This window comes from Pseudomonas sp. GW821-FHT01E05 (assembly GCF_059422425.1).
In genome coordinates this window covers 455,670-513,340 of record NZ_JBWKWW010000004.1, presented here as the reverse complement: position 1 = coordinate 513,340, position 57,671 = coordinate 455,670, and the positions used below count along the sequence as shown (strand labels likewise).

The window sequence follows — 57,671 nt, the reverse complement described above, 5'->3', positions numbered from 1 at the left end:
CTGGTCATCGACGGCACTGACACGCCGGGTTTTCCCGCCGATGTGGCGATACTGGATGGCCGCATTCAACGCATCGGTGACATGAACGGTGCTTGCGCTGAAGAAGAAATCGATGCCGCTGGTCGAGTGCTGGCGCCGGGATTTATCGACGTGCACACCCACGACGACACGGTGGTGATCCGTCAGCCGCAGATGCTGCCCAAGCTCAGCCAGGGCGTGACCACAGTGATCGTCGGCAACTGCGGGATCAGCGCCTCGCCGGTGAGTTTGCGCGGCGAACCGCCGGACCCGATGAACCTGCTGGGTGCGGCCAGCGCTTTCGTCTATCCGACGTTCAGCGACTACCGGGCCGCGGTCGAAGCGGCGCACCCGACCCTGAATGTGGCGGCGCTGGTCGGCCACACGGCGCTGCGCAGCAATCACCTGGATGACCTGTATCGCACCGCCACGCGCGGTGAAATCAACGCCATGCGTGAGCAATTGCGCGAGAGCCTGGAGGCCGGCGCTTTGGGCTTATCCACAGGGCTGGCCTACGCCAGTGCTTTTTGCGCACAGACCGATGAAGTGCTGCAACTGGCTGAAGAGCTGACAGCCTTCGGCGCGATTTACACCACCCATTTACGCAGCGAGTTCGAGCCGGTGCTGGAGGCGATGGACGAGGCTTTTCAGATCGCTCGTCACGCCAGCTCGCCGGTGATCATTTCCCACCTCAAATGCGCCGGTGCCGGCAATTGGGGGCGCAGCCCGCAGCTGCTCGCATCCCTTGAGCGTGCCGCGCTCAGCCACCCGGTGGGTTGCGATTGTTATCCCTATGCGGCGAGCTCTTCGACCCTGGACCTCAAGCAGGTTACCGACGCTTTTCGCATCACCATCACCTGGTCGACACCCCATCCTGAGGTGGGCGGCCGCGACCTGATGGATATCGCCGCTGAATGGGACCTCCCGCTGCTGGACACAGCCCGCCGCCTGCAACCGGCTGGCGCGGTGTATTACGGGATGAACGAGGCCGATGTGCGGCGCATCCTGTCGCACCCGTTATCGATGATCGGCTCCGACGGTTTACCGGAAGATCCGTTCCCGCATCCGCGTTTATGGGGCACTTTCCCGCGGGTGCTCGGGCACTTCAGTCGCGATGTGGGGCTGTTCCCGCTGCACACCGCCGTGCACAAAATGACCGGGCTTTCGGCTGCACGTTTCGGCCTGGTCGAGCGCGGTGAAATTCGCGAAGGGCATTGGGCCGATCTGGTGTTGTTTGACCCGGCGCGGGTGCGTGACGTGGCCGACTTCAAGGACCCGCAACGGGCAGCAGAGGGAATTGATGGGGTATGGGTCAACGGCGTGTGCAGTTATGCGGATGGTCAGGTGAATGGACGGCGTGAAGGACGTTTTTTGGCGCGGGCGGGGGATCTGCGGCGCAGGTTTGTTCCACATAAAGGTTGATCAATGCACAAGCTGCGGCGAGGGCGCCTGCTCCCGTTCGGCCGGTTCGCGCTCGGGCGAAGCAGTCCATTGCGGGCAAGCCTCGCTCCCACCGTTGACCGCGTAATCCTGTGGAAGCGGCTTGTCCTCGCCAGGTCAAACCCGGAAGCGGCTGACCATCGTCTGCAACTGGTTGCCCAGTCGCGCCAGTTCAACGCTCGATGCCGCGGTTTCATCGCTGGCGGCGGCGGTCTGTTCGGACACATCGCGTACGTTGATGATGCTGCGGCTGATCTCTTCGGCCACGGCGCTCTGTTGCTCGGCGGCAGCGGCGATCTGCTGGTTCATCGACTGGATGCTGGACACCGTGCGGGTGATGTTTCCCAGCGAGGTACCGGCCTTGCGGGTCAGCTCGACGCTGCTGTCGGTCAGGTTGCGGCTGTTGTTCATCACCGCGGCGACTTGCTTGGTACCGTTCTGCAAACCAGCGACCAGCCCTTCGATTTCTTCGGTGGACTTTTGCGTGCGCTGAGCCAGGCCACGGACTTCGTCGGCGACTACCGCGAAACCGCGACCGGCTTCACCGGCGCGGGCGGCTTCGATGGCCGCGTTGAGCGCCAGCAGGTTGGTCTGTTCGGCCACGGCTTTGATCACGTCCATGACGCTGCCAATCTTGTCGCTTTCCTGTTGCAGCACGGTCATGGCGTCGGTCGAGCGCGCGACTTCGGTGGCCAGGCGTTCGATCTGCGCGATCGCTTCACAGACCACTTTGTCACCTTCGCGGGCCTGGCCGTCAGCGTCGGAGGCGGCTTGTGAGGCCTGTTCGGCATTGCGCGCGACTTCCTGCACGGTGGCGGTCATTTCGTGCATGGCGGTGGCGACCTGATCGGTCTCGATCTTCTGGCTGTTAACCCCGGCGCTGGTTTGTTCGGTGACGGCCGACAGTTCTTCGGCAGCGCTGGCAATCTGCGTGACGCCGTCGCGAATGCCTCTGATCAAGTCACGCAAGGTCACACCCATGCGTGCGATGCCTTGCTGCAATACGCCAAGCTCGTCGCGACGGGTGACATGCACATCGTGGGTCAGGTCGCCCGAGGCGATGCGTTCAACTACGGCCAGGGTTTCGCGCAGCGGGCGGGTAATCTGTCGGGTGATGATCACGGCGGCCAGAATGCCGACCAGCAACGCCAGCAGGGTGCTGATCAATTGCAGGCTACGGGCTCGGGTGCTTTCGGCATCGCGGCGGTCCAGCTGGATCTGGTACAGCTCATCGCTGCGGGCAACGATGTCATTGCCTTGATCGGTCATTTCCTTGCGGGCCTGATCCGCGTCACCGTCCGCTGCTTTAAAGGCCTGCAGCGCGCTGCGATAGCCGATCAGGGCGCTTTCCAGCTGACGCAGTTCGTCCTGTTGAGTGCCGCTAAAATGCAGGTTGAGGTCATTCAATCCGGCGATGGCCGCGTCCAGTTGAGCGACGGCTTTGTGTTCGGTTTCAGGGTTGGTGTCGGCGGTGTAGCCACGCACTTCGTAGCGGGCGAGCTGGAACGCCTCTTTGGCTTTGCTGATCGCCAGGAATTGCTCGAAACGCTGATCGCTCAAAGGCATTTGCTGTACGTGGGTGTTGATCGCGGCGATCAGTGTGTTGGCGCTCTCGGCGTTATTGCCCATGGTCTGGCGAGCGGCGTTGCCTGCGCGATAGGCGCTGCGCATTTTGTTCAGCGATTGCTGGTAAGCGTCGATGGTCGCGCTTTGCTGCTTGAGCAGCTTGAGGTTCTCCGGGCTCTTGAAGCTATTGAGCAGGGATTTTTGCTGGGCAACAAACCCGTCGAGGGTGGTTTGCACATTCTGTGCGGCGGTCTCGTCGCCGTTGGTCAGCATGTATTGCAAACGGCTGACGCGCAGTTTGGTCAAGCCGGCGTTCAGTTGGGTGATATCGCTCATCCAGTTGCTACGATCGATCAGACCGCCAAGGCTGGTCCAGCCTGTCAGGGCCAGGACCGTAGTGAGCGCCAGTACCACGCCGAACCCCAGGCCCAGTTTCAGGTTGACGCTGATATTGCCGAACCAGCTATTCATTGCAATTACTCCAGGAACGTTGCGAGTGTTGGTCGTCAGTTGGCTGGAAGTTTGTTGTTTTTGGTAGCCAGCAAGGTTTTGGTGTAGTGGTGTATCGGCAGCGTACGCGAGAGCTGAAACGGTTTTTGTCCTGCCTTCATGGACGATGGGGGCGAGCCGTCTCTATTGCGTGCGGCGTTTGATCTACAGGGGAGGAGTGGTCGAAAATACCGGTGCCCGGACGTGCTTGTTCTTTGAGCTTTTTTTCACATTCATTTCACTGGGGCCCGACGTCGCGCCCCATAGAGTCTTTTGTTCACTTGGGCGCCCGAATCACGGGTTGTTCGTTTTCAATAGCGCAGTTGCCATGGGTGTTTTGTACCTTTGGTACGGCTCGCTTATAGATTTTTCGCCACAGGGGCAACTTGATCGTGGGATTAAGATTTGGTTTAAGTGGCGCTACGAAATATAGAACTATTGCCGTAGTACTGTTGTGTGCGTTGTTTGTTATTGCGCTGACTGTTGTTCTTTTAAGGCCGGCGGCGGTGCCTGATCTGGTCCATGGCAAAACCTCCGGGTTAGTGCAACTGAGGGCGGATTGGGCCAAGGGCGAGATGATTGTGCTGGTTCGTCACGCCGAGCGCTGCGATCACTCCCGCGCCACTTGCCTTGGCAGTGCCGATGGCATTACCGAGCGCGGCCGCGACGTCGCCGTCGCGGTAGGTTCGCAATTTGAACATTTGGGTCTGGACAAGGCTGACATCTACCACAGCCCTTTGACCCGCGCAGCGCAGACATCTTCCTTCATGTTCAAGACGGTCGATGCGGGCCAGGATTGGCTGATCAACTGTAAAGGCCATATGTTGAAGGACGTCCTCAGCCACAAGGTCGCCGGCCGAAACCTGATTCTGGTGACGCACAGTGAGTGCATGTCGGAACTTGAAAAAAACATGAAGTTCGCTTCATCGACGCTGGGCTATGGCGCATCGCTGTTTATTTCAACTGCGCTGGCGACTGGAAAGCCTCAGATGCTCGGCTTCATTGACGCGTCCGACTGGAGTTCAGTCATTCCCCAATAACGAGTCTGACCGGCTGAACGTCGTCGCCTTCCCAGCTGTTTGCGCTGGCTATCAGCGGTTGCACGGGCACCGCTGGATAGCAGCCAATACACCGTTGTTGGCCATGGCGAAGGACAGCCACCGGTTTGTCCGCGCTCAGGATGCTGCGATCAACGCCAAGGGCGGCGATGCCATGATCAATACTCAGGTCCAGGAAAAGCTCGTGTGATTCTGGCGAAATACAAAAAAAACGGCACCTGATGAAGGTGCCGTTTTTTTTTCCTGCAGTTAGCGTGGGTCTATGGGTCTATTGCCCAACGAAATAATAATCCTGCTTGCCCACAATCATTTTTTTCAACACTTTCAAGGACGCTGGTGGTTCAGTGTTACTGGCCATGAGCGCCACATGATTGGGTGATGCCGTGAGAAATTCACCCAGCTCAGCTTCAGTCTCCAACCCCTTGAGCAGGCTCTGGGTATAAAACACGCTGGCTCCGGCTGTACGTTCATTCGCCTGATACAGCGCGACCTCTTGCCCGTTGGCCTGCATTGTCTGAATTTGCTGTGTCAGCGGCAGGAAGGACAATTTGCGGTCAGCGCGAGGCGCAGCCCATTGCGCGGCCGCCAGGTAGATGCAGATCACCAGGCTCAGCACACCGACCACCAGGCCTCGACGGTGCCGGGCAAGCTTGCCGATAAACGTCGTAGCGTTGGTACGTTCGCGCAGTCGCTCGAACAGCACCGAGGCGTATTCAGCCGCCAGCACGGCAGCGGCGGGCGTCAGTGACATCAGGTACACCGTGCGTTTGCTGGAGGCGAAGCACAGCAAGGTGAACTGCGCCAGAATCCAGAGGGTGAAAAACAACAGGTAACGATTGCTCATCAGGCTTTTGCGGAAATGCCAAAGGCCCAGGTACACCAGAATGTTCCATGGCAGAAAGGCCTCTGGCAGCTTGGCCAGATAGTAATAGAACGGTTCATAGTGTCCGGCCAACTCGAACGAGCCACCAAAGCGCCCGATGCTGTTGGTCCACAATACTTCCTCTACCGCCTGCAAACCGCCTCGCTGATAGAGCATGAACAGCCAGATCACCAAGGGGATCAGACCGAGCAATGTCAGCAGGCCCGGACGTACCCAGTCCGACAGCTTGAGCCGTTTCTCGATCACGCTGTCGGCCACCAGATAGGCGAAGATCACCACCCCCGGCATTGCCAGCCCCAGCACACCTTTACTCAAGCTCGCGATGGCGATGCCCAGCGCGAACAGCAACCAGGTCGCCATGACTGACTGTTGTTCAGCCTGTCGCCGGTTAGCCTGAAAAAACGCCAGCAAGGCCATCGTCACGCCAAGGCTGAGTAGCGCATCCTCACCAACCCCGCGAACATTGCTCCAGTAACTGGCCATGGTCGCCAGCATGATGGCCGCGGACCAGGCGATAGTCGTCGGCCGATCGAACCTGCGCAGCATGGTGTACAGCAGCATCACACTAAACAGCCCGGCGAAGGCCGAGGCCAGCCGCACCGCCCAAGGCGTGCCGCCAAACGCGCGGATAGCTGCGGCGTCGATCCAGAGGCTCAGCGGTGGCTTTTCCAAAAAAGGCTGGCCAAATAGTCGGGGCGTCACCCAGTCGTTATCCAGGTGCATCTCCATTGCAATCCCGGCGACCCGGGCTTCGGTAGAACCTTGCAGCTGGTGATTGCCAAGGGCAAAAAAGAACAACAGGCAAGTGAGCAGGAATAAGAGTGGGGCGGGTCGGGACATAGGCTTCTGGCTACCAAGGAAAGGAATAGGGCCGAAGAACATTCAGGCAGTCGGGAAAGTATACGGGACTAGTTCTCAACAAAGTGTGAACAACGGTGTGATGTAGTAACTCGGCATGTCGACGCCTGCGTTCTCAAACTCTTGGCAAAGATACCCCAGAGCGAAGCTTTTCTGATGATCGCACGCTCAGTGGGCGCGGGATTACCAATGGATGGCAAAAGGTTGCCTGGTGGCGGAGAACGGCAATAAAGCACCTGCAGAATAATTCACCACCGACTCATGTTCGGTGAGCGTGCCGTTCATCGCCAGCCAAGAACCTAACTTCAAGACCTCTGTCTCATTGGAATGAATCCAAAGCGCCGGGAGGCATCATGTTTATAAAGAAGAAAAATTTGATGGTTATGGCTGTATGCACCTTGATGCTCGCCGGGGCATCCATGCTTCCTGGTGAGCTATCTCCCATCTCCTCTGCTTATGCAAAAGGCAGCGGTGGTGGTGGCGGTCACGGCGGTGGTAATGGTGGTGGTAATGGCGGTGGTCATAGTGGGGGGGCTGGTGGTGCTGGCCATTCTGATGGCGCGGGCGGGATAGGCATGGGCAAGGGGTTAAGTGGCGATCGAGCTGCAGATCGTGCTGAAAAGGCTGCAGATCGAGCTGAAGACCGTGCTGGAAAGGTTGCAGGTCGCGCTGAAGACCGTGCTGAAAAGGCTGCAGATCGCGCTGAAGATCGTGCTGAAAGGGCTAAAAAGGCTGGGGTCGCTGAAAAAGCCGTGAGGGATAGGGGCATCAGCGGCAAGCATTCTGGAAGCCTGCGCAATAATAACAAAGGTCATGGTTCGGTCACTTCCGGAGTGGCGCACTCTAAAGCTACCAGAGGGGTGGCCAAGGCCACTTCGATTGCTAAAACCACGCCAGGCGAACACAACACAAAAGGTTTGAGCAACGCCGCCACCTCAACGATGAAGAACGACCGCTAGTTGCTGGTTTGACCGGTATTCACTGCAGTGTTCTCGGTGAATACCGGTCATTTCACATCTGAGACACCCTGCATACAGGTATGACTGGGCATTTTGGTATTTCTGATCAATGTGCTCGTCTACCTGTTATCTGCGATTTGGCTTATTGAGATACCGCCAGAATTGGCGCGGTTGTCTGGCTCCCCAATTTTGGGGAGTGAACCACCTGCTGGCTCAAATTTACGCCATCGAGTTCTTGAGGCGTTACCGGGGCTGCTTGCTCAGCCAGAGTCAAGGTCAGAATCAGAACAGCAAAGCCTACTATCACTGGGAATGATCCGCGCCAGAATACGATGCGTCGGCGGCGCTGGTTTGCGTTCATTTGTGCTATCCCCTTTCAGCTCTATGGCTGCCATATGGCGAAAACATTCCGTTTGTTTATCACTATGCCGCCTCAATGTAGTTTCTGCCGTCGATAATTGCCAGCCCGCGAAAACCTGCTGGTTGCCGGTTGTTGTTGCTGGGCGCCAATCAGATGATCGGCTTACATCGCGTGTCGCGCTACGCTTCACGACCGAACTACTTCAAGCCAATCTCCACAACCACCCGCTCCACCTGCTCGGGCGGCGTGCCTCGACGGCTGAGGTGGCTGATGCTCATGATCACCAGTGGGGTGAAGAGGGCGATGTAGGCGTTGTCGATGCCGAACGGGTTGCCTGCCAGGAACCAGCCAACGGTGGCAACCAGGGAGGCGATGATGCTCAGAAATGCGCCTGCGGCGGTGCCGAATTTCGGTGCGTAGAACACCATCAGCACCAGCACGGCCAGGGAGGCACGGAGGGCTTTGCCGAGGAAGGCGATCATCAGTACTTTGTCTGAGGTCAGCGCCAGAGCGATGGGCAGCAGGCCGACGGCGATGGTTGCCAGGCGTACGAAACGCAGGGATTTGACGTCGCTTTTTTCCGGGTTGAACCAAGGCTCGTAGAAGTCGCGCAGCAGCAAGGTGGCCGAACCCATGCTAACGGCCGAGATGGTGCCGAACAGCGAGCCTGCCAGGCCAGCGACCACCAACCCAGCCGTCAGTTGGTCCATGCTTGCGATCAGGCGCGGGAAGGCTTGCAGCGAATCGACCGCGGGGAACAACACCGCGCTGCACATGCCGATCAGTGCCGCGCCGATGCCGAACGGGATCATCAGGATTGCGCAGTAGAAGCAGGCGCGCTGGGCCTTGCCGGCATGGCTGACCGTGTTCACCGCCTGAATCACGTATTGGGTGGAGAAGATCGAGCCGATTCCGGCAATCATCCAGGCGACGATCTGACCCCAGCCGATGGCGGTCCAGTCGAACATTCGCTCCGGCAATTGAGTCTGCAACGCACTGATCCCGCCGACCTGTTTCAGGCCGAACCACAGCGCCAACGCGACGCCGAGGTATTTGAGACTGGCGTGCACGAAGTTGGTGTAGATCACCGAACGCATGCCGCCGATGCTGACATACAGCACTGAGACCACGCCGACGATGATGATCGCCAGGGTGCGATCCACTTGCAACACGCTGGCCAGGACCGCGCCGCCGCTGGCGTAGATCGAGACCGCGACAATTTCCAGGGCGAAGATGGTGATGATTGACGTAGCGAAACGGGTTTTCTGACCGTAGTTGTGCGCCAATACGCCGGAGATGGTGTTGTCGCCCAGCTCCTTGTACTTGCGCGCCAGCAACCAGGCGAATAACACAAAGCCCAGTGCTAGTGCGAAGAGGTTCCAGGCGGCGGAGATCCCGACTTTGAAGCCGGTCTGGGCGGTGCCAATACTGACCGCCGTGCCGATGAATTCCGACAGCATCAAAAAGCCGATCAAAAATGCCGGAAACTGCCCGCCGCCGGTGGTGTAGTTATTGGCACTGCGAGAGTGCCGGCGAACACCGAAACTGATCAGCGCGAGGCTGAGCATGTAGATGCCGGTGATGGAAAGGACGATCCAGGAAGAAGAAGACTGCATGTTTGTCACCCGATCAACGTGTTGAAGGTCGAAGGGGATACTGCCGAAACGCTTTCGCATGTGCGGATCATATGTATATCCTCTAGGTATTGTTGTAATTGAAGGTAGTTTCCTCTCCTGTGTTTTCGGTCGTCTAATATTGAGTAAGTATGGTTTGGTACTTAGAAGGTATTGTGGGGAACAGTCTGCTTCTCTCAAATCAAGGCCGCCGATTTCGCCGAGTACGCAATGCCGTTCACTCAAGGATTGTCGACTGACTTTTTCAGGGAGCCGTGGAGCAGAGGGGAGGGTGGCTGAGTAGTTCTGGCCAGCGGCGAGCCCAGTCGCTTTCATGGCCCATGCCCGGCACGATATGGCTGTGCGCGCATCCACTGGCAGTGGCGCTGACAAACCGTTGCGCGATCACCGGTGGCACGACGCTGTCATCGGCACCACTGAAATGAAGCTGCGGAATCGACGCGACCTGGCGTGCAACATCGATGGCATTGAGCGACTCAGGCATCGCCGACACCTGATGCAGGCGGTTGACTTCGACAGGGTCGAGGTTGCCGGACACGGTGCGCAGCGAGGCGATATCGTGACGTCTGGCGGCGATCAACACCACCAGTGCACCACCGCCCGAATAGCCGACCAAATGGATGCGCTGACCGGGTACTCGTGCGGCGTAGTGCGTGACTGCCTGGTCCATTGCGGCGACCACCTCCTCTGAAAAACGCCTGTGGGTCCAGTAGGCTTTTTCACAGCGTGGGTTGACCGCCAGCGGCGTGAATTGACAGGGGCGTGCCAGGTACACGACGTTGGGTGCCGGGTCTGCCACCGCCAACGCCAGGCCCTCGGCCTGATGCGGTGTCGGATTTTCAGACGGCACGGTACGCGAGCGCCAGGCCATGCCGTCGCCCTCGATGTAGAGGGTCAGCGGCAGGTCTGGACGGGTTATCCGGTAAAAGCTGGTCAGCACAAAGCTGTCGGTATCGACCTGGTCACGCTGCAAGTTACCGGTGTGCGCCAGGGTTTCGGCGTGCCGGTTCGGATCGGCGCAACCTGTGAGGATTCCGAGCAGCGCACACACGCAGGCGAACACCGTTAGCAGGCGCTGTGCCAGCGCTGCGCTTGAGTCGTTCATGCTTCGGCAAGTCCCAGCGCCGCCAACAGCGGTCCGAGCTGTTTGGCATGCGCGCGCCAGCGACCTTTCGAGGTTTTGTAGAGGGGCTGCCGCACTTGATTGACGCTCGCGGTGCGCACCACGCGTTGGGTCTTGTGGAAGTCCATGCAGGCCTCATTCCAAGGCAGGTCAATGAAGTCGATCAAGCGCTTCGCCTGTCCTTCCAGATCGTCGACCACCGCTTCGTAGTCCACTTAAATAAAGGATTCGACGGGTAGCATCTGGCGCAAGTGAACCCTCAAGCTCTGGTAGTCGCGATAGAACTGCCCCAATTCGGCGTGGTCGTAGCTGAACAGTTACTCACCGCCGAATTGCTTGTTGTAACAGGATAGGCAGGTATCGACCGGATTGCGGCGGTAGTGAATGATGCATGCACCGGGCAAGATCAACGGAATCAGGCCGGCATAGACAAAATTGCCCGGCATCTTGTCGACCAGGCGATCCCGACCGTCGGCCAGGAAGTGAGTCACACAAATCCAGCGGAGATAAGACGATGCGATTCATGATTATTGTGAAAGCCAGCCAGGATTCCGAAGCCGGCGTGATGCCCACCAAAGAATTGTTGACCGCGATGGGCAACTACAACGAAGAGCTGGTCAAGGCCGGCATCCTTATCGGCGGCGAAGGCCTGCACCCCAGCAGCAAAGGCACCCGCGTGCGCTTCTCGGGCGAGACGCGCACGGTCATCGACGGCCCGTTTGCCGAAACCAGGGAACTGGTCGCCGGCTACTGGCTGTGGCAGGTGAAGTCGAAGCAGGAAGCCATCGACTGGGTCAAACGCTGCCCCAACCCGATGCCGGGTACGGACGCCGAGATCGAGATTCGCCAGGTGTTTGAGGCGGAGGATTTCGGCGCCGAGCTCACACCGCAACTGCGCGAGCAGGAAGAGCGTGTGTGGGCACAGGCGAAAGAGCAAGCGAAGAAGTGCTAATACAGATTCCGCATCTGCGTGATCGCTCAGGCCAGGGGTCGTGGTCTGCTCCTGATTACCTAAAATTTCCTTCAACCCCAAAAAAGGGCGACGCTGAGGTCGCCCGTTTTTTATGACGCAATCTGCGCCTGCAAGCGTCGCCCGATGACGTCCATTAAATCGCAGCCGTCGCGCAGCGGGATAGCCAGCACCCGCGCGAAGTCGTGCAGCAGCGCGGCGTCGCTGTGAGTCTCCTCGCGCAGGGCGAGGTTTTCCAGCAGTTGGGTCACGGTGCGGATACGGTAGGCCGCGGTTTCGTGCAGTACGTCGAGGGGCGCTTCGGTGTCGATCATCAGGGAAGGGATGGTGCAGTCCAGGCCGGTGATGGCCATGTATCGAGCCATGGGCAAAACTCCATTCGATAAAACAGCGCTACCACTCAGTGGCGGGAGGTTGGCTTGACCCCGGACACCTGCGCATCGGGCGGGTCGCTCGGCGGCTTCGTGGAGTTTGCTGGAATCGGGGGCGTCGGAGGTGGAAAGGATTGGGATTTCGGGAGGGTCGGGGGTGATTTTTTTCATAGTGAAGCTCCTTTAGCAATTCAATGAACTGCCAATCTCACTTCCACATGAGGGTGGCAGCTGTACGCAGGTGTGGAAGACCGGGGCTAAAGGAACCCGGCGCACTCGAAAGTGCCCCGCGCACAGCTGCCATAACACAATGATGCAGGCATAAAAAAACGCCAGCATGTGTTTATGGGCGCTTGAACGCCTTTAGCTACAGAACGGACTTCCACATCCGGTCGCTGATTTTGCAGCGACCTGCGAAGATTATCTTCGTGGGTCATCCTGCGCAAGTTCACCCAAGGCGTTATAGGTTGCAGGAAACGTCTGAAGCTCACAGATTGCGACTAATCGGGACTGTCAGATTTTTTGTGTCCGATCCAGCGACGAACCACCGTCAAATCCGTAATCAACGTCGGCTGCAACCCTGCATCAAACAGCGCAAACCCAGCCGCCACTCAATGCCGTGTAGAACGAAAGTGCTCGTTCGAAGTTATTGACGCCGATGAAAGTGTGCGAGAACACAGTAGGCTCCGAAAGTTGTGGGGCTTACGCAGTCACCCCGCCAGCGCTGCGAAGCCAGGAAAGGGCTTGAGGGCGTAGTACTGCACGTCGAGCAGCTTTTGCGCCACATATGGCAGGGCTTCTACAAAATGCATCGCTTCTTCTGGAGTGGCAGTTTCCAGTTCCAGTAATGCGCCTGCGCCTTCCAGCAACCCATGTGCGGCGCGCACGCAGCCGGTCGCAAAGCCTTGCCAGACGGCCTGCATCTCCGGCGCGGCAAGGCTCGCCAGCGTTTCACTAGACGCGTTCGCTTTGCGCGTGAGGATCACGATCGTCTTCATCTCAGCGCTCCAGAATGGTGGCAGGGACAGGGGCGCTGTATTCCTCGGCCGCAGCGGGTTGAGGGGCATCGGCGATATGAGCCGTCAATCCTGTCTGAGTCGGTGCAATGTGGTCGGCCAACACGTGGCGGTCTGGATAGTCACCGCCGTTCTGTGGGCGGAAAGCAATCGGCGCGTCGTCGAACAGACGCTCCACTCGGCCGCGCCAGGCTGCAGCCGCTTCGGCCATAGCTTGGGCGTCGATTCTACCCGTTCCATACACCGCGAAGGTGGGCAGCACCTGCATGCCAGGAAAGAACAGCGCACCGTGCGTGATGGGAAAGAGCAATTGCTCCAACGACCCGTTGATTCCACGGGGAGAGTAGTCGTCTGCCGGCCCGCCGACAGAGACCGCCAGCAGCGCGCGCTTTCCTTCAAAGCCGCCTTCGCCGTAGCGATAGGCGTTACCGGCCCCTTGGTAGCCGTAGGCCAAACCATAGGCCCACACTCGGTCCACCCACCCCTTCATGATCGCCGGCATGCTGAACCACCACAGTGGGAACAGCAGGATCACCGCATCCGCCGCCAGGATCTTTCGTTGCTCTTCTTCGACGTCGGGAGTCTGGCAACCGTTGGAAAAGGCGTGCCCCGATTCCTCGATGAAAGACAGACGTTCCTGATTGGCACGTTTGGGAAAATCCTCGCCGTCGAACACTGCCTTCCATCCCATGGTGTACAGGTCAGAATGCATTACCTCGTGGCCCTGGGCCTTCAGTACTTCGATGGAGATATCGACAAGATGACAGGTCACGGAAGTCTGCTCGGGGTGAGAATGGACGATAAGAACTTTTTTTCTGCTGGTTGAGTGCATGGCTTGGTTTTCACAGGGTAATGAGACAGGTGGCAGTCTGTATTGGCCTAAGGTATCCGTGAAATCAAAATAATTTTCCGCTACCATCCATTCAATGGATACCAAAAGACGTTTGGACCTTAACCTGCTGGTCACTCTGGAAACCCTTCTGGTGGAACAGAACGTGACTCGCGCGGCTGAGCGCCTGCACCTCAGCCAGCCGGCAGTGAGCGCACAGTTGAACCGCTTGCGCGAACTGTTCGATGACCCTTTGCTGATACCGGTGCAGCGCGGCATGACGCCCACTGCCAAGGCCATTGAGCTGCTTGATCCGCTTCGCCTCGCGCTGGATCAGGTGCGCGCCACGGTGGCCGGGCACCGCCACTTCGACCCGATAAAGGCTCGACTCACTGTCGCTATCGCCTGCACCGATTACCTGCAGAAGACAGTGGTCCAGCCGTTGGCGGTTGCGCTACGAAAGCAGGCACCCGGTGTGCGGATTGCCTTGCGCCATCTTGATCCGCCAGAGTTGGAAGCGCAGATGGCCAGTGGCGAAGTGGACCTGGCGTTGATGACGCCCGAGCATGGCCCAGTCAGTCTGCGCAGCCGGCATCTGTACGACGAGCGCTACGTGCTTATCGGCAGGCATCGGCATCCGGGACTGCGACTAGGGCTTTCTGTGGAACAGTTCGCGCGGCTGGACCATATTGTCGTCTCGCTGCGCGGTGGCGACTTCACAACCCCAGTGGACGACGGGCTCGCAGCGCTAGGCTACAAACGTAACGTTGCGCTTTCCGCGGCATCGTTCCTGCTCGTACCTGAAATCGTCGCCAACTCTGACTTTATTGCCCTGGTGCCGGAACGGCTGGTGCAAGATCGTAGCGAGGCGCTCACGGTGGTTGAATGCCCTTTCCCCGTGCCGGGCTTCACCGTGAGCATGCTGTGGCACGAGCGCAACCATGGCCATAGCGGCCAACGCTGGGTACGCGAAGTCATCATGGAGTTGGCAGGCAAGTTGTAATCCACGCGGGGTCGGGCCCGTTAGTGGGTTGGTCGCTGTCAGAAAAGCCGGACGCCGAGGTGGCTATCAAAGGAAATCGGAGACCACGATTTATTTCGCATCTGCGTGATCCCTCAGGCCAAGGATCGTGGCCTGCCCCCTAATTACCTAAAATATCTTTCAACCCAAAAAACGGGCATTTTGTTTTTCCTTGTGTGGGTTGGTACTGCGCAAGGAGGCTAGCAGTGTTGTTGAGTGGCGCGAGGTGGAACCGCGCATAATCGATGATCGGCATCACTGACGACGGCACTGGAGATTGATTGCGCTGGCGGCGTGCCAGGCGTATGTGAGGGAGTTGAATCGATAGGGGGGGAGCGGCATATTAAAGCGGTAGGTATGCCTTCACGCAGGCAATCACACCCTGCATATCCTCGGCGCTTAGGCGGGGGACAAAGTATTCACGACCACTGCTTCGAGTTTTTCTGTGTAACTTGTCGAGGCGCTCAAAGCTGACCGTGTAGATCATGTCACACTTCACCCACAGCTCCTTGTAGCCATCGGTAGGAAGGGGATTGGTACGCAATAGATGGTGCCAGTCCTGCTGAATCTCCGGCGTGGTGGAGGAGATAGGGACGACAGTGCAGAGCTTGCGATTATGTGTGGCAGTAGGGGATATCACCACGACCTTGCGTATCTTCAGCATTTCAGGAGCAACAAAGCCCCGTGTGAAGTCGCACAGAAGAACATCGCCTTGCTTGGGGTGGTAGTAGAGAGGCAATCCTTGATCCCCATATAAAGCAAAGCCGCCCGAAGGCGGCTTCAATCGACACGCAGCTGAGCTTGCATCGCCCCTTCTGCGCCGCTGGATCAACCCCGAAAAGGATCCAGACTCCTGCCAGCTTTCGCTGGTGACAAGCCGATTATGGCTATTGGCGATACCAAATTCAAGCCAGCTTGTACCGTATAGGGCGGCATAGGGCGGTCTAGAGAGATTCAAGGTCTAACAAAATCAATGGGTTGCGTCGTGTCGCGACACGTTTTATTTATTCTGAAAACGTGTCGCGGCATTCATCCTATACGGATAACCGTACACTTACAGGTCCGCTCCACAAAGCAGCACTTTGAGTGCTTCGATTGAAGACCTGCCGATAGCCAACCCTTCTTGAGACTCAATGCTAGTCGAGAGCTTTTTATCAATCATGGCAAAAAGCTCTTCGGTGCTGATGCTTACCACGAACTCACAATCTGTCCCTGCTTCGATCTTTGCGGAAAACCTCGCCGACACTCCGCCTTTGTACGCATCGAGCCTATTGGTCAGATCGCCCTGCAAGAAGTCTCTTCTGACCGTCCTGAGCGTGAGCGCGCGTCGAGTTATCTGCATCCTCTACTCCATAAATGCTGTCATTAAGCCGGCATCACCGAGCCAAAACCACCCATTCAGGCACAAAAAAGGCACTTGCGATAAACGCTAAGTGCCTGATTTGTATAGCTTGTTTGGTGGGCCGGGGTAATTTGAATCTGCTCGGTAGCCTATTGATTTATAACATTAATATCGGGTTTGATTTTTTAGTTGGAATACCGTGCGAAATTGCACACGTGCTACGGCACTCATCACTCAGCAGCGAGCGCGGCGTCCCCCCGTACCTGTTGGGTGTCAGCGGCCGTCTGGCGACCCACCTTGAACCATGCGGCGTACAACGCCGGGACGAAGAAGATCGTCAGTAGCGTCGCCACGGTAAGGCCGCCCATGATCGCAATTGCCATCGGTCCCCAGAACACACTGCGCGTTAGCGGGATCATTGCAAGCACGGTGGCCAGCGCCGTCAGCATCACCGGACGGGCCCGGTGAATGGCGGCATCCAGCACGGCATTCCACGGGTCGCGCCCTTCGGCGATCTCGGTTTGCACCTGGTCGATCAGGATCACCGAGTTGCGCATGATCATGCCACCCAGTGCGATGATGCCGAGGATCGCGACGAAGCCCAGCGGCGACTGGAACACCAGCAGCGCCGGCACCACACCGATCAGGCCGAGCGGTGCAGTCAGCATCACCATCCACATGCGGGAAAAGTTCTGCAGTTGCAGCATCAGCAGCAACAGGATGGTGATCAGCATCAGCGGGGCCACGGCGAGCAGCGCCTTGTTGGCCTTGTCACTTTCCTCCACCGCTCCACCCACGTCTATGCGATAGCCCGTCGGCAGCTTGGCTTCGATGTCCTTAAGCAACGGCTGGATCTCCTGCGTCACCGATACACCTTGCTCGCCATCCTTCACGTCGGCACGCACCGTGATCGCCATGTCGCGGTTGCGGCGCCACAGCACCGGCTCTTCCAGCTCGGAGCGCAGCTGTGCGACTTGCGACAGTGGCACCACCGTGCCCTGGCGCGTGTAGAGGTTGATGTCTTTCAGTGTGTCGAGGCTCAAGCGCTCTTCAGGCACGGCACGGGCCACGATGTCGATCAGGTCCTCGTGCTCACGCAGCTGCGACAGGGTTGCGCCGTTCATCACGGTCTGGGTCGCCAGTGACACGTCAGCCGGCGTGAGGCCAAGCGCGCTCGCCTTGTCCTGATCAAGTTCCACTTTCAGCATTCGCACCGGGTCGTTCCAGTCGAGTTGGAGGTCGCGCACCTTCGGACTGGCCCCGACCACCTTCTCCACATCGCGGGCGATCTGGCGCACCACCTGGGTATCGGGGCCGACGACGCGGAACTGCACCGGGTAACCGACGGGCGGCCCCAGCTCAAGCCGGGTTACACGCACCCACGCCTGCGGGAACTGCTGGTCGGCCGCGGCCATCAACCGCGCACGCACCCGCTCGCGGGCATCCAGATCCTTGGTCATCACAACGAACTGGGCAAATCCAGGATTCGGCAACTCGGGGTTGAGCGAGAGATAGAAGCGCGGTGCGCCGGCGCCGGTGTAGGCGGTGAAGTACTTGACTTCCTCGTCCTTCGACAGCTGCGCCTCCATCCGCTTCACCTGCTCGGTGGTCGCCGCGAAGGACGAACCTTCTTTCATGCGCAGGTCGACGACCAGCTCAGGGCGCGAACTGTTGGGGAAGAACTGCTGCGGCACCAACTTCATGCCGGCCAGAGCAAGCGCCAGGGCGCCAAACGTTGCGCCGATGACCACCCAGCGACGCTCAATGGCGGTGTCGATCAGACCGCGCAGCTTGCGGTAGAACTTCGAGTCATACGGATCGCCGGCATGCTGGTGCTTGCCGAAGTCATTGGGCAGCATCTTGACCGCCAGGTACGGCGTGAAGATACCCGAGCAGATCCACGAGAACAGCACCGCGGCGCCGACGATCCAGAAAATGCCACCCGCGTACTCGCCGGTGGTGGACTTCGAGAGGCCGATGGGCAAGAAGCCCACGACGGTGATTAGTGCACCGGTCAGGCGCGGCATGGCGGTGGACTGGTAGGAGAACGCGGCCGCCTTCACGCGGTCCATGCCGGCCTCCATCTTCACCACCATCATTTCGATAGCGATGATCGCGTCATCGACCAGCAGGCCAAGAGCAATGATCAGTGAGCCGAGCGAGATGCGCTCAAGGTTCCAGCCCATTGCCAGCATCACCAACGCCACGCCACCCAACACCAGCGGCACCGAGGTCGCGACCACAAGGCCTGTGCGCCATCCCAGACTGGCCAGGCTCACCGCGATCACGATGATCAGCGCCTCCATCAGCGACCGCTCGAAGTCCCAGATCGCGTCCTTCACAGTGGAGGGCTGGTCGGCCACGCGCTCCAGTTCCACGCCGTGCGGCAGCTCGGACTGGATCTTGTCGACCGCTGTCTCCATCGCTTTGCCGAGGTCTACGATATTGCCGTCGTTGGTCATCGTGATGCCAAGCATCAGCACCGGCTGGCCATTGTGGCGGACCGTGTAGGTTGGCGGGTCCTCAAAGCCACGCGAGACGGTCGCGATGTCGCCGAGCTTGATCAGCCGGCCGCCCGCGGCGATGGGCACGTTGCGGATAGCCTCTTCGCTGGCGAACTGGCCGCTCACGCGCACCATGACGCGGTCGCCGTTGGTGTCGATCTGGCCTGCGGGCAACAGGGCGTTCTGGCTCTTGAGGCTTTCGGCGATGGCCAACGGTGTAATGCCCAGCGCTGCCAGGCGTTCGTGCGAGAACTCGACGTAGACACGCTTGGCCTGCTTGCCGATGACATCGATCTTCTTGACCATCGGTACCTTCAGCATGCGGCGCTTGATGTCCTCGGCCGCGTCCGACAGGTCGGCGTGGCCGACGCCGTCACCCTTGACCGCGTACATCAGGCCATACACGTCGCCATACTCGTCGTTTACGATTGGGCCGATCACGCCGTCAGGCAGCTCACGGTTCAGGTCGTTGAGTTTCTTGCGCGCCTGGTACCAGGCCTCGCGCTGGTCGGCCTTGGAGGTGCCGCCGCGCACGGTAAGCGTCATGCCAGCGTAGCCTTGTCGCGCGTAGGTGACCACCTTCTCGAAGTTGTCGATCTGCTCGAATTTCTTCTCCATGCGATTGAGGACCTGGTCTTGCATCTGCTGGGCAGTTGCGCCCGGCCAGATGACGATCGCGGTCATGGAGGGCACGGAAAAGTTCGGATCCTCGAGCTGACCGAGCCTGGTGAAGCTGAAGGCGCCGGCCACTGCGACAATGAGGAGCATGAACAGGACGATGGCGCGATGACGCAGCGCCCAGTCGGTGAGGTTGAAGTTGTTCATCGGGCGGCCTGCTGCGTGGTGTTCGCGTCAACAATCGCCGCGCCGGGCAACGCGACCTTCAGTCCGGACGTCATCTTCTGGACCCCGGCAGTGACGACCAATACGCCGGCCTGCGGCCCGGAGACGAGCACCTCGTCGTTGCGGTAGCCCCAAACGGCCACGCGCTCCAGTTCGACGGTGCCTACCGGATCCTTGCCCGCGGGAGTGACCACCCACAGCGCCGGCTGGCCGCCACTTTGCGTCAGTGCCGTGGCCGGCACCGCCGCCACGGAGATACTTGTCATCATGCGCTCGGCCGTTACCGTGGCAGTGGCGCCCAGCGGCAGCGCCTGCACCGGCTTAAGCCGCGCGCGATAGGTGCGCGTCTGCGCCGCAGCCTGTGGCGACAACTCGCGCAGCGTGACATCGAAGGTCTCGTTTGGCGCGCTGGCCAGCGAGGCCTTGAAACGCGCCTCCTTGAAAACCGACAGCTGATCCTCGGGCACATCGACGACGATCTCGGATTCATCCGGATTCGCAATCGAGACAACCGGTTGGCCCTCCGCCACGATTTGCCCCGCCTCAAAGCGCACAGCCGTGACGACGCCGCTTCGAGAGGCGCGCAGCACGGTGTATTTGAGCCGGTTGCGCGCGAGCTCAAGCTTTCGCGCCTCGGCCTCGGCGGTCGCATGCGCGGTCTGGGCATTGGTATGGGCACGCTCGTCGTCGGCCGCACTGACCGAGCCGTCAACCTTCAGCGCGGTCAGGCGCCGGCGGTCCGAGTCGGCCTGATGCGTCTGCTCGACGGCAACCGCCCACTGTTGCTGCGACGCTTGCTCAGCGAGGCGGTAATCGCTGTCATCCAGCACAGCCAGTATGTCGCCTTCGTGCACAAACTGGCCTACATCGACCTTGCGCTGGGCGACCTTGCCGCCCACGCGGAAGGCCTGGTCGACTTCATGCCGCGACTGTACGGTGCCCACGTAGCGACTGATGTCGCGGGCATTGTCATAGTTGATTTCAACGGTGCGTACTGGCCGTGGTGCCTGCACGGTGGGCTGGTCCGGGCTACACGCGGACAGCATGACGGCGACGGCCAGGGCGCCGGCCGCAGTAAGGGAGGTTTTCAAGGCGGTTCCTCTTTGAAAAACGACAGATTCTTAGGAAAGTGGGGGCCGGTCGGCTGCGGTGGCTGCGGTGGGGGTGGCGGGTTGTTCGAACACCTGCCAGCCCCCGCCCAGTGCCTTGTAGAGCTGCACGCTATCGAGCAGCAGGCGGGTGTTGCTGTCGTTGGCGTTCAGGCGTGCCGCCAGGCGCGCCCGCTGCGAATCCAGCAGCGGCAACAGGTCGATCTGCCCGCGGTTATAGAGCGACTGGGCGCGGTTCTGCGCAGACTCCGCGGATGCGGCGGCCAATTGCAGCGACCCGGCGCGGCGGCGTTCCTGCGACAGCGTGACGAGGGCGTTCTCCACATCCTCCAGCGCCCGTACGATGCCGTCTTCGGCGCGCAGCAATGCCTCGTGTTGAGCACTTTCGGCAGCCTCGTTGATCGCTTGTGTGCGCCCGGCGTTGAAGATCGGCATCGCCAGCAGGCCCGCCACGTTGGTGAAGCGTGCAACGCCAAGATCGGCGCCGTTCACGTTCAGGCCCTGGCGGCCGAAGGACGCGCCGAGGAACAGTTGCGGGAACCACTCGGCGGCGGCCTGCTGGCGGCGCGCATTGGCTGCGTCGAGCTGCGCCATCAGTGCCAGCACGTCAGGTCGGCGTTGCAGCAGCGCGGCGGGCTGCCCCGGCTTGGCCTCGGGCACCACTGCCACATCGCTACTCGAGGGCTGGATGTTCGCGGTATTGAAGGACTGGTCGGCGATCAGCACCGCAATACGATGGCGCGACACGGCTGCCAGCGTTTCCAGCGGCGGAATCTGCGCCCGCGCCGACAAGGCGTCGGTCTGTGCGCGCTCGACGTCGAAGGCGGATGCCAGCCCCGCCTGCTGACGCGCGGTGATCAGACGCAGCGTTTCGTCCTGCATCGCCGAGATGGCGCGCAGCGTTGCGACCTGGCGCTGCGCGCCGACCAGTGAGAAGTAGTTGCTGACGACGTCGCTCATTACCAGCAGGCGTACACCGCGCATGCTGTCCTCTGCGGCCAGCGCATCGGCGTCGGCCGCCGCTGCGCCGGCGCGCAGGCGGCCGCTCAGGTCGAGCTCCCACGAGACGTCCAGGCCCACACTGGTGGTCTTGGTATCTGGATAACCCTGTTTCGTGGCCGAGTTGTAGCCGCTGCTGCGATCGCTGCCGGAGGCGGATGCGCCGACGCTCGGGAGCAACCAGGAACGGCTGACCGTTTCGCCGGCACGCGCAGCGCGCAGACGCTCGGCGGCAATCTTCACGTCGCGGTTCTCGCGCGCTGCTCGGCGCACCAGATCAGTCAGCACCGGGTCGTGGTAGACCTCCCACCACGCCGCCTCGGGTTCCATCTCGGAGGCCGTGCTCGCGGCGAAGTTGCTCGGCAGGTCGACCGACGGCTTGACGACCGGTGTGGAGCAACCGGACAGGGTGAGGGCGATCGAAGTGGCAAGGGCGGCCACAACGGCGAGCCCGGCTTGTTGCAGGGTCGTCCGGCCGTTGTGGAGGGGCGGTGGAAAGGAAACTGGAAGTCGCGGCATCGCATTGGACTCGTGAAGATTCGAGATGGCATCAGCGTAGGGCCCGGTGTGCGCGAAGTCGTCAGCGAAGCGTCGCCGTTCGGTCGCCATATCGAGCGCTCATTTATGTTGGAGACGTCATTCGCCGTCGGCATCTGCCGTGTGCTCGCCGGCCGCTGACGCGAGGTCCGAGTCAATCGACTCCAGCAACGCTTCGGCGGACGAAAAGTCGCGCTGACGCCCGGTGACCAGGTTTTCGAGGCGGCCCACGAGGGCCCCGGGCATGGCATCGCTACGCAGCTTCACAACGTACGAGCGGCGGTTCGGGTACTTGGATTCAGGGTTCAGGCTCATTGCAGACCAGGGGGGCAAGAAAGTTCGACGACAGCGTAGGCCGCCCCCTGGGTCGAGTCGTAAGCGAAAGGTCAGACTTCGGTCGGGACTGCGCCTGCCCCGCACAGAAGTCGTGTCGCTTCAAGCCAGCTTTGCAGCCTGAAGCAGCGAGCGTGCACGTTTCACCAGCTCGGTTCCGTCAGTTTCGGGCAACTGGTCAACCAGCGCCGCCAAGGCCTGGCGGTCCTCAGCCGTGGCGTTGTGGTGCTCGCACAGCTCGACCAGCGCGAGCAGCTCCAGCCACGGTGCTTCCTGGGTACGAGCCTCCTCAATCGCATGCCGAACCGCAGTGTTGCCGGCGTCGAACCGGCCCTGCATCCGCGCAATCGCTGCCTCCAGTAGCAACAGTTGCGGCAGGTATACGCGCTCGCCCAGTTCTTCCCCCACCCGTAGTGCTTGCTCTAGCTCGACTCGCGCGGCGTCGCAATCACCCGCCAGCAGCAACGCCTCGGCGGCGTAGCCGAGCACCTCGCTGGCACCGGAGCGCATGCCGAGCCCGGTGTGTTCTTCGTAGGCCTCGCGGATGCGTCGGTAGCCGTCGCGCGGCGCGCCATTGCGCGCATCGGCCCAGCCGCGCCACCAGCGGCAAGCCGTACGCCCCAGTGCGAGCGAATACTCATCGACCAGCTTCTGCATGTCGTCAGCCAGCGCTGCTACACGCACAGGGTTGCCCATCCGCACCTCGATCAACACCTCCTGCCAGGTGGCGACCAGCCAGGTCATGGGTTGGCGAAGCACCTGCGCGCGGGTCCGCGCCCGCTGCATGTGGGCTCGGCCTTGCTCAATCAGGCCAGAACGCACGAGTTCTATGGCCAGCATACCGTGCAGCATGACCTGAGGATCGGCCGCAAAAATCTCGTTCGCCCCGATGTCCAGCGGCTCGGCAATCGCGAGGGCGCGCTCTAGCCAGCTACGGGTTGTCTGCGTGCGACCCTGGAGGTGATGCACCTCGCCCTGCACGATGCACGCTGCGAGCATGAGCGCTGGATCGTTCGCCTCGCACGAGAGGGCTTCGGCGCGTTCCGCCACCTCCAGCGCCAGCGCATAGTCACCGCGCAGACCAAGCAGATAGCCGAATCCGTGCAGCAGGCGACCGCGCATTGGATGTTCGGGTACATCCGCTAACAGCGTGTACGCGCGTTCGAACGCGTTCCTGGCTTCGTTGCCGACACCGACCGTATGAAAAGCCGACACGCCCTGCAGCGTGGCCAAGGTAATTTCGAGCGTATCGCGCTCGGTCCCTTCTGGTGCCTGCGTCAGCAGGACCAACGCGCGCTCAGTGAGGGCGATGCACAAGGTCGGGCTAAAGTGCAGCAGCGCGGCTTCTGCGGCCTCGGCGTAGTAGCGCAGCGCGACCATCGGCTGCCGAGCCCGGTCGAAGTGCATTGCCAGCTCCGAGGCAGCGACCGGCATGCCGGTCGTGCGCTCACGTTCGAGGGCAGTGCCAACCTGGCGATGGAGATGGGTGCGCAATGAGCGTGGCGTGCGGTCGTACAGCACTTGGCGGAAGAGGGCATGCCGGAACGAGTAGGGTGGCTCTACCGACTCTTCAACGTCGGTGGCCCGCGATCGTGTGAGCCATACCTGCTCGCGCACCAGTTCTTCGCAGGTGTCGGCCACAGCAGCGAGGTCGCGCTCGAGGGCCAGCGAAACCGTCTCGACCCGGAATTCGACTCCGCACACCGCTGCCGCCGAGAGCAGCGCACGCTGCTCCTGTCCGAGCTTGGTGATGTAGTGATCGATGATGGCCGCGAGGTTCTCGGGGACCGCCAATCCCGCCAGCCGAGCCTCGATGGTGGCGTCGTCGTCCGTTGGGTCCATCACTTCACTGATGACTGACGATACGAACAACGGCACACCGTCAGTACGCTCGTGCAGGGCACGTACGAAAGTTTCATCTCGCGCCAACGAGAGGGAATGCAGCGCAACATAGTCAGCGACCTCGGTTTCCGAGAACGGATCGAGCACCACTTCCTCGCACAGGCGTTGCAGGCGCAGTTCGTGGCGCAACGAGCTGAGCGGATGATCGAGCGCTACCACCTCGGCGAGGCGAAAGCTCGACAGCCACATAAGCCGCATGGGGCTACGTCGCCGCGCCAGATAGTCGATGAGCTGGACCGTCGCCCGATCGCTCCAGTGCAGGTCTTCGGTCACCAGCAACAGCGGGCGCTGCTCTGTGTAGCGGTCCAGCAGTTCGCCCATTTCCCGGAGCATGCGGTCCGGGCCGATGCCAGCAAGCTCGCGCCGCAATGCATCTCGCTCCTCCATAGTGCTCAGCCACGGCAGTTGCAGCAGCCAGGTCGGCGCCACGGCGCGCAACAGCGTCGGCAGGGTGGGGTCGCTGCGGCACAGATCGGCCAACGCCTCCAGCACCGGCAGGTACGGCTCGCCGGCACCGTAGTGTTCCACGCAATGGCCGCGTGCGCAGGCGATGCCGCCGCCAAGGCTGGCGAGGAAATACTCGATCAACGTGGTCTTGCCAATCCCCGGTTCTCCGGCGAGCCAGACCACTGCACGTTGGCCACCGTAAGCCCGCTCCCACGCCCATTGCAGCTTTGAAACCTCGTCGGTGCGACCGATGAATGGCGGCGACGGATGCGCGCCAGCCGCGGGTAACGTCGTGGATGCAGGCGGCATCGAAGGGGCAGGGGACGGCGCGGCGATGAAGCGATAGCCGCGCCGCGACACAGTCTCGATGAAGCGGGGCTGCCTGGGGTCGTCGCCCAGCACCTTGCGCAGATCGCTGATGGCCGTCTTCAGCACCGAATCGCTGACAAACCGGTGCCCCCACACTTCATCAAGCAAAGCATCCTTGGTCACCAGCGATCCCGGCTGGCGTGCAAGTGCGCAAAGCAGGGTGAAGGGCGTTGGCGCCAACGCCATGGCTTCTCCATTACGTGACAAGCAGGCGTTGGCCTCGTCGAGCTCGAAGTCGACGAAGCAGAGCTGGACTGGGTTCGGATGGGGCTGAGGACGCGCCACGTTGGATTCCTGAAGACTAAAACATAGTTGTGCGCTGTGAAGCATGGCTCCAATGACAACGCTGTTCGGCTCAGAAGCCAAGCCTCACCGGTCGGAAACTGACGCAAGCGCGACTTCACTCCTCAGGCATCCGGGATTCATCTCTTCGGACCGCTCGATTCGCAAGCCTCCTGACACTCTCAGCACAGCCCACGTGGCCTCATGCCGGTGTGGTAATGATCCCAAAAATTAATGACAAAAACATCAATATTGAAATATGTCTCAATTTTACATATCTTCACATTGCCTGACGATGAGACCTGCGCGTCCCACGACTTCAATCACAACAAGGGCTCGATATGAACAACAACAAGAAAGTATCCGAACTGCCTCCCACCGCCGTCGATGTGCTGGTCGTCGGTAACGGTCCGGTAGGTGCGACAATCGCAGCGCTGCTCGGCCGCTATGGGGTAAAGACACTGGTACTGGACAAGACCCATGAGGTCGTACTAATGCCCCGCGCCATTGCCCTGGACAACGAGGCGCTGCGTATCCTGCAACTCGCCGGATTGTCGGAGGACGCTTTCGAGAAGATCGCTATCCCTGAAGTGAGGATGCACTCTCCGGTTCTCGGGCAATTCGGTCGCGCCAATACTGCCGGGTGTATCGACGGCCACCCCAAGCTTGTGACCTTCTATCAGCCCGACCTCGAACGAGCGATGCGCAGCCAGGTTTCCCGGCTGAAGTCAGTGACCAGCCTGGGCGGCTTCGAGCTCGAAAGCCTGGTCGAGGAGTCGGACTGCGTCGTCGCCTCCGTACGGGATCAGGAGGGTCACTCGCACTCCGTTCGCGCCCAGTACCTGGTCGGTGCGGATGGCGCAAGCTCCAGGGTCAGAACACTGATTGGCCAGGAGTTCGAAGGGCAGACCTATGCGGAGGATTGGCTGATTGTCGATGTCATGAACCGGCATAAGTCAGCGATTGATCACATTGAGTTTCTCTGCGATCCACGGCGCCCAACGCCGCACATGCCCGCACCCGGCGGCAGGGAGCGCTGGGAGTTCATGCTGCAACCCGGCGAATCGCGCGAAGAGCTGGAAAGCCCGGAAAGCATCGCCCGGCTGATAGCGCCATGGATCAATCCGCGGGAGCTGGAAATCGAGCGCAAGGCTGTGTATCGATTCCATGCGCGCTGCTGCAACAGATTCAGCAAGGGACGCGTTTTCCTCGCCGGCGACGCAGCGCACATCACCCCGCCTTTTGTCGGGCAAGGTCTCGTAGCGGGACTTCGAGATGGCGCCAACCTGGCCTGGAAACTGGCCTGGGTCCTTCGCGGCTATGCCGCGCCTGCGGTGCTCGACACCTATGACGTAGAGCGCCGTCCTCATGCTCAGGCGATGATCAATCTAGCCAAACTCATGGGTCGCCTGGTGATGCCCAAGAACAAGATCGCAGCTTTCTTCATCCACGGCCTGATGCGCATGCTGACGTTGACCCCCGCTACCCGGAGGTACTTCGAACAGTTGGACATCAAGCCGAAGAACATCTTCAAACACGGCCTGTTCGTGAAGCACCGTCGGGGCGACAAGCTGGTACGTGGCAGCCTGTTTCCCCAGGCCTGGGTTCGCAACATGCAAAAGCAGATCAAGCTGAGCGACGATGCTCTTGGAGACAACCTGACCCTGGTTGGATTCGGTGTTGACCCGCTGTCAGTGCTGACACCTGCTCAGATCGTTTCCTGGGAAAAAATGGGAGGCCACTTCTTACAGATCAGAACATGCGGCCAGCGCTCAGGCGGCAGTTGCGACTTCATCGAAGACTTGAACCATGACATCCTGCCGCTGGCTGCTAAAGGGACGCTGGTCGCGGTTCGCCCCGACCGTATCATCATGCACCACGCCCCTGGCGCAGAAGCGGCCAGTTTCCTCAGAGACTGCCGAGGTCTTTTGGCCAGCGAAGATGTCACTGCCGATAGCGTTTCCATTACCATCAACGAACCACCTCGATTAAGAGCCTGAAGATGCCGTCCCCCATTTTTCCTTCAGTAGCAACTGCGCAAGAGCCTCTCACTCGAGGCCACAAGAAGCGTGAGCGCACCCGTCGCGGCCTGGTGGACGCGGCATTGCGTCTTGTCGCACGCAAGGAGGTGGGGGAGATCGCACTGCTCGAGGTCGCCGCAGAGGCCGAGGTATCCAACGGCACGATCTACAACTATTTTCGAACTCGCGATGAAGTACTCGAGGCGGTCGGCATCGCCATGGCGGCCGAGTTCTCCGATGCCATTTCCGCCCTGAGCTCGGACGTGCACTGCGGCGCACAGCGGCTTTCGATTGGCGTGCGCATGTTCGTATGCCGGGCCGCGTACGACCATCAATGGGCCAACGCACTGCTGCGCATCATCCATTCCGATCAGGCCATGCGCTCGCGATTGGCTGACCATGTGCTGGGCGACCTGCGTGAAGGTCTGCGCGCGGGCACTTTCGCTTACGAGGACGAAGGGGTCGCGCTGGACATGGTCGTATCCTGCACAACCGGAGCCATGCGCTCGGTTGTCGAGGGGCGTGCGGTGCCGGAGCACGATCTGCGGGTCGCCGAGATGATTCTCAAGGCTCTGGGCGTAACACCTGCCAGAGCCAAGCGAATCGCCGGTAAACCGCTACCCTGATGTCATCCTCGACCTGCTAGGACTGGCTGACCCATTGCCGATAGTTCTTCGCCTGGCGACGAGATTTCAGCTGATTGCCGATCAATGCCAAGAGTGGCGACGTCCCGGGTTTTGTCCGCTTCCCTTGGCTCAACAAGCCGAGCTGCTTCTTGACCACCGATGCCAATGCAAGCGATGCCAGCGCCTTGTTCTTCCAACGCACGACGATGGGCTCCACTTCGGTGTTCTGACCTGCCATCCACTGGCTTGGCAGGGCCGGCTCGATTGCCAATGCAGTGGCAAGCCCCACCATCGACACCGAGCCGCTCACCACTCGCTCCGCGACCTCCTTTCTACGCACGCCGCCGGTGACCATCAGCGGCATGCGCGCTATTTCTCCTATTCTCTGCGCGATCTCGAGAAAATACGCTTCTCGAGCCAGGCGGCTGCCATCGCGGGTCTGTCCCTGCATCGCCGGGCTTTCGTAGCTGCCACCTGACAACTCGACCAGGTCGACCGCTTTGGCGTTGAGCATTTCCACCACGCGAGCCGCATCCTCGGCATCGAAACCGCCGCGCTGAAAGTCCGCGGAATTGAGCTTCACCGCGACGCAAAAGGTCGGTGCCACACGCTGACGTATGGCGTCGATGGTTTGCAGGAGAATTTGCGCACGATTTTCCAGGCTGCCACCCCAGCGGTCGCTACGCCGGTTGGTCAAGGGCGAAAGGAATTGGCTGAACAGGTAGCCATGCGCTGCATGAATCTCCACGCCGGTGAATCCGGCACGCTCGGCCAGCACTGCAGCATGGGTATAGCGCTCAATCAGCTCTTCGATCTCCTGCTCATTCAAGGCCCTGGGCGGCACAAAAGCCTTTGATAGACCGGGAATGTCGACGGCAACCGCGGAGGGTCCTCGTGCCGATTGCCCCATTGAAGCCAATAGCTGCCGTCCGGGATGATTGATTTGCATCCAGGCCTGGGCTCCGCGACTGCGGCAAGCATCGGCCCATAGCGTGAATTTGCCCAGGTTCCGATCGTCCTCAAGCACCACGCCAGCCGGTCCGGTCAAGGCGTGGCGATCAACCATGACGTTGCCAGTGATGATCAGACCGGCTCCACCGTCCGCCCAACGCCGATAGAGCCTGGCCAGCGCTTCCCCTGGAGCGTGATCCTCATTGGCAAGGTTCTCCTCCATGGCAGCCTTGGCGATTCGGTTTGGAATCACCGTGCCGTTAGGCAATCGAAGCGGTTCGAAGAGCTTTGAGCCGGTCATGTTCTGTCCTTCAGTTAATGAAAAATCGGCCAGCCGCCGCGAAGGGGCAATACCTGAGGAGCAACGCAGGCACGGCGCTCCTCAGGTTTATTGAGGTCCTGGTTTACATCGATGGGCCGGTTTGATGGCCCTACCGAGAAGATGGGCCAGAAGCACGACGCAGATGAACACGCGTGTTCATTTAAGTCAATATGTAGAAATCTAAAGACCCTCCATGGACCTTGCCATATCACTCATAACCTCCAGATTCATGAGGCATAGAACGGTTTTTATTGTGAGACGCGCTCTTGATTCAAAAATCCTTGTTGACGGCAGCTGAACACGAGTGTTCAATTCGGCCATAAGGTAATTCTGGAGAGAGAGTGTGGAATCCCTAAATCCGATACAGCGCCGCATTCATCAAGCCGCCTTTCGCCTGTTCGCTGAAAAAGGCACCTCTGAGGTGAACATCCTCGACCTTGCGCAAGAGGCAGGAGTGGCGCGCGGAACGATCTATAGCAATATCGACAGCATGGGAAGCCTATTCGAGGAAGTCGCCGGCTATCTCGCGAGGGAGATGCATGAGCGCGTCAACAAGAGCTTCAACTCCCTCTCCGATCCGGCTCAGCGCCTTGCCAATGGCATTCGATTCTTCATTCGTCGAGCTCACGAGGACCCCCAGTGGGGGGCGTTCATACATAAATTCGCCATGAGCAACTCTTCGTTGCGCGAAATGTTTAGCAGCCAGGCGACTACGGATCTTCTGAGCGGACTTTCCAGTGGGCGGTACACGTTTGCGCAGGAGCAATTGCTCTCAATACTGACGCTAATATCGAGCAGCGTCCTCGGCTCAATTTTCCTGGTGCTGGAAGGGCACAGAACGTGGCGCGAATCGGGCTCTGACACGGCCGAGCTAGTGCTGCGGGCATTGGGTGTGCCGGCAGGGGAGGCGCGAGCGCTGGCGACCAAAGAGTTGCCGGCACTTCCCCCTCTCGACTGAGCGCGGTAACCGACTCAACAAAAAACACCTCTGGCATTTTCAGGGGGTCGGGATCGCTTTGCCCTGAAAAACCGGAAAACAAGAACAATGAACAACAAAAATGAAATGCCCCAGTTGGCGACACAACATCCTGCCCGGCATCCGCAGCCGACGGTGAAGGCCCAGGATCTGACTCACTTGATCTTTCAACGGCCGGACTTGAACGAGGCGGCGCGTTTCCTGACTGACTTCGGCTTGACGGTCAGTCATCAGAACGCCGATACGCTCTATCTGCGCGCCACTGAACCGGCTCCCTATTGTTACCGTGTCCATCGTGCAGAACATGCACGCTTTGTCGGGTTCGGACTGGCAGTCCAGTCTCTCAAGGATCTGCAAAAGCTGGCTCGAATCCCAGGCGCGTCAGCGGTCGAGAAATCGGTACATCCTGGAGGCGGACATTACGTCAGGCTGACCGATCCTTCCGGGTTCATTGTGGAAGCTGTTTGCGACCAGGCTCAAAGTAAAACGCTGGTACACAGAGCCCCACTTCCTTGGAATCTGGCGCAAGAGCAGCCGCGCATCAACTCCACGCAGCGCCCGCCGATTGCACCGCCTGAAGTACTCAAACTTGGCCACGTCGTGATTGAAGTGGCCGACTACCAGGCGACCTGTGCCTGGTATACGCAGCATTTCGGGTTTATTCCCAGCGATGTGCAGGTACTCCCCGACGGCACACCTATCGTCGCCTTCATGCGCCTTGACCTCGGTGATATTCCAACGGCTCACCATACGCTCGCGATAGCGCAAGGGTTCATGGCTACCTATAGCCATAGCGCCTATGAGGTCGTCGATGCAGACGCGGTGGGCATGGGGCAGCGCGTCCTGCGGGAGCGGGGTTGGGAGCACTCATGGGGAATTGGCCGGCACATCCTGGGCAGTCAGATCTTCGATTACTGGCAAGACCCTTGGGGCGATAAGCACGAGCATTACTGCGACGGGGATATCTTCACGGCCGTACAGCGTACAGGCATTCATCCCGTGAGCCCCGAGGCAATGGCGCAGTGGGGGCAGCGTATGCCCAAGAGTTTTACAAAGCCCAAGATGAACTTGACCAGTCTGCGTGCGCTGATCCGTAACCTGCGACGCAGCCCGGACCTGACAGTTCGCAAGTTGATAACGCTGATGCGGATGTTCGGGTAGATCCGCCAGCCCTTCCTCAGAACAACACCACAGTTCTCGCGCCGCCGCGCGCGGGACAACGCTGCTCCAGGAGTACCTTCAATGTCTGCTGTACACGTAGTCCGCTTTGAGTTTCAGAACGGTATCCACTGGGGCGTGCTACGCCAAGGCCGTATCACTGTTGTCCCCGGTGCTTTTGAAACCACCGGTGACTTCATTCGCCAGAACAGTCTCGACGACCTCGCTCGAATGAAAGGTGCGGAGTTGGATGAAGGCGAAGTGAAACTGCTGTCGCCGGTGACCCGTAACCAGCAGTTCGTCTGCCAGGGCGCCAACTACCGTCAGCACATGATCGAGTCGGGCATGGACCCGGATGCGAAGAAATTCAACATGATCTTCACCAAGGCGACGAGTTGCCTGGTGGCGGCTGACAGCGACCTGATCAAGCCGCGCACCGTGCGCTTCCTTGACTACGAGATCGAACTGGGGCTGGTGATGAAACGCGCGATCACCGGCGCTGTTACTGTCACCGACGCCAATCTGCATGAGTTCATCGCAGGCGTCGTCATCGTCAATGACTACTCGGCTCGTGACATTCAGATTCCCCAGATGCAGTTCTACAAGGGCAAGAGCTTCCGCACTTTTGGCCCGGTCGGCCCCTACCTCTGCCTTCTGGGTGCCAAGGACATGCATTACCTGAAAGCACTGCAACTGCGCCTGACGGTCAACGATCAGGTACGACAGAACGACAGCACGGCCAACCTGGTTTACGGCCCGGCTGAAACCCTTACCGAGCTCTCCTCCCTGCAAGATCTCGCCGCTGGAGACCTGATCGCCACCGGCACTCCTGCCGGCTGTGCTCTAACGGTTCCTTCGCCTGCTAAACAGCGCATTGCGGCCCTGATGCCAGAAGCCACCAAGTGGAAGCTGTTCCTCAAGGCGCAGGAGAGCCGGCCGCAGTATCTCAAGCCAGGTGACATGGTCGAGGCGCGCATTCGCAGCGCCGATGGCGTGATCGACCTCGGCGTACAACGCAACCGAGTCGTGGAGGAAGTCTGATGACGGTACAGACCCTGAGCGACATCGAGAGTCTCGAACGAGTCCCCTTGTCGGAGCGCGGCTTGGCGGCCAGTACCTACGACGCGTTGCGACAAGCGGTCGAACGCACTCCCCACGCGCCAGCCCTCAGCTTCTTCGCCGATGCCGCCGATTTCAGGCGCATCTACCAGTGGACCTATTCTGAGCTCTTCGCGGATATAACCCGCGCGGCGAATGCTTTCCACGACCTGGGGATTAAACCAGGCGAGGTGCTTGCCTTTATCCTGCCCAACTTGCCGGAAACTCACTTCACTATATGGGGCGGCGAGGCGGCAGGCATCGTCATGGCGATCAATCCTCTGCTCGAGGCCAAGCAGATGGCTGGCTTGCTGAATGCCGCAAAGGCAACCGTGGTGGTGACGCTTGCGCCGACTGCGGGCAGCGATCTATGGCCAAAATTGGCCTCGCAGCTGGATCAATTACCAACAATCAGGCATGTCGTTTGGGTCAGCATGCAGGACTATGTCGTCGAACCTGTGCGTGAGGCCCTGAGAGCAGCGGCCCTGAAGGAGCGAGACTTACACAGCGGTATCGCGATCCACGATTTGCAATCGCTGATGAATACTCAGCCGCACACGCACCTGAAGAGCGGTCGGCAAATCTGCCCGGATGAATGCTCCTCCTATATCTGTACCGGTGGCACCACCGGGCTTCCCAAGATCGCCGCGCGCACCCATGGTTCTGAAGTGTTCAATGCATGGGCCGTGGCCGCTCACTTGCAGCCGCGCAATGGTGGCCAGGTTATCTTTTGTGGTCTGCCACTATTTCATGTCAATGGACAACTGGTTACTGGACTGATGCCTTGGACTCAAGGCGACCATGTGATCCTTGGGACGCCTCATGGGTATCGTGGCGAGGGGGTGATTCCACGATTCTGGGAGATGGTCGAGCACTTCGGTATCAACTTCTTTTCCGGCGTGCCAACTGTCTATGCTGCACTTTTGCAAAATGAATGGCAGGGTCGCGACCTATCCAGTCTTCGCTATGCAATGTGTGGCGCCGCCCCAATGCCAGCGGAGCTTTTCCGAGAATTCGAGCGCCGGACCGGGGTGAAGATCCTCGAAGGCTATGGCCTCACGGAAGGCGCCTGTGTCTCCTCGGTCAATCCTCCCCATGGCGAGCGCCGTATGGGCTCCATCGGGATACGGATCGCCTATCAGAATATGCGCGCGGTCTTGCTCAATGATTCTGGAGAGTACCTGCGTGACGCCAATGTGGATGAAATCGGCGTCATCACGATCAGTGGTCCGAACCTCTTCGATGGCTATCTGGAGGAGAGTCATAACCGGGGTCTTTGGATCGATATCGACGGTCAGCGCTGGCTGAATACGGGCGATTTGGGTCGCCAGGATGCACAGGGTTACTTCTGGCTGACCGGACGCAAGAAAGAGTTGATCATCCGTGGCGGCCACAATATCGATCCCAAGCAAATCGAGGAGGCGCTGCAGGCACATCCCGCCGTAGCCTTAGCCGCTGCAATCGGTAGCCCGGATGCCTACTCGGGCGAGGTGCCGGTCGCCTACGTTCAACTGCGACCCGGGCAAGCCTGCAACGCCGAAGACCTTCAGGTGTTCGCTCAGCTCAACATTAGCGAGCGGGCTGCAGTTCCCAAGCGCATTGAAATCCTCGAAACGCTGCCACTGACTGCCGTAGGCAAGATATTCAAGCCCGCCTTGCAGCAGCGTGAGATTGGCAGGGTAGTCCAGCAGGAAGTGGAGCGCCTGTGTCTGCGGGAGATTGCGGTAGAGGTGGTACAGGATGGTCGTCGTGGGCTAGTCGCATGCATCCGGGCCGGGGCCGATGAGGAAAACCTGGCCCTCCTTCTAGGTCGCTACAGCTTTCAAGTGGAATGGCTTAAATGAGCCCGAATTCGCTTCCGTAAGTCCAGCAAACATGCCCTGGTACTAATCAGCCAGGGCCCTTTACACAACTTCGATCAACTCCAACCGGCACTGACAAGTGCACAGGAAGGCGAAGCCTTGCCTGCGTGCAATCAACAAAAACAATAAATAAGAGGTGGAATATGAAACTGAATAGTCGTGCGATCCCGTGTCTCTCTGCTCAGCGAAAGTGTGCTGCGTGGATTAAGTTCACCAGTACCATGGCACTACTCAGCGCCTCTACAATTGCAGGAGCCAATGGCATTGCCCTTAACGAACAAAGTGCCAGCAGTGCAGGAACTGCTTATGCGGGAAGGTCGTCATCCGCGCTGGACGCCAGCACCATCTACGGAAACCCTGCAGGTTTGACCAAGTTGCAGCGCAGTGAAATTTCCGGCGGGGCCGCGGTCGTCTCGGTGAGCAACGACATCAGTGATGCGCAGAGCAGTGTTGCAGGAACAAGTAAGGGGAACTCGGTACCTTTGGGGGTAGTGCCCTTCTTCTATATGTCGACGCCGCTTGATGATCGTCTTTCGATTGGTCTTGGCCTCTATGCTCCGAGTGGTCTGATCAATGACTACGAGAGCACTTTTCAGGGCCGCTACCATGGTTCCTATAGCTCGACCAAGGAGATGACCCTGCAGCCCACCATTGCCTATCGGATCAATGATTACTTGTCCATTGGTGGCGGACCGACCATAAACCATTTCGATGCAAAACTTCAGAACTACTTGGCCACCGGCGCTCTGAACAACGGCCAGGACACACGGGTCACCATCAAGGGCGATGACACGGCATTGGGCTACAACGTCGGCCTCTTGGTCGACTTGAGTGATGCAACGAGTTGGGGGATTAACTATCACTCGAAGGTGAGCTATCAACTCAAAGGGCATACTACGGTTTCCGGCTCCCCGGCTGTTCTCCCGGTGGACGGAAGTTATCCCGCCAAGATAGCTATTGTTATGCCCGAATCAGTGGATACGTCCATCACCCATCATTTCGATAGTCGCTGGACCGGATACCTGGGGGCCACCTGGAAACGTTGGAGCCGGCTCGACAAGTTCGAAGCAATCAACAGCGATGTTTCCGCCGCTGGTCAGAGTGTCGGCCTGGGGAGTGTGGGCGAACCATTGAACTGGCACGACACTTGGTCCACCGCGGTTGGCGCATCCTATCAATTAACCCCGCAATGGCTGATGCGCGCAGGCTACGCCTATGATCCGTCGCCAGTAGGAAATGCGGATCGCAGCGTGCGCATTCCGGTTGGCAACCGCCAAGCCGTGACCTTGGGCGGCGCTTATTTGCCGAATCCCGATCTGACGATAGACTTCGCTTATGGTTATCTCTGGGATTCCAAAGTCTCAGTAAATCAGCGGAACACCTCCGGTCTTCAACCTGCATACAGTGCCAGTTACGAAAACAGTGCGAATGGAATTTCAGTGCAGGCAACATATCGGTACTAATCGACACGACACCCCATTTTAAGGGAGCCCATTTTCGCAAGCGCTCCCGAAGGTTTACCTTTAATCGACAGGCAACTATCCAAACTTGGGCTTGACGAGTACCAACTGTCGCGAACACTTTCGCGGTAGTTGGTGGGTTGTCGGCAACAACCCATTCGAAAATGTGCCGGTCGATTTGCAGGTACCATAACCTTCAATGAATCGCTTCATGATCGCCCCCTGCGAAAGATACTCAAGGGTAAGAGACGGTTGTTGGCCCAGCTCTGCCAGTCGTCACCGGTGCTTTTGGCCAGAGCGGACATTGACGTCATACCGCGGACCTGTAGAAGCGTGCTTGCCCGCGAAAGCATCACAGCGGTGCGCCTGATAAACCACGTCGCCTGGATCGCGGGCAAGCCCGCTCATACAGGTCCGCGGCGCACTGGCTGCTTCTTTTTTTGCCATTGCGGCGGTGTTCTTCGAGCAGGTTCATCAGCAAGAGAATGTCCACGCTGAGACAGATGACGGCGAACAAGTGAGACTGATGGGCAGCCTATCCACGACCAGTCGAGCGACCGATCAGCAATTGCCGGTCGTTCGCTAATCGCTTCCAGATCAATAGAGGGCCGGGGAGCCAGGAATACACCTGGATTACCAAAACAGCTGGAACTCAAAAAACTTCTGCGGAGCCACGTAGCGCTGAAAGCCCCGTATTTACTGGATTTCAGACACAAAAAAAGACGTCCGTGGACGTCTTTAGATGATGAAGTGGTGGGCCGGGGTAATTTGAACCAGTAGTTTATCCTATTGATTATTATCGTTAATATTAGTTTTGTATTTTGATTGGAATACCAATTGGAATACCTCACGAAATAGCATTCCATTGACACCCGCTTGTATTCGATCTGGAAACCTTGCTTCGCATCCATGTTAAGCAATGATCTTGTTACAGTGGTCGGGGCAACAGGTAGCAATCGATCCTAGTCGGAAGAAGGCGATAGGCAGAAACCGGCCCAGAGTGTGTAAAAACGCTTCGCCAAAATTGAAGTGGGCGCGTATACGTTAAATCTGAAATTTATCGACACGTCAGCAGATGTGGATTTTCGTAGAAGCGCGATTTGCAGTCCGTTTTTGAGTACCTGTCGCGCTGAAAAACGTTTTCACACAGCCTCGGCCAAAAGCAACCATTTGTTCAGGGCAGTTTTCCCCATTGCGGACACTGACTAACACTCAGGTTAAGGTGCCGGATTGAGTCCGTCCGAGCGAACGGACTCATACATTTTGTTAGGCATTCTCGATCACTCCGCCCTCTATTAGCTTTAAGCCCAAGCCAGCCAATACACAAGGGAGGAACGTACCCATTATCATGGTAGCAACGTTTTTGCCGAGAGTAGCAACATCGTTACTGGCCAGCTCACCCCTATGCACAACGGCGTTTCTGCTGCCTTGTAAGGCATTAATTTCTTCCCAGATTGTTTTGGTATGTCCTTCAATTTTAAATGAATTGAAGTCAATGCCGCCGTACTCTTTAAGGATTCGAGCCAGCAGGGGCTTGAATCTATCAAACCCATTATGCTTAACCGCGAGGTCTGAAATTAGGTCAGCAACGGAATCATTATGGACGAGTCCATATATTACAGGCTTCAATAGTGTGAGTTTTAAACCAAGTTCAATTGCCGTGGTGAAGAGCACAAGCGCAGAGGATGGTGAACTGGCCAGAATGTCGCGGGCTTCGCGAAAGGTTAACACAGCGTTTTTGGCTAAATCTCGATTGTTTACATAGTAAGATCGTAAACGATCAAATGTGAACTCATCGATTGCCTGCTCCGATATTTCATCAACCATTCCAGAGTACCACTCATCACGGGCGTCCTCATCTGGTGTGTTCATGCAGATTCCTAATTCGCCTAGCGTTTGATTATGAGGCGGAGTATAGCTCGTCTCGAGCGAAGCGAAATATTTGAAGAACTAGTTTAGATTCTCATTCGAGGTGTAGCACTTCACCCAGAAATAGATAGGTATTAAGAAACAGTGCGCGCGCCTCTTCTGGAGTGACATCCTGATGTACTCCAGTCGATACCCGATCAAAAAGATTAGCAAGGTTTTGGCGAAATTTTTGCTTTCTTGATTTGCTTTCGCAACGATGATGAATATATGCATTGATTCTATTCTGATGCTTTCCCGCATCTAGCTTTAGGATATTTCCGCTAATATCAAGCACATCGTCAGTAGCTGGAAATATCGAATCGGCAAAAGATTCAATAATTCGTCTACAGGTTGTAAGTGCGTGACTGATTGGCTCCTGCTCGCCATGGCTAAGTCGTTCCATGACAGAGGGTATCTGGTCAAGCACGTCGTGGCATTTATCCGAAATCAGGCTATCGACGTCGCGCTGATACTGCTCGAATATCGACTCTGTCAGATTGTCGAAAAGTTTCTCATAGTAAACGTCTGTTATGAAAGAGTGTAATCTCGCGATGACTTTACTTCTGATACCAGTATAGCGAGATATACTGGCCGAGGCTTCATTCATTGCTCTAGTAGCAACTGATACTGCGTGATTATAGTCGCCTGCTGAATCTGGTATGCGCATAACGGATAGCTTGGACTTCTCTGCCTCAATCAAGGCATCTATTTGGGCGAAAGGTACCCAGTATCCTTTGTTTTCTTCTTTTTTTGTCCATCGGCCTGTTATACCCATATATTTCAAGGAGATATCGTTAGATGACTTGTAGCCACCAAGCTCAAAGCCAAGCCATTCCTTGATCTCAGAGCTCCCAACAATCCTGGCTAACCTTGATGCTTTTAGAATCAGGCTTTCTCCGGAAGATCTACTTAGCTCCAGATCATCAAGGAGATCTTGAACTAGCTCTAGAGTGTGTTCGCTTTTGCTGGCTGACATTTGTTTTTCCGAAAGACGTTTAGCATGTGGTTAAGGAACGGGCTGTAGCACGTCCCAGCGATCGACGCGAGCGGTTTGAACTGGTTGTTAGCCGTTATCCGCAAGCCAGACCTCGAAGGTCTCCGTGGATTGTCCGGATAGTAGCTTGGCGAATATTTCCTTATCGCCCAAATACAGGCAGTGTCTAATAACGGCATATGGGTTGAGCTTTTCGTTTTGATTTGTTTCTTCGAAAAATTCTTTGTATCTTTTTACTTTTGATATATTTTCCCGAATGTAAAAGTTAAACTTGCCGCGACTTATATCCGGCTTCAGGGAAACAACTTCCTCCGTAAATTCATCAACTTTACGTGCTTCAAAGTCGAACTCGTTGAAAAAGTGATGTGCAATCTTCAAAAAGCTGAATGCATTTAGGGAGGAAGGCTTAAACCTTGGAGGTGCTTCCCCGGCTTCGATTTGATCAGACTCTCTAGTGATTTGCTCCTGAGGAATATCTTCTGCCTTTATACTTTCTTCCGTGGCGTTGCGAATTTCTCGGAACTCTCGGTCTGCTACTTCAAATAGAGCAGCCAAAGAATTAATTCTTCGCTTAAGGTTAATTGGTATAGATTTTTTGTACTTGATTTTGTGATCCAATACACTCCATGAATCTTGAATTATCGTACGAACCTGAACCTCAAACCCTAGATCAACGAACTGTGAATATTCAGGCAGCTCTTTTCGTTTTTCGTTTAACTTTAGGTCCAGGTGTAAGCCTTTGTAACCAAATGAGTTTTCAGTGTTCTCAATTTGCGCAATTTTATCTGTAATGTCTATAACTTCGAAGTGAACACTCAGAAGGTCTTTAATTTTTTCTATATCATCTTCGTATAGGCAAACTACGCGCACACCGATTAAATCAGTAATGTGGTCTAATATTCGATATTCTTGAGCGTTAGCTTCCAGGCTGGCTTTGTATTTTTCACTAAATTTTTTAATACATTCATCTCTGTCCTTTACGCGACCTTCTATCTTTGATAGGGCTATGTCGCTGGAGGCTCTGATTAGAGAGTTAACCAAGGTTATAAAGGAGCTTTTTGCCCCATCCAGAAGTCCGTGATTTCCATTGTAATAATCACGAAAACTTTGCTTTTCAACCTCAAAGTCTAGAGATGGCATTTGTTCTCCTTGGCATGCTAACTATAAGTAGGCGACACACATTGTGTAATGTCTCCGCCGGTTGAGCCTGATAACTATCCGTGTCTTGGTGCGTGAATTCGTCAAGAACTCCAAATGGAGTTAAATATTTACTTCAGGGTGCTAGCCGCATACGTGATACAGGCCATCCATTCGCGATGAGTGTCGGGAAAGTAAACTTTTCCCGAAGCCCTAGTGATCGCCGTATAAAGCAGCGCTAGTTTTTTGGAAAGCAACCTTTTGCCCTGTAGATCAGGGGAATAATAGAGGTCCTCCGAAATCGCCATTCGCGAAAATTCGAAGTTTTTAACTGTGAAAACTGTCGCCAGCAATGGGCGCACAGGAGTTTTGTTCGAAAGTTCATCGATGCCAGCGCGCTTGTAAATCCCTGATACGCCGAAATTAACACCAACGGTACCAAGCCATTTTTCAACTCTGAGGAATGCATCATTCCATTTCATGTCTTCATGAAGTTGATCCCACGTTCGATAGCGGGCGATGGCACCATGCCTCGGTTTCTCGTTGCGCATAAATAAATTCAGGCAGTCGTCTAAGAAAAGCTCAAACTTTTCATCCCAATCTATTACTGCTGCGCCTTGAGCCATTTCACGGCTGCGCACGAGCCAGTCGAACACCCCCCACTCATCCGCTACCAAGATAACCGTCGATTCCCGAGGGAACGAGTTGGCGGGATACTCCTCTACAACCATCTCCTTGGCCCTATCAGCCAAGAAAGGTTGGGCAGAAACACCAGGAAATATCTCTAGGAGCGGATTGATGTATCCCACGAGCGCAGGCCCTGCACGCAGCGAAGTCGCCATCTCTCGATGTCGAATCATTGCATGATGCTGCACATATTGACCTTCAAGGTTTTGATACTGGTCGCCCAGAGAAATTACTGTTTGCGGTGACCTGTCGAGAAGCTCGACCATTGGCGCCGTAAGATCATGGCCCTCGTCTACCAGTACGGTGTCAATGTTTTCGGGCACGTAAAGCCCAACTAAAGACATTTGTTTGATCCGGTGGTAACCACGGACCGGAAGAGAGGGAGCTTCTAGATCTAACTGAGTCATTTTGTACCAAAGTTTGGCGGCCGCTGCTGCTACAACTTCCTGATCAATCGGGCGTAGCCATCGAATTTGGTCCCGAGGAATGTGGTGGGAAGTAATGTTCAGATCTTTAGACATGCAAAACTTGAAAATCACCGACCAGCACAGCGCCGCTACTTGTGTAGAACTTCGGTTACCAATAGGGCTAAAGCCTACCCGTTCAGAAAGTTCCGAGTAAGACAGAGGCAGTCTAGACTCACCGACCATCTTGTTTTGGAGAGCTTTGTTGCCCTTCGATAACAGTAGCTCTGCCAAACTTTTGAATGTGGAAGTTTGCACTTTTTCTCGTGGAAAGCGTGCCCGAATTGCCCTGAGTTTTGGCTCGGCGTCTGCTAGAAAAATGAATCTGCGATCAGGCATCAAAGCCATGACTTCGTCCAAAACAAAAGTCTTGCCGGTGCCTGCATGTGCTTGTGCTTCGATCGAGTCTTCTTGGTTTGCCCGAATGTTGTGGATCAATCGAAGTTGATGATCGCTCAGCTTTGTAATCAGACCACTAGGGCGGGTATGTTCATACCTAATGGCTCCATACACAGCTTTATAACGGTTGGCAAAATCGAAGTCCCAACTACCTTCTGGTCGAATGAAGGGATGCTTAATGACCGTTTCTTTATCAACCAATCCAATGCCTAACTCGGCGGCTTGCGCCAGGCCTGCGGTGAAGGTTGCGTGATCGTAAGCTTCAGCCAAAGCGGACCTCAACTGGTCACTTGGGAGGCCTAGGAAAGCCGCAAATTTCCGCTCCATCTCGATGGGAGATCGCATTGGTGGTTTGAGAGGTTTGGACAGCTGCAACACGTAGAGGATCGCCGCTACTTCGTACCTTGTCAGACTTGTCACAGCAGGGGTGGCTCCGCGAACTAGCGTGGCACTCAACGTTTCACTGAGAGGTATAAACCAGGTTGGTATCGTCATTAGCGCTGCATGCGTCCTTGGCTGTTTTCACTGCTAGCATGCCATGCTTAAGCCATCATTGTGAGCGAAGTTTACTGATGTTCGGACTGCCCATCGTGTGATGGCCCGGGGGCGGGCAGGTCTAATCGCCTGTATCCCATAGGTAGCTGGGGTAACTTCGCCTAGCTTTGGCTTGTGGCTTAGCTAAAGCCAGAGCCGACAGCTGTAAGCGTTCGCTCACAGTCGGCGCGGTGGTGTCGCGACCGGCCTGGCTCCGTTTGAATGGTCCTTTTCTTGGAATAGCCCACTCAAGTGGTTGGGCGCAGTCATATTGAGAGATATCGTAAATGGCAGTTAGGCTTGAATTTTTAACTCAAGATCCAGAAGAAATCGCGCTGGCTACACGCTACTGGGCGATGGATGAAGATGGCGTTTACTTGGAAAAAGTGAGTGAGCTTGTGCCGTTTCGCGAAATCACACAGTCCGGGCTGATAGCTAAACATGCCCGGACGTTTTGCCAGGCGTTCGACGAGAATCAAGCCTGCAACAAATGTGAAGGCCCGATCCTAGTTACGAGTCGGACTGACGCCAAAAAGCAGTTCCAGCGTTCAGAGGCACCCTGTGAGGCGTGTTCAGGGGTCTTACGGCAGGAGGAGCTTGAGCGGCGGCAGGCGGCGGAGATTGAGCTGCAGAAGCAGTTGACTAGCCGGATTGACTATATGCGCACCGTGTCGATCTCATATGCTGATCTAACAGACGATCAACGCTTCATCCTCCTTGCCATTGACGCCTTGATCACTCCTCGTCTCGCCCATAGCACGTTCACTGAAGGTAGCTGCGAGGCCCTGACACCTTGGGAGGGCACGTCATACCTGACACGCCTTTTCAGGGCTGGTGTCATTTGGGACGATCCGGAAGCTGCAAGGTCGGGCACCTACTATCTCCACGATGGGAAACTGCAAGCTATAACGAGCTCACTCCAGTTCTTTTTACCTCCTGATGAGTTACTGGGCCGAGGCGCGGAGGCTCTGGAGACCGTCACCGAGCGACAGTTTACTGACCCCGAAGTAATGACCAATCTCTGGCTCGACTATGCAGTGGGTGACGTGCTTCGGTATTTGCTGGATCAGTGCAGGGTTTACAACCACGACCTTGATTATGAGGATATTGAAAAAATCAAGGCAACCATTCGGTTCGGGCTGCATACGTACAGTGTTTCTCAGCTCTGGTTCGTAATGTGGAAGGTCGTCCGGGATGCTGCGAGTCTCGCGAACCGCGAGTATTACAATCGGCAAAAGGCGGCAGCGACGATTCCCAACAAAATTCGTAAGCAAATCGAATGGGCTGATAAGCAAGGCGGCATAGACAGATGTTGGGACCGCCCGGAGCATCACATAGCCGGCTCGGTGGGAATGGCGTTTCTGACTTTGTTTGAAATTGACGAGTTCACAGGAGGAAAGCAGGCACTGGCCAAATTTGCTCAGCTAAGCGCGAAATCGAGTACCGAGGAGGTTCAGGGGGTAGCTAGCAACTTCATGCAGGGTGCGCTGAGCAGAAATGTTTCACTTTGGGCGATGGAGCAGTTCGCGGGGCTCATCCGTGCGGGCTTCGACACTAATGGTGCTCTGGATGAACTGGTGAGGCTCAATCCGGAAACATTTAGTGTAGCGATCAGCTAGGCATTTTTGGATTGAGGTTTCCAATGCATCTTAGCAATCGCGCGTTGCGGCTTGGCTCTAAGTTGCCTTCGTAGAAACTCAACGGCGGAGCGGTGTAGTATCAATTTGCTTTCAAATTTGGTGCCCAAGCTATCAACGTGACCCGTTGCTTGCGAGGGCACGTGACGACTAGCCAAGGATGACGGTAAATGTTCACGCTGCCTGCAATTGTTTTTGAAGAGCGTTATTCGGTTGGGGTTGTTCAACACCAGATCCGTCCAGCACAGCAGGTCTCGCTGGTCGCCGAAACTTCAATCAATGTGTCGGCGCGAATCAAACAGCCGCTAAGACGCTTCGATAACGAGGAGCGGGTGATTGTCACCTCTCGCAAGGATGTGCAGCTTCCAGAGGGAGTGGACGGGGTGCTTCTTGAGGACAATGGCAAATTCAGTTGGGCTCGGCATCGGCTGCTTGACGAGTTTAAAAGCCATCGAGCACAGGTGGGGCGGGCAAATCATGCTCGTGAAATCGCTGCGCTCTGGAACGGAGCATTACGGTTTCGAGCTGAACGGCGTGAGCCAGGTGAAAGGGACTCGTCAGGAGGATTGCGTCCCCCTCAATTAGGCGCTCTACACGCCATTGGGGCTCACTGGAGCCTGGAACAAATACCAGCCACCATCGTCATGCCAACAGGTACTGGCAAGACAGAAACGATGTTGGCGGCGTTGGCGGCCTATGCGCGCGAGCCCTTTTTGGTGGTTGTGCCTTGGGATGCCCTTAGATCACAGACCGCCAACAAATTTATTACCTTCGGCTTGTTGCGAGCCATCGGTGTGCTGCCCCCGGATGTGCCCAATCCGATTGTCGGGATCATGAAAAAACGGCCTAAGACTCAAGCTGATTTGCTCATGTTCGAGCACTGCAACGTTGTAGTCGCGACCATTGGCTCAATTGGCGCCGGTTTGCCCGCTGTGCTCCTGGAAGACCTTGCCAGTCGATGCAAGGCCCTCATCTTGGACGAAGCACACCATGTGCCCGCCACGAGCTGGACGCACCTCAAGGATGCGTTTCGAGGCGTCCACACTCTTCAGTTCACTGCCACGCCGTTTCGGCGTGACACACAGCTTGTGGATGGTAAGGTCATCTTCAATTACTCGCTGGGGGCTGCGCAGCATGATGGTTACTTCAAGCCAATTCGCTTTGAGCCGGTGCAGGTCGATCCACTAGAGGCTGATCAGGTCATTGCCGAGGCGGCTGTGATACAGCTTAGAAACGATCTGGCCGATGGGCTTGACCATTTGTTAATGGCGCGCTGCTCAAGTATCGCGCGAGCCACCATCGTCGCAGGAATTTATCAAGCGATTGCCGGCGATCTCAATCCTGTACTGATCCATTCCGAGTCTGATGAAGCACAAGTGCGACTTGCTGCGTTGAAGAGCCGGGAAGCGAAAATCGTCATCTGTGTCGGCATGCTCGGCGAGGGATTTGACTTGCCGCAGTTGAAGGTTGCTGCTGTACATGACATGCACCGAAGCTTGGCAATCCTGCTTCAATTTGTAGGGCGCTTCACCCGTGTAGCTGGTGAGAGTATCGGTGATGCGACAGTGGTCGCCAACATTGGAGACAAGAGTGTCTCTGATGCCTTGGAGCGTTTGTACAGTGAAGACGCGGACTGGAACCTCATTCTTTCCGAAATGAGTTCGACAGCTGCTCGGGACCATGCAGAGCTGGTGGCTTTTCTGCGCGCCTCTAGGCGCCTCGACGATCATGACCAATCCGACTCTATAGTCCTGTCACCACATTTGCTCAGGCCGAAGTTCAGTACTGCCGTTTACCGAGCATCGGCGTTTGCTGGAGAGCGTTTCCATACCGGACTTCCAGGCAACCTCAAGTTGCAGGCCGTATGGCAGCACGAAGAAAGCCCGACGCTGTATTTCGTCACTAGAGCTGAGTCCCGTGTGCGGTGGACGAATACCAAAGGCGTACTGGATTGCGAGTGGGCATTGTTCGTCCTACACCATGATGTGGAGCGGGGCCTTTTGTACTTGTCCTCAACCGATCATGACTCATTGTTTCCTGAGCTTGCTGAAGCCGTCACGGGGAACGCGGCATTGATCAACGGCGAACAGATGTTTCGTAGTCTGGGACACATTAACCGTTTGATGCTGCAAAACATCGGAGTTAAAAAACATGGACGTCGCAATCTCAGCTTCGCTATGTATACCGGAGGAGATGTAGACGAGGCATTGGGGCTGACGGAGCGGCACAATTCGGTCAAGAACAATGTCAGTGGGACCGGCTGGGAGCAGGGCGCACGCGTTTCGGTCGGGTGCTCTGTCAAGGGCCGAGTATGGTCACGAGACCAAGGTTCCATTCCCGCACTTCTGACTTGGTGTCAGCGGGTCGGCGCCAAGCTTCTGGATGATACGATCAACATCGAAAACATCATCGCGAACGTGCTTGTGCCATCTGAAATTGAAGAATTGCCGACAGACAAGCTCGTCTTGGCGATTGAGTGGCCCGCGGAGATACTAGGTCTCTCGGAGGAGCGGATTGTACTCAGCCCGACCGCCCAAGAAGACCCGCAGCCGCTGTACATGTTCGAACTGGCGTTCGTTTCGTTCACTGCCACATCGTTCCAGTTTGCCTTGGCCATTGAGGATGACATCACGGTTGGCGAGTTCGAGCTTCGTCTCGACGCTCAACTCGGTTTCAGGGTGCAGCAAAGCAGCGGAGATCCTTTGACCATCACCATTGGAAAACGCACATGCAGGCTTGATGAATATTTTTGCAGTTATCCTCCATTGGTTCGTTTCATCGACCTCAGCGAGCTCGACGGCAATCTACTTATAGAACCTCGGAATCCTCGCGAACTGATCCTTGATGCGGCGCAGTTCGAGCCCTGGGATTGGACTGGTTTTAATCTGGCCAAAGAGAGCTACTGGAAGGAAGGAGCGGCCCGTGAAGATTCGATCCAATGGAAGGTGGCTCAGGCTTACATAGACGGAAATTTTGACGTCGTCTTCGATGATGACTCGGCCGGAGAGGCTGCTGATCTCGTGTGCCTGAAGGAGGACGGCGACGTGATCCGGTTGGCCATGATCCACTGCAAGTTTTCCGGGGCAGCGACTGCGGGGGAACGCATCAAGGATGCCGTTGAAGTCTGCTCCCAAGCAGTGCGCTCCGCCAAATGGAAATGGCGATTTGCGGATCTCTGTCGCCACCTGCTTGGGCGGGAGGAGCGCTTGAGATCGTTTGCGCGTCCCACCCGCTTCTTCCACGGAAATGCGGCTAGGCTTAACGAGTTGTTGAGGCAGAGCCGGTTTAAATCCATCGTAGCGGAGGTGTTGATCGCGCAGCCAGGGATATCAGCGGCTAGCCGTAGCGAAGACCAGGACATGGTCATCGCGGCCGCGATGGTCTACCTCAAAGAAACAATCGGCTGCGATCTGAAGATCATCTGCAGCCCTTGACTTACACTACTAGGCATTGCTGTCGTAGCGAAAGGAATGACTCACTGGTGCTTGAGGCCTGATGAACGAATGATCAGTGCTTTTCAGTTTTTCCCAATCGCTTCCAGACCAATAGAGCGGTAAGCCGGTAGTAATACCGCGTGGCATCGGAGTGGTCTTTCAGGTGCTGAGCCAGAAACCAGCGCAGATGTTTCAACTGCCAGGTCCAGGGATTGTCTCGTTGCCATCGTTGTTGAATGGCCGCTTGCATGATTTTGGCTTGCCGTAGGTGGCGTTGCTGCGTGATCTTCGAGCCGGTCAGTACGCCGCTCAGGAACAGCGCCATATCGAAGGGCTTTTTCAAGTTACGCCTCCTATGTAGGCCGAAACCACATCAATTCGGTTATGCCCGAGCTCAAGGCTGATCTGTTGCCGCGTCCGTCGATCAAGGCCGTGATCAATGCGATAGCAGTGGCCGCCATTGATCGGTGCGGCGTGGCCCGTGAGCTGCTCGTAACGTTCGCAGGCGTAGGCCGCTCGTAGTTCATGAAACCCCTTCAACCCTTGTTCATGTAACGTCTCGCGGGCGGGGCGCACGGTTTGTTGCAGGAACGTGGCATAGCTTTCGTCTTGGGCCAGCAAGTTGCGGCTGCGGGGCGGCGATGCATGACGAGCCAACTGTAGCGCCGCCTTCACCTCTTCATTGGCCACGACCCAGCGCGGCGCTGAAGCGCCTGAGCGGCCGCCTTTGGTGCCGTCCTGGATGTTGATGCGGCCTAAGTGTTCGGCTTCGCGGTGCAAGCGTGGCAGATCAGCCAGGATCGCCTCGCGCAGGCGCATGCCGGTTGCTCGGGCCAGACGGACAATCGCGGCCACCCGCTCGTGGTGCTGTTCGCCAAGTACCTCAAGCACTCGCTGTACCTGTTGGTGGTCTTGGCCATCCGGCGCGCGGGTGCGTACGGTCGAGCGTTGCAGGCCTAACGCCTGGCTCGGACTGGCGATCCTCACGTCCTGATCACCGCGCAGCGCCGCGAGGGTGCGGTTGACGCTGCTCAGGCGGTTCTGCGCGGTGGAGATGCTGAGTTCGCCTTGTTGGATCTGCTGGCGCAGGTAAGCGGCGTAGTCCTGCAGCGTTAGTCGATCGATCTGGCGCGCATCGTTGTAACCAGGGCCGTCCTCTGATCGACACCAACGCACGAACGCTTGCCAGCGATCGCTATGCGCTTTCACCGTGGCGAAGTGGCCGCCGGCAAACAGATCCTTTAGCGCTTGTGGGCCGGCGTAGCTCAGCTGGCGGCCATAGCCAAAGTTGCGACCCTCACGCCGACTGATCAAGGTCATCGTCATCACCGTTTTCGTTTGTTTGCAGAAAGAGCAGCAGGGCTTTCCAGTGAGGGCTGAGCCTGTCCATCTGCCGCCAGTGCGTCGGGCGGATCAGGAGGGTGTTCTCGTGGTGTTGCAGCAGTGCCCCTTCCTCACGCAGTTGCTCGATCAGCCGGGCGAGGAGGGCAGGGTCCAAGGGTGGTGTGGCGACAACCCGCGTCGTTCCTGGCCTGGCGCGTGGCGACAGGGTGGCGACAGAGGCGGCGACACGCCGCGATTCTGGTTGCAATTGATGTTGCGCTTGGTAGCGGCGTACTGCGTCATTGAGGCGAAACATGGCGGACCTCGAAAGTTTTTCCGTCGCGGCTGCTCAGCCAGCGATGAGTGATCAGCACGACCAATAAAGAGGCGGTATGGTCAGCGCTCTTACGGGCAAAACGAGGGCCGTTGCGATTGACGTCGCGAATGGTGAAGTGAGTCCAGCCTTTCTGCACCAGCCAGCGCAGCAGTCGATCCGCCTCTTCGCATCGGCTATTGACCGGCGCCTGTTCGGTCAGGCGCTGGATCTCGGCCAGGTAGTAATCCATCAACGTGGAGGCGCGCTGAATGTGCGCTTCGTCCAACGCACTGGCCTCTTCAACCATGGCCAACACGCCCGCGATACGCAGTACATTCGCCGCGGCCTTACTCGCGACAGGCTGGACGCCGGCGAGCTCGCCGAACTCGCCAGACTGGCACTCGATGGTGTCGTGAATATCGATCCAGGCACGACGGGCACGGGGAGTCAGTTCCAGCGTGATGGGATTGAGTGATCCATCCTTGTGAAGCGACCAGGGCTTTTGCAGCAAGGTGGTGATCCGCTGTTGGTAGCGCTGGACTTTGGCATCTCGGGTCAGATCGATCGCCTTGTAGAGTCGTTGGCCGGCCAAGCGCTCGGGCCAACTGATAAGGCAACGGCCCAGGATGCCTTGGCCATTGATCACCGGGTCTTTGAGTAGCTGGTTGGCCAGGTAGGGTTGCAGCATCAGATGCAGGCTGAGGCGGCGGTCATAGGCGCGCAGGCTTTCTCCGGCCATGGAGCGGGCCCGGTCGATCGGGCTGCCATCACACAGTGTCGACAAGGTGGTGATCGCCTTGAGCAAATTCTCTTTGCTCATGGTGCTGCTGCCCAAGAACTGGCCGCCTTCATCATTGAACAAGCCCATGCTGGGTAAGCCATGGCACAGGCTTTTGACCAGGGCCTCAATGGTCGACTCGGCAATGATCAGTCTCGGCGGTACCGGCTCAGATAGCTCACCGCCTTCCACCGCCGTGTGTTTCTTTGCGGTTTTGGGTTGGGTCATGATGCCGCTGGCGGCGCGATAGGCTTTGAGCTTTTCCGCATACAGGGTCCAATGCTGTCGTTCCCAGTCGCGCGCTGCCTTCAGTGCCAGGTGATCCACCGCGCTTTTGCGATCACCCGAGGACGCCACCGTCAGTAGGTAGAGGGACAGCGGATAGGTTCGGCCGTCGAGTTGGACATTGGCATGACCCTGGCTCACCAGAGCAGCGCTGGCCAGCACCGATTGCGCGGCCATGGCGCAGGGCACGCCGATCACCTCGGCCAAGCGTTCGACCGCAGGGCCTAACAGATCCCCGAGTGATTCGACTGGGTAGGGCAGTGGCGCCTGCTGGTATTCCAGTAATGGTTGTGGTGGCTCGAACGCTTCGCACAGTTGCATCGCCATTCTCCTGAGATTATCGACTTCGTCCTCACTCATCCCGCCACGGTTGTTGAGTGTTATCAGGGATCAAGGCCCCTGCGACCTGTGAGGGTTGTCCACTGACGCGGGACTGACGGCTCCTTACGACCGGGAGCTTGGGCATCTCATGATCTGGCCTCCTGAGCACTTCCGAAGAAGTGGGCGGGTGGAGGCTGCACTGGCTGACGAGACCGATGCCGCGAGATCCTGAGCCGGGTGAAGGCAGTGATGCGATGACCGGGGCATGCCTGACTGTCAGTCAGGTGCAGTCCATTCCGTGGGCTGCGGCACCATCATCGGCATCGCTGTTGCTGGTGACTTCGGTGTTTGTCACGCCGATTGTCATGAAGGGGAGTGCCGCAAAGCCTTGTACGAGTTGGGCTGCAGCAGCGGTAGGAGCGCCCGTCTCTTTAGGGGGTAAAGAGACGGGCGCAGGTTGGCGCAAGAAATGGCCAAGCGGATAAGTTGCTGCAGAGCAGCCAGGAGGGGGCAAGAGTTGCCGCAGTGGGCATGCTGGAAGAAGTGGCGTCCATCACATCGCTGTGATCGTGCGAGCCGCCGGACGCTAATCGCACTTGGGGAGAACCACCACGGTGTGGCGTAGCCTCAAAGGTTCTGGCTACCTGGGTGCTGTCGAGGACAGCGCTTGTACGGTTCTGGTTTAGCGCTCGTTCTGCTCGCGGTCAACAGTTTTTGGGGGCGCTGTTGCGCCAATTGATAACGCTGGAAAACCTTGGAGGCCGGTGGTTTTCTATGGCCGGGTGGTCGTTCGTCGGTCTTTAATGTGAGCCTGCGTAATTGCATGGACTTGACCAGCACACGCCGTAGTGACGACCGGCGGAGAACGGCCATTTGCGGACGCTCACGTCGGGCCCTCTTTCGGCCAAGAACAGCCTTTGAGCTCCTTACAAAACTCTCCTGAACGTCACAAAGCCGTCCTGCAAGCGCAGCGTAGTCGGAGCTTGAGACTTCCAGAGGCGTTGATACCGACCTACCTAGGGATTCGAGTTGGCCTTTTTAGAGCTTGTCTCGCCGTCTAGACGTTCATCGAGCTAGAATGCTCACGTATGAAAATGCTTTGGAGCAATCCCCTTTGTTGATATTTCTACGCATGGCTGATGGTGAGTCGATATCGGTTCAACTAATAGAGCGCGATGTCGACAGACGTGGTCGGCGTAAATGGACGTCTAGGTATCCCCGTATTAGCATTTTTCGATCTTCTGAAGGTCATATTGGTGTAGACATACCTGAAAATATCGATTCATCATCTGAGGAAATCATTGAGCAGTTTCTAGCGCACATGGCAGACGCTGAAATTCAGCAAAGTGGGGGTGTCGAATATACAGACGATGCGGTGAGAAGCACCGACGAATTTGATTATCCTTATGACCCTGAAAGTATTCGTATTGATACTAAGCCATTCAACATAAGTCTGGTTTACGAAATGATCGAAGATGGTGATATCAATTTATCACCTGACTTTCAACGAAAATTTGTATGGACTGATGCTGGTGCGCGTTCCAGGCTGATCGAATCGATCATGTTAAGGATTCCATTACCCGTTTTCTATATGGCTCAGGATCGCAATGGGACGCTTCAGGTTGTTGACGGTCTTCAGCGACTGACCGTCATTCGCCAGTTTTTAAACAATGATTTGCGTTTGAAGGATCTTGAGTACTTGAAGGGAGAGGAGGGTAAATATTTTCGGCATAAAGACCCTGATCTGTGTATCGATCAGCGGTACCGGAAGCGTATTTTGCAGACTCAGATAATGGTAAACATTATAGATCCTCAAACCCCTATGGATGTTAAGTTTGATATATTCAAGCGTATTAACCAAGGGGGGCGGCCGCTGAACGCACAGGAAATCAGAAACTGCATGTCCTCGCCCTCAACACGAAACCTTATTCAGTCGCTGTCTGGCTCTGAAGAGTTTTTAGTTGCTACCGGACATAGTATCGGCGTTGTGCGGATGCAAGATCAAGAGCTTGTCCTTCGCTTTCTCGCGTTTCGATTGTCATATCATTTTGAAGAGTTGCCAGAGTACTCGGGCAACATGGACCGCTTTCTCGATCATGCAATCGACGTGTTGAATGATGCGCCGCACGACTTACTTAATTCGCTACACAATAGCTTTATTAGGGCGATGGAAAACGCAGCTCATCTGTTTGGCGATCATGCATTTAGGAAGTGTTTGCCAGAACATTTGGAGCCCGGTGCCCGGCGGCGCTTAATTAACAGTTCATTATTTACGACATGGTCACTGGTTCTGGCAGATTATCATTATATGGACATCCACGGAGTTCCATATGGCGATTTTTCACACTACCTGGCTGCTGAGCTTGAGGGTGATGCATATCTTTATGATTGTGTCACATCCGGCACTAATGATCGCAAGCGAATTTTTTACGCGCTTTCTAAGTTTCAGAGCATCTGCAGGGACCACATATGATTGGTAGTTTAATAGTTAAAAACTTCAAATGCTTCAAAGATGTGGAAATCCCATTTAAGGCAATTACAGTCGTCTGCGGTGGAAATGGTGTTGGTAAGTCCAGTTTGATTCAGTCTCTGCTTCTGTTAAGGCAGGCAGCTGATCAATTGCGTAAGCTCGAGGATGTTGGCGCTCTCGCAGCAGAAAAGGATGTTGAATTCCCAATAAGGCTTAATGGACCCTATCGACTGGCTCTTGGAAACAGCCTGCGATTGACCAATGACGAATTGGAATCTGATGAGATTGAGATTGAGGTTCGGCCTGAAGCGAGTGGTGTGCCACCGGTGTCGGCAAAATTTATTGCGGATACGGTTAATGCAAAAGTTACAGTACAAGCACATTATCGTGGCGGCCGCTCGAGTGAGATTTTCAACAAGACAGGGCAGCTACCGGTGTTTTCTGATCAGTTCCATTACCTTGTTGCAGAGCGTAATGGCCCTCGTGATCTTAGTGAGGTCTCGGATGAGCATTATGTAACCACTGGTTTGGCAGGAGAGCATACGGCTGATGCCATCTCTCGTGCCGAAACACAGAATTTAACGGTTGACGAAAAATTATGCCTCATTAGCGGATCGAACCTTTTCAAAGTACAGCTAGAAGCTTGGATGCGGTTACTGGTTCCAAATATCCAGTTGTTCTCTCATCCCTACCCAGAAATAAATCGTGTGCGGTTGAGCATCGAGAAGGCAGGTACGCCTGTAGCACCTCTTTCACCCACCAGCACAGGCTTTGGCATAAGCTATGTGCTGCCCATTATAGTAAGTGGACTATTGTGCCCTCCGGGTGCGATGCTGATCGTCGAAAATCCGGAAGCGCATTTGCATCCAGCTGCACAATCGGCGGTTGCTCAGTTCTTAGCTGCGGTCGCGAGCACGGGAGTACAAGTTGTTATCGAGACACATTCGGAAAATGTAATCAATGGTGTTCGCCTTGCAGCTATAAACGATATGGTTGACTTCAACGAAGTAGGGTTGATATTTTTTTCTGCCACAGACGGTGACACGCAACCAAAAATTGAGTCTATTTCAGTAGATGCATTAGCAGAGTTGAGTGCTTGGCCGCGTGGTTTTTTTGATCAGCAAGGAAGTGATCTGGCGGCACTCATGAAGGCTCGCAAAGCAAAGCGCACAGCAATGGAAGAAAAACAATGACTCGTTTGCTGCATCACCGAAATGATCGCTATAACGGGAACGGGGCAATTGAGGAACACCACCTAGAGGACTGTGCTGAACGCTTGGTTAGTCTGCACAAAGTAATTGTGGATTCTGGAGAGGTTGTAAGGAAAGAAGACTCACTATATGAAGTAGAAGTACTTCCTGGTGTAAGCCTCTGTGACGTAATTTATGGTGATGCAGCAAAGAGCTTATCCCACGACTGTCTAGCCGGCTTCAGGCTCATGATCGATCAATCACCGATCATGAATAAACAGCACCTTGATAACGCCTCAATAGTAGGAACACTCGGGCTTTTGCCCAGTGAAGATGACAACGCACTGGCCTCCAATGGCGACTGGGTCCGTTTTGTTCGTCTGGACCTAAGCCTTAATATTAAGCCTGTGAAAGATTTTTATGCTGATTTTTTAGTGGCATTCCCAAGATTGAAGTTTAGCATTGACTTTCCTGACTGTATGAATAGTTTTGATGGAGGGCATGCCCCTTATTCCGCTACTATTACGCGCAGCCTCGCCAGCTTGAATGATGACTGGGTCGAGGAGGAAAACGGTGACTTACCTGCAATGTTGAGGGCGTTTTCATCCAAAAGTAATTGCCCTACAAGTTTGGAGGGTAATGGAGAGCGAAAGAAAGCACTTACGTTTTCATTCTCTTTAGATCGGGATCGTTCCGAGTCTGTTCTGTGCGAACCCCACATGAAACTCGAAAGAGCAGATGTTCAGGGTCAGTATCATTATCATCGCATCTATTTCTGTCCGCGTTCCCATGACAGATTTTACAATAAAATCCTGGTTGGCCACGTCGGCAAACATCTTTAATTCAGCTATGGGATGATGCAAAAAAACGCAGATTTATTTGTTTTCCAGCTCTAAACGTCTGCTTTCCGCCCGTCTATTCCGGTGCTGACTGGCAGCTGTGGGTCGGTTGCAGTCCTTCAGTGCTTGGCTGACGCACTCGCGCTGAGTGGCACCCGCTGACACCCATCAACTGCAAACGGCTGGTCAGCGCGAATGCAGATGACTGGTCAGTGGCAATGCAATTAGGTGGTCAAGTGAGATGTAATTACGTAGAGCCCATGCGAGTGGGAATGCGGAGCCTTCCCGCTCGCGTGGGCTTGGCCGAGAAAGCCCCAAGAGAGAGGCTTGCAACGGCGACAGTCGCCACTTCTGTCGCCATGCTGCAAACCAGGTATTACGCGGGTTGTCGCCGGTGTCGCCGCTGTCGCCAAATCAACCATCACTCCATCTGGGGAGTCATTCTCGGTTACTGGCGGCGTCCGGTGAGCGCTCACCGTATCGGCACGACGTTGTGGTCCCTGGTTTGATTGATCGCAGATGCCGACAGGTTGCCAGTGGCCGCTTTCTGGATGTGCTCACTCCACCAAGCCATCATCGGACGCCGGCGCTCGATGTAGTCAGCTCGGTTGTAAGCGCTTCGGACTTCGTCCTTGTCAACATGCGCCAGCGCGACTTCGATTAGCTCCGGATCCCACCCATGCTCGTTCAGGATGGTGCTGGCCATGGAGCGCATGCCGTGGCTGACCAAGCGGTCCTGGAACCCCATGCGTTTCAACGCCATGTTGGCGGTCTGGCTATTGGCGTGGGTGCGCGGGTTTCTATCTGCCGGGAACACGTACTCCCTGTGGCCGCTGTGGGGCTTGAGCGTCTCCAGTAATGCGAGTGCCTGTTCGGTCAGCGGGATGGTGTGCGGACGACGCTTTTTCATGCGCTCCGGCGGGATGGTCCAGATGCGTTTGTCGAAGTCGATGTCTGCCCATCGGGTGGTAGCCGCTTCAGCAGGACGGGTCATGGTGTGCAGTTGCCATTCGATCAGGCAGCGGGTGATCCGCTTGATGCTGGCGTTCGCGATTTCCACCATGAGCTCGGAAAGCTCATCGGGTCGTAGCGCGGCCATGTTCTCTTTCTTGGGCTTCTTGAATACTGCCCGAATGCCACTGAGAGGGTTAGCGAAAATCAGCCCGGAGTTCACCCCGTAAGTCATGATCTCGTTGAGCCGTTGGCTCAACCGCTTCACTGTCTCGAGACTGCCTTTGGCCTCGATTGGGCGAAGCAGTTCGATGACTATCGGTGCGGTAATTTTCGAGAGCGGCGTTGCTTTCAGGTCTGGAAATACATGCAGCGTGAGCGATCGCCAAATGTCTTCGGCGTACGCCGGCGTGACAGAGTCCTTCTTCGGTGGCCACGCTCTCGAACGTATGTTCCGTCTCCGCTCGTTTGGCGGCGTCCTGTGCATTGCGTTGCACCTTGGGATCAATGCCTTGTGCAAGCAGCTCGCGCGCTTCCACCACTTTTTTCCTGGCGTTCGCTAGTGAGAGCTCTGGGTACGTGCCCAGCCCCATATTGATACGGTTTTTGGTTACCGGCTCGCGGTAGTTGAAGTTCCACAGCATCGAGCCATTGCTCCTGACGCGGAGCTGAAGGCCCTCACCATCGCTGAGGACGTAATCTTTATCTTTTGCCTTGACCGTCTTGAGCTGGCGGTCGGATAGGCGATGGGCTTGAGCAGGCATGAGAGCTACCTCTGACACCGTTTTGGTATTCCAAAAATTACCACCAGGGAGCCTGGAATACCATTTGGAATACCAAAACGAGCGGAACTCAAAATTCTTCTACGGAAGGCAATGGCGCTGAAACCCTTGATTTTGCCGGATTTCAGGCACAAAAAAAGACGTCCGTGGACGTCTTTAGATGATGAAGTGGTGGAGCCGGGGGGATTTGAACCCCCGTCCGCCAGTACTCCGCTGTCGGTACTACATGCGTAGCCGTGTCTATTAAGTTAACCCTCAGCGACCCGACGGGCAGGGTGCTTTGGGCGAGTTGTGTAAGTTTTAGCCGCTTCGTCCACAACGTACTGCACGGCGATTCTGTTCTATATGACAATCACTTTGGGTTTACAGACATCCCCTGATGATTGCTGGCACCGAAGTGACCAGGAGGGAAGGGCTAAGGCTGCTTACGCAGCGAGAGCGTATTCCCCGTAGGTTTCGTCATTGGCAACTATAAGTAGTTGCAACAGTGGATTTACGAGTTCTGTTACCAACTCGGCATGCACCTAGAGTTTCGCAACCGGCGTCGAATCCTAAACGGCCCCGAACCTGCTGTGCATAACCAGCAGGTAGGTGCAGTGTACGCCAATGCGCGCGGCGAGTCGACCTTCTGTCTGCGCCTGTGCGTCAGGGCCTGCTCTGGATTGGCTCTGGCCCGGCCCTATTGGCCATTCGTGTGACTTTGAATGTCCTGGAGCGCCTGCTGCGCCAGGGAAACACACTCTTTGTCATTGTTTGCGTTGTGGGCGGCCTTGGCCTGTTCGGTTTTGGTGACGACGACGCCTTTGGTGGCAGCGTCCAGCGTGGTAGCGCTGGCCAGCTTGTTATTGACTGCTTGAAGGTTCATCACGCATTGATCGCTATCGTTTGAAGCGAATGCGGGCGAGGCCAGCATTGTTGCGGTGATGAGCAGTCCAGCCAGGGCAGAACGCTTCATGGGTATCTCCTGGAACAGATGGTCTTTGAGCCACACTCGTTGAGGCTTAACACATGGACTGTGGCGGCGTGTAAGGGTTCTGTTTTGCTTGCGATGAGGTGAAGATTTTTCCGGGGAGCGGGTACGAAAAAGGGGCAAAAATGCCCCTTTTTCAGTGCCTCGCTTTCAGACCGCTCTGGCCTGGGTGACCCGGTCCACGAGGTAGACCAGCCCATGATAATCGATCCCGCCATGCAGGCTCAGGCCAATTTCACAGGTGCGGCTGGTGGAGATGCCTTCGCTGCAATACTGCACCGCATCCTTCAATGTGCGTAGTGAATGAGCATTCAACTCTGGCGTGGTAAAGCCCTTGTCGCCGGCAAAACCACAGCAGTGTATGCCTTCGGGAATGACCACGTTGTTGCTGCAACGGCGGGCCAGATCGATCAGCGCCTGGCTTTCCCCAAGGTGTTGAGTACTGCACGTGACATGCACCGCAATGGGTTCTTCCTGAGGCGTGAAGTCGAGCCTGTCCATCAAGTGCATGCGGA

At 56.8% G+C, this 57,671-nt stretch carries 44 protein-coding genes, 1 other RNA gene and 3 pseudogenes (2 of these 48 cut by a window edge); 17 read left to right on the top strand and 31 right to left on the bottom strand.

What is annotated here, in order from left to right:
- On the top strand, positions 1-1,440 hold the 3' portion of the coding sequence (locus tag AC07W5_RS11610; RefSeq protein WP_495023398.1) for an N-acyl-D-amino-acid deacylase family protein. Its footprint begins 30 nt before the window's first position; only the last 1,440 of its 1,470 coding nucleotides appear in the window; the start codon falls outside the window, past its left edge; the stop codon is at positions 1,438-1,440.
- Between the two features lie 135 nt (positions 1,441-1,575).
- On the opposite strand, the gene AC07W5_RS11605 is transcribed toward AC07W5_RS11610, so the two are convergent.
- Both AC07W5_RS11605 and AC07W5_RS11600 read right to left on the bottom strand, forming a co-directional pair.
- Positions 1,576-2,280: a methyl-accepting chemotaxis protein gene (locus AC07W5_RS11605; RefSeq protein ID WP_495013250.1), complete on the bottom strand. Its 705-nt coding sequence runs from the start codon at positions 2,278-2,280 to the stop codon at positions 1,576-1,578.
- 201 nt (positions 2,281-2,481) lie between these two features.
- Positions 2,482-3,360, bottom strand: a pseudogene (locus tag AC07W5_RS11600) (methyl-accepting chemotaxis protein); the annotation flags it as partial.
- Between the two features lie 542 nt (positions 3,361-3,902).
- On the opposite strand from AC07W5_RS11600, the gene pmrG reads away from it, so the two are divergent.
- Positions 3,903-4,553 (top strand): lipopolysaccharide core heptose(II)-phosphate phosphatase PmrG, encoded by a 651-nt coding sequence (gene pmrG / locus AC07W5_RS11595; protein ID WP_495023424.1) that lies wholly within the window; start codon positions 3,903-3,905, stop codon positions 4,551-4,553.
- Between the two features lie 286 nt (positions 4,554-4,839).
- Here pmrG and AC07W5_RS11590 read toward each other — a convergent pair whose 3' ends face one another.
- Complete coding sequence (locus AC07W5_RS11590; protein WP_495023397.1) at positions 4,840-6,294, bottom strand: ArnT family glycosyltransferase; 1,455 nt, start codon at positions 6,292-6,294, stop codon at positions 4,840-4,842.
- A 371-nt stretch (positions 6,295-6,665) separates the two neighbouring features.
- Between AC07W5_RS11590 and AC07W5_RS11585 the strand changes: the two genes are divergently transcribed.
- Positions 6,666-7,271 carry a hypothetical protein gene (locus AC07W5_RS11585; RefSeq protein ID WP_494995405.1) on the top strand — a complete coding sequence of 202 codons (606 nt, stop codon included), beginning with the start codon at positions 6,666-6,668 and terminating at the stop codon, positions 7,269-7,271.
- Between the two features lie 558 nt (positions 7,272-7,829).
- On the opposite strand, the gene AC07W5_RS11580 is transcribed toward AC07W5_RS11585, so the two are convergent.
- The 4 genes from AC07W5_RS11580 to AC07W5_RS11565 all read right to left on the bottom strand — a co-directional run bounded on the left by AC07W5_RS11580 (position 7,830) and on the right by AC07W5_RS11565 (position 10,880).
- Positions 7,830-9,248, bottom strand: a complete 1,419-nt coding sequence (locus AC07W5_RS11580) for a sodium:solute symporter family protein (RefSeq protein ID WP_494995404.1) — start codon at positions 9,246-9,248, stop codon at positions 7,830-7,832.
- Positions 9,249-9,510: 262 nt separating this feature from the next.
- Positions 9,511-10,371, bottom strand: a complete 861-nt coding sequence (locus AC07W5_RS11575; protein ID WP_495023396.1) for an alpha/beta hydrolase family protein — start codon at positions 10,369-10,371, stop codon at positions 9,511-9,513.
- On the bottom strand, positions 10,368-10,604 hold the full coding sequence (locus AC07W5_RS11570) for a hypothetical protein (protein ID WP_495023395.1): 237 nt from the start codon (positions 10,602-10,604) through the stop codon (positions 10,368-10,370). The genes AC07W5_RS11575 and AC07W5_RS11570 overlap by 4 nt, the downstream gene beginning before the upstream one ends.
- Positions 10,605-10,706: 102 nt before the next feature.
- Positions 10,707-10,880: a sulfotransferase family protein gene (locus AC07W5_RS11565; RefSeq protein WP_495023394.1), complete on the bottom strand. Its 174-nt coding sequence runs from the start codon at positions 10,878-10,880 to the stop codon at positions 10,707-10,709.
- Between the two features lie 23 nt (positions 10,881-10,903).
- On the opposite strand from AC07W5_RS11565, the gene AC07W5_RS11560 reads away from it, so the two are divergent.
- Positions 10,904-11,341, top strand: a complete 438-nt coding sequence (locus AC07W5_RS11560; RefSeq protein ID WP_495023393.1) for a YciI family protein — start codon at positions 10,904-10,906, stop codon at positions 11,339-11,341.
- Positions 11,342-11,451: 110 nt separating this feature from the next.
- Here AC07W5_RS11560 and AC07W5_RS11555 read toward each other — a convergent pair whose 3' ends face one another.
- From AC07W5_RS11555 to AC07W5_RS11540, 4 genes and pseudogenes are all read right to left on the bottom strand, one after another.
- On the bottom strand, positions 11,452-11,724 hold the full coding sequence (locus AC07W5_RS11555) for a hypothetical protein (protein WP_495023392.1): 273 nt from the start codon (positions 11,722-11,724) through the stop codon (positions 11,452-11,454).
- A 519-nt stretch (positions 11,725-12,243) separates the two neighbouring features.
- Positions 12,244-12,341: pseudogene (locus AC07W5_RS11550) on the bottom strand (hydrolase); the annotation flags it as partial.
- A 99-nt stretch (positions 12,342-12,440) separates the two neighbouring features.
- On the bottom strand, positions 12,441-12,728 hold the full coding sequence (locus tag AC07W5_RS11545; RefSeq protein WP_495023391.1) for a hypothetical protein: 288 nt from the start codon (positions 12,726-12,728) through the stop codon (positions 12,441-12,443).
- Position 12,729: 1 nt separating this feature from the next.
- Positions 12,730-13,578: an NAD(P)H-dependent oxidoreductase gene (locus tag AC07W5_RS11540; RefSeq protein WP_495023390.1), complete on the bottom strand. Its 849-nt coding sequence runs from the start codon at positions 13,576-13,578 to the stop codon at positions 12,730-12,732.
- A gap of 112 nt (positions 13,579-13,690) precedes the next feature.
- Between AC07W5_RS11540 and AC07W5_RS11535 the strand changes: the two genes are divergently transcribed.
- Positions 13,691-14,578 (top strand): LysR family transcriptional regulator, encoded by an 888-nt coding sequence (locus AC07W5_RS11535; RefSeq protein WP_495023389.1) that lies wholly within the window; start codon positions 13,691-13,693, stop codon positions 14,576-14,578.
- 361 nt (positions 14,579-14,939) lie between these two features.
- Here AC07W5_RS11535 and AC07W5_RS11530 read toward each other — a convergent pair whose 3' ends face one another.
- From AC07W5_RS11530 to AC07W5_RS11500, 7 genes are all read right to left on the bottom strand, one after another.
- Complete coding sequence (locus AC07W5_RS11530) at positions 14,940-15,554, bottom strand: type II toxin-antitoxin system PemK/MazF family toxin (RefSeq protein WP_494995382.1); 615 nt, start codon at positions 15,552-15,554, stop codon at positions 14,940-14,942.
- Positions 15,555-15,650: 96 nt separating this feature from the next.
- The gene (locus AC07W5_RS11525) at positions 15,651-15,938 is read right to left on the bottom strand and encodes a hypothetical protein (protein ID WP_494995381.1); all 288 of its coding nucleotides are present in this window, start codon (positions 15,936-15,938) and stop codon (positions 15,651-15,653) included.
- A 230-nt stretch (positions 15,939-16,168) separates the two neighbouring features.
- Positions 16,169-19,267, bottom strand: coding sequence for an efflux RND transporter permease subunit (locus tag AC07W5_RS11520; protein WP_495023388.1), 3,099 nt, complete (start codon positions 19,265-19,267; stop codon positions 16,169-16,171).
- Entirely contained in the window at positions 19,264-20,376 is a 1,113-nt protein-coding gene (locus AC07W5_RS11515; RefSeq protein WP_495023387.1) for an efflux RND transporter periplasmic adaptor subunit, read from the bottom strand. The genes AC07W5_RS11520 and AC07W5_RS11515 overlap by 4 nt, the downstream gene beginning before the upstream one ends.
- Positions 20,377-20,406: 30 nt before the next feature.
- On the bottom strand, positions 20,407-21,912 hold the full coding sequence (locus AC07W5_RS11510) for an efflux transporter outer membrane subunit (RefSeq protein WP_495023423.1): 1,506 nt from the start codon (positions 21,910-21,912) through the stop codon (positions 20,407-20,409).
- A gap of 117 nt (positions 21,913-22,029) precedes the next feature.
- Positions 22,030-22,245, bottom strand: a complete 216-nt coding sequence (locus tag AC07W5_RS11505; protein WP_494995378.1) for a hypothetical protein — start codon at positions 22,243-22,245, stop codon at positions 22,030-22,032.
- 120 nt (positions 22,246-22,365) lie between these two features.
- Positions 22,366-25,266, bottom strand: a complete 2,901-nt coding sequence (locus AC07W5_RS11500) for an AAA family ATPase (protein ID WP_495023386.1) — start codon at positions 25,264-25,266, stop codon at positions 22,366-22,368.
- A 338-nt stretch (positions 25,267-25,604) separates the two neighbouring features.
- Here AC07W5_RS11500 and mhpA point away from each other — a divergent pair, with 338 nt between their 5' ends.
- Together mhpA and AC07W5_RS11490 are read left to right on the top strand one after the other, a co-directional pair.
- Entirely contained in the window at positions 25,605-27,263 is a 1,659-nt protein-coding gene (gene mhpA, locus AC07W5_RS11495) for a bifunctional 3-(3-hydroxy-phenyl)propionate/3-hydroxycinnamic acid hydroxylase MhpA (RefSeq protein ID WP_495023385.1), read from the top strand.
- Positions 27,264-27,265: 2 nt separating this feature from the next.
- Positions 27,266-27,910 (top strand): TetR/AcrR family transcriptional regulator, encoded by a 645-nt coding sequence (locus AC07W5_RS11490; protein WP_495023384.1) that lies wholly within the window; start codon positions 27,266-27,268, stop codon positions 27,908-27,910.
- Between the two features lie 16 nt (positions 27,911-27,926).
- On the opposite strand, the gene AC07W5_RS11485 is transcribed toward AC07W5_RS11490, so the two are convergent.
- Positions 27,927-29,162: an NADH:flavin oxidoreductase/NADH oxidase family protein gene (locus tag AC07W5_RS11485; RefSeq protein WP_495010182.1), complete on the bottom strand. Its 1,236-nt coding sequence runs from the start codon at positions 29,160-29,162 to the stop codon at positions 27,927-27,929.
- Positions 29,163-29,526: 364 nt separating this feature from the next.
- Here AC07W5_RS11485 and AC07W5_RS11480 point away from each other — a divergent pair, with 364 nt between their 5' ends.
- The 5 genes from AC07W5_RS11480 to AC07W5_RS11460 all read left to right on the top strand — a co-directional run bounded on the left by AC07W5_RS11480 (position 29,527) and on the right by AC07W5_RS11460 (position 35,740).
- Entirely contained in the window at positions 29,527-30,141 is a 615-nt protein-coding gene (locus AC07W5_RS11480; RefSeq protein WP_495010183.1) for a TetR/AcrR family transcriptional regulator, read from the top strand.
- Between the two features lie 87 nt (positions 30,142-30,228).
- Entirely contained in the window at positions 30,229-31,320 is a 1,092-nt protein-coding gene (locus tag AC07W5_RS11475) for a VOC family protein (RefSeq protein ID WP_495023383.1), read from the top strand.
- A gap of 81 nt (positions 31,321-31,401) precedes the next feature.
- On the top strand, positions 31,402-32,358 hold the full coding sequence (locus AC07W5_RS11470) for a fumarylacetoacetate hydrolase family protein (protein WP_494995371.1): 957 nt from the start codon (positions 31,402-31,404) through the stop codon (positions 32,356-32,358).
- Entirely contained in the window at positions 32,358-34,259 is a 1,902-nt protein-coding gene (locus AC07W5_RS11465) for an acyl-CoA synthetase (RefSeq protein ID WP_495023382.1), read from the top strand. Before AC07W5_RS11470 ends, AC07W5_RS11465 begins: the two co-directional genes overlap by 1 nt.
- A 161-nt stretch (positions 34,260-34,420) precedes the next feature.
- Positions 34,421-35,740, top strand: coding sequence for an outer membrane protein transport protein (locus AC07W5_RS11460; RefSeq protein ID WP_495023381.1), 1,320 nt, complete (start codon positions 34,421-34,423; stop codon positions 35,738-35,740).
- A gap of 1,263 nt (positions 35,741-37,003) precedes the next feature.
- Here AC07W5_RS11460 and AC07W5_RS11455 read toward each other — a convergent pair.
- The 4 genes from AC07W5_RS11455 to AC07W5_RS11440 all read right to left on the bottom strand — a co-directional run bounded on the left by AC07W5_RS11455 (position 37,004) and on the right by AC07W5_RS11440 (position 41,596).
- Positions 37,004-37,609, bottom strand: coding sequence for a hypothetical protein (locus AC07W5_RS11455; RefSeq protein WP_248750808.1), 606 nt, complete (start codon positions 37,607-37,609; stop codon positions 37,004-37,006).
- Positions 37,610-37,700: 91 nt separating this feature from the next.
- The gene (locus AC07W5_RS11450; protein ID WP_495023380.1) at positions 37,701-38,621 is read right to left on the bottom strand and encodes an AbiTii domain-containing protein; all 921 of its coding nucleotides are present in this window, start codon (positions 38,619-38,621) and stop codon (positions 37,701-37,703) included.
- Positions 38,622-38,708: 87 nt separating this feature from the next.
- Positions 38,709-39,779, bottom strand: a complete 1,071-nt coding sequence (locus tag AC07W5_RS11445; protein ID WP_495023379.1) for a GTP pyrophosphokinase — start codon at positions 39,777-39,779, stop codon at positions 38,709-38,711.
- A 128-nt stretch (positions 39,780-39,907) separates the two neighbouring features.
- Positions 39,908-41,596: a hypothetical protein gene (locus AC07W5_RS11440; protein WP_495023378.1), complete on the bottom strand. Its 1,689-nt coding sequence runs from the start codon at positions 41,594-41,596 to the stop codon at positions 39,908-39,910.
- Between the two features lie 551 nt (positions 41,597-42,147).
- On the opposite strand from AC07W5_RS11440, the gene AC07W5_RS11435 reads away from it, so the two are divergent.
- Both AC07W5_RS11435 and AC07W5_RS11430 read left to right on the top strand, forming a co-directional pair.
- On the top strand, positions 42,148-43,479 hold the full coding sequence (locus AC07W5_RS11435) for a hypothetical protein (protein ID WP_495023377.1): 1,332 nt from the start codon (positions 42,148-42,150) through the stop codon (positions 43,477-43,479).
- Positions 43,480-43,667: 188 nt separating this feature from the next.
- Complete coding sequence (locus tag AC07W5_RS11430; protein WP_495023376.1) at positions 43,668-46,931, top strand: DEAD/DEAH box helicase; 3,264 nt, start codon at positions 43,668-43,670, stop codon at positions 46,929-46,931.
- 73 nt (positions 46,932-47,004) lie between these two features.
- Here AC07W5_RS11430 and AC07W5_RS11425 read toward each other — a convergent pair whose 3' ends face one another.
- Genes AC07W5_RS11425 through AC07W5_RS11410 form a run of 4 tightly spaced genes read right to left on the bottom strand, consistent with a single transcriptional unit; the run spans position 47,005 to position 49,954 of the window.
- Positions 47,005-47,274: a hypothetical protein gene (locus AC07W5_RS11425; RefSeq protein WP_495023375.1), complete on the bottom strand. Its 270-nt coding sequence runs from the start codon at positions 47,272-47,274 to the stop codon at positions 47,005-47,007.
- Positions 47,271-48,251, bottom strand: a complete 981-nt coding sequence (locus AC07W5_RS11420; protein WP_495023374.1) for an integrase domain-containing protein — start codon at positions 48,249-48,251, stop codon at positions 47,271-47,273. Before AC07W5_RS11420 ends, AC07W5_RS11425 begins: the two co-directional genes overlap by 4 nt.
- Positions 48,229-48,570 (bottom strand): hypothetical protein, encoded by a 342-nt coding sequence (locus AC07W5_RS11415; RefSeq protein ID WP_495023373.1) that lies wholly within the window; start codon positions 48,568-48,570, stop codon positions 48,229-48,231. The genes AC07W5_RS11420 and AC07W5_RS11415 overlap by 23 nt, the downstream gene beginning before the upstream one ends.
- The gene (locus AC07W5_RS11410; protein ID WP_495023372.1) at positions 48,554-49,954 is read right to left on the bottom strand and encodes a YfjI family protein; all 1,401 of its coding nucleotides are present in this window, start codon (positions 49,952-49,954) and stop codon (positions 48,554-48,556) included. Before AC07W5_RS11410 ends, AC07W5_RS11415 begins: the two co-directional genes overlap by 17 nt.
- Before the next feature lie 1,078 nt (positions 49,955-51,032).
- Between AC07W5_RS11410 and AC07W5_RS11405 the strand changes: the two genes are divergently transcribed.
- The 3 genes from AC07W5_RS11405 to AC07W5_RS11395 are packed head-to-tail and all read left to right on the top strand — an operon-like array spanning position 51,033 to position 54,456.
- Positions 51,033-52,427 (top strand): GmrSD restriction endonuclease domain-containing protein, encoded by a 1,395-nt coding sequence (locus AC07W5_RS11405; RefSeq protein WP_495023371.1) that lies wholly within the window; start codon positions 51,033-51,035, stop codon positions 52,425-52,427.
- A complete protein-coding gene (locus AC07W5_RS11400) occupies positions 52,424-53,617 on the top strand; it encodes an AAA family ATPase (RefSeq protein ID WP_495023370.1) in 1,194 nt (397 codons plus the stop codon). The genes AC07W5_RS11405 and AC07W5_RS11400 overlap by 4 nt, the downstream gene beginning before the upstream one ends.
- A complete protein-coding gene (locus tag AC07W5_RS11395; protein WP_495023369.1) occupies positions 53,614-54,456 on the top strand; it encodes a hypothetical protein in 843 nt (280 codons plus the stop codon). Before AC07W5_RS11400 ends, AC07W5_RS11395 begins: the two co-directional genes overlap by 4 nt.
- Positions 54,457-54,925: 469 nt before the next feature.
- On the opposite strand, the pseudogene AC07W5_RS11390 reads toward AC07W5_RS11395, so the two are convergent.
- The 4 genes and pseudogenes from AC07W5_RS11390 to AC07W5_RS11375 form a co-directional block, all read right to left on the bottom strand.
- Positions 54,926-56,168, bottom strand: a pseudogene (locus tag AC07W5_RS11390) (integrase domain-containing protein).
- A 187-nt stretch (positions 56,169-56,355) separates the two neighbouring features.
- Positions 56,356-56,749: a transfer-messenger RNA gene (gene ssrA, locus AC07W5_RS11385) on the bottom strand.
- Positions 56,750-56,865: 116 nt separating this feature from the next.
- Positions 56,866-57,141, bottom strand: coding sequence for a PA2433 domain-containing protein (locus AC07W5_RS11380; RefSeq protein ID WP_495023368.1), 276 nt, complete (start codon positions 57,139-57,141; stop codon positions 56,866-56,868).
- A gap of 165 nt (positions 57,142-57,306) precedes the next feature.
- Positions 57,307-57,671, bottom strand: partial view of an FAD-binding and (Fe-S)-binding domain-containing protein gene (locus AC07W5_RS11375; RefSeq protein WP_495023367.1) — the 3' portion only. Its footprint extends 2,446 nt past the window's final position; the window shows 365 of its 2,811 coding nt (coding positions 2,447-2,811); its start codon lies off the right edge, out of view — the gene reads right to left on this strand; it ends in the stop codon at positions 57,307-57,309.

What these genes read in the sequence shown, in the direction of transcription:
- AC07W5_RS11410 (WP_495023372.1), bottom strand. Translation starts at nt 49,954, where the DNA reads ATGCAACTGTGCGAAGCGTTCGAGCCACCACAACCATTACTGGAATAC.
- AC07W5_RS11475 (WP_495023383.1), top strand. Translation starts at nt 30,229, where the DNA reads ATGAACAACAAAAATGAAATGCCCCAGTTGGCGACACAACATCCTGCC.
- AC07W5_RS11380 (WP_495023368.1), bottom strand. Translation starts at nt 57,141, where the DNA reads ATGAAGCGTTCTGCCCTGGCTGGACTGCTCATCACCGCAACAATGCTG.
- AC07W5_RS11460 (WP_495023381.1), top strand. Translation starts at nt 34,421, where the DNA reads ATGAAACTGAATAGTCGTGCGATCCCGTGTCTCTCTGCTCAGCGAAAG.
- mhpA (WP_495023385.1), top strand. Translation starts at nt 25,605, where the DNA reads ATGAACAACAACAAGAAAGTATCCGAACTGCCTCCCACCGCCGTCGAT.
- AC07W5_RS11520 (WP_495023388.1), bottom strand. Translation starts at nt 19,267, where the DNA reads ATGAACAACTTCAACCTCACCGACTGGGCGCTGCGTCATCGCGCCATC.
- AC07W5_RS11545 (WP_495023391.1), bottom strand. Translation starts at nt 12,728, where the DNA reads ATGAAGACGATCGTGATCCTCACGCGCAAAGCGAACGCGTCTAGTGAA.
- AC07W5_RS11555 (WP_495023392.1), bottom strand. Translation starts at nt 11,724, where the DNA reads ATGGCTCGATACATGGCCATCACCGGCCTGGACTGCACCATCCCTTCC.
- AC07W5_RS11560 (WP_495023393.1), top strand. Translation starts at nt 10,904, where the DNA reads ATGCGATTCATGATTATTGTGAAAGCCAGCCAGGATTCCGAAGCCGGC.
- AC07W5_RS11575 (WP_495023396.1), bottom strand. Translation starts at nt 10,371, where the DNA reads ATGAACGACTCAAGCGCAGCGCTGGCACAGCGCCTGCTAACGGTGTTC.
- AC07W5_RS11485 (WP_495010182.1), bottom strand. Translation starts at nt 29,162, where the DNA reads ATGACCGGCTCAAAGCTCTTCGAACCGCTTCGATTGCCTAACGGCACG.
- AC07W5_RS11540 (WP_495023390.1), bottom strand. Translation starts at nt 13,578, where the DNA reads ATGCACTCAACCAGCAGAAAAAAAGTTCTTATCGTCCATTCTCACCCC.
- AC07W5_RS11510 (WP_495023423.1), bottom strand. Translation starts at nt 21,912, where the DNA reads ATGCCGCGACTTCCAGTTTCCTTTCCACCGCCCCTCCACAACGGCCGG.
- AC07W5_RS11445 (WP_495023379.1), bottom strand. Translation starts at nt 39,779, where the DNA reads ATGCCATCTCTAGACTTTGAGGTTGAAAAGCAAAGTTTTCGTGATTAT.
- AC07W5_RS11405 (WP_495023371.1), top strand. Translation starts at nt 51,033, where the DNA reads ATGCTCACGTATGAAAATGCTTTGGAGCAATCCCCTTTGTTGATATTT.
- AC07W5_RS11415 (WP_495023373.1), bottom strand. Translation starts at nt 48,570, where the DNA reads ATGTTTCGCCTCAATGACGCAGTACGCCGCTACCAAGCGCAACATCAA.
- AC07W5_RS11585 (WP_494995405.1), top strand. Translation starts at nt 6,666, where the DNA reads ATGTTTATAAAGAAGAAAAATTTGATGGTTATGGCTGTATGCACCTTG.
- AC07W5_RS11605 (WP_495013250.1), bottom strand. Translation starts at nt 2,280, where the DNA reads ATGACCGCCACCGTGCAGGAAGTCGCGCGCAATGCCGAACAGGCCTCA.
- AC07W5_RS11455 (WP_248750808.1), bottom strand. Translation starts at nt 37,609, where the DNA reads ATGAACACACCAGATGAGGACGCCCGTGATGAGTGGTACTCTGGAATG.
- AC07W5_RS11450 (WP_495023380.1), bottom strand. Translation starts at nt 38,621, where the DNA reads ATGTCAGCCAGCAAAAGCGAACACACTCTAGAGCTAGTTCAAGATCTC.
- AC07W5_RS11590 (WP_495023397.1), bottom strand. Translation starts at nt 6,294, where the DNA reads ATGTCCCGACCCGCCCCACTCTTATTCCTGCTCACTTGCCTGTTGTTC.
- AC07W5_RS11470 (WP_494995371.1), top strand. Translation starts at nt 31,402, where the DNA reads ATGTCTGCTGTACACGTAGTCCGCTTTGAGTTTCAGAACGGTATCCAC.
- AC07W5_RS11525 (WP_494995381.1), bottom strand. Translation starts at nt 15,938, where the DNA reads ATGCAGATAACTCGACGCGCGCTCACGCTCAGGACGGTCAGAAGAGAC.
- AC07W5_RS11395 (WP_495023369.1), top strand. Translation starts at nt 53,614, where the DNA reads ATGACTCGTTTGCTGCATCACCGAAATGATCGCTATAACGGGAACGGG.
- AC07W5_RS11400 (WP_495023370.1), top strand. Translation starts at nt 52,424, where the DNA reads ATGATTGGTAGTTTAATAGTTAAAAACTTCAAATGCTTCAAAGATGTG.
- AC07W5_RS11490 (WP_495023384.1), top strand. Translation starts at nt 27,266, where the DNA reads ATGCCGTCCCCCATTTTTCCTTCAGTAGCAACTGCGCAAGAGCCTCTC.
- AC07W5_RS11580 (WP_494995404.1), bottom strand. Translation starts at nt 9,248, where the DNA reads ATGCAGTCTTCTTCTTCCTGGATCGTCCTTTCCATCACCGGCATCTAC.
- AC07W5_RS11420 (WP_495023374.1), bottom strand. Translation starts at nt 48,251, where the DNA reads ATGACCTTGATCAGTCGGCGTGAGGGTCGCAACTTTGGCTATGGCCGC.
- AC07W5_RS11505 (WP_494995378.1), bottom strand. Translation starts at nt 22,245, where the DNA reads ATGAGCCTGAACCCTGAATCCAAGTACCCGAACCGCCGCTCGTACGTT.
- AC07W5_RS11435 (WP_495023377.1), top strand. Translation starts at nt 42,148, where the DNA reads ATGGCAGTTAGGCTTGAATTTTTAACTCAAGATCCAGAAGAAATCGCG.
- AC07W5_RS11430 (WP_495023376.1), top strand. Translation starts at nt 43,668, where the DNA reads ATGTTCACGCTGCCTGCAATTGTTTTTGAAGAGCGTTATTCGGTTGGG.
- AC07W5_RS11465 (WP_495023382.1), top strand. Translation starts at nt 32,358, where the DNA reads ATGACGGTACAGACCCTGAGCGACATCGAGAGTCTCGAACGAGTCCCC.